We start from the raw sequence: 57671 nt of genomic DNA on the forward strand, positions 1-57671 counted from the left end.
AAAAAGATTGAGGGTTCGAAACGTTGATAGGTACTCACGACGAACCCCCTTTAAGAGGTTCTATAAAAAAGCTATTGAGCAACGCCCACCAAACTGGCCGTCTTGGAATCATAGACCACATTGGTAATCGAGCCATCCCGAATACGACTTACCGCTTCATCAATCACGTGCAGCGGCACAAGGAACCATTCCTTTGGCCGTACAGGGTGGCCAAAGCGGTCATGGATGGTGAGGTCGAGCTGAGCCGGTCTCAAACTAATATCCTGTTATAACGAAAAAACCTTGATATCACAAGGATACCAAGGCTCTGTTATAGTGACCTGTGAGGGATTCGAACCCACGACCCCTTCCCTGTCAAGGAAGTGAAAGGAATCGGATTATAACAGATTTAGTTAGAAAACGTTGATATAATAGGCCCTTGTTTTTTCTTTATATTATATAAACAGATGTAATTGGTGGCAATATGTTTGGTTTTGCCACCAGTCTGCCACCAATATACCACCAGATAAACCCCCTATGTTACGAGGGGTATCTTGGTTTTTAAATAAAAACCTGATTTTCCATTAAAGTAGAAATCTAAGTCAGCTACTGGTTCTACTTACTAACCATTCCCCACATAAGTAATTAGAAAAATATTAAATATATTTTATTATTTTATGTAGCAGTCGTTAAGTTGAAAAGATGGCAAACATATCAACCCTCCCCTATAATTAATTAACAGGATGCTATGCTATCGTGCGAAGTTACTGGGGGGACTGGTTTTGGCTTTTTGAATCATTACATCATGCCGCCCATTCATCAAGTAATAAAATAGAAGAAAATAGATTGATAGAATCATTGATTTAATGGGATTTTCAGATTGCATTTAAAATGTTATAAAATAGAATAGAAAATGACTATGAGCAAAATTATGAGCAATTTTATGAGCAGTGGGAAAGGGCCTTTTACTTACCCTGCTCCAAACAAACTATTTTTAAACCGTATTTTTTTCGTTCTTTTATGTGTCCATATAATATGAAGAAATACGAAATAAAACAATCCTTGTTATATCAAGGTTTAGCGTTTTTTACTACCTAAAATGAAAATGAAATAATATCCCGTTATATATGTTTCGTGGTCAAAATATGATCAAAATTAAAAGGTATTTGTCATATAATTGTAGTTCCAATATGGTGGAGAAAAGTTAAAATAACAGTAGAATTACTTTGTTAAGTCATAATAGATTTAACATATTAAATAACTGTATATTAGCACATAAAAACGCTTGGATAAAACAAGCGTTTTTTCGATCCTTATTCAAGAAACGCGCCCTATTCTTGAAGACTTGAATTCGAGATATGATCTTCCGTTTAAGCCCCAGTTTGTTGAAGCCTTAGTTTAAAGATAAATAAATACTAAAAAAATAACCTTCTTCCGATAGACTGATACTATTTCCATGGCAGAGTATCATATATCCCTTCCCACGAAGGAAAATTAAGCCGATTAGAGAATTCACCCTCATATCCAATTAAATTCAAAAGAAGCATTTCAGTATAATACACTCCCAACTGGTTTATTAAGAACTTATCATGTGTAGAGTAACTATCTATACTTGTGTTACGTTTTGGGTGAGCTATATGATTTCTGTATTTTACTAATAAATGGGGACCAGAATCAAACCCATCACTGTATTTCTTGAGCTCACCACTGAGAACAGTTTTTATAGAGAGTTCATCTAATATTGTTTCTAGATTTGTTTGAAAATTATTTTTATCGAACTTTGTTTTACTAATGATTTGAGGGTTTTGTTGAGTTAGTAAAACAAAAGATAGTTTTTCTAAAGCGATTTGGGAATTGATGGTCTTATTTTCTATAAATGTTGCATTTAATGTTTCAACATACCAATGTATAGTTTCTTTTATAATTCTCTTTATAAACTCATCATTAAACTTTGAAGCCAAATTATGGAATAGACTTTCAATAACAGTGCCTTTTTGTTTAGGAAACCAGTTAGGCACTTCACGAAAGGGGCTCATTAAAGGCACTGAAAATTCCCTATATTGCTCCCCCTCTTGGTCTTCCCCGATCTTTATTGGAATACCTATGTGTCTACCTGCACAAAGAGTAAAAACCCATACAAATATCTCTTCTATTTCAGAAACCTCTGATTTCTTAAACTTACTCCCATCTTTTTTTTCTATTTTTATAATGTGGGTAATATTGTGTCCGTTTCTATCCTTTAAGTTTGAAAAGATTCTCTTATCTTTGTAATCATGACGTAGTTGGAAATTTAATTTCCAGTCTTCATATTCTATAGTAATTCCACCTCGATAGTGAAAATCACCTCTAGTGATGTTGTCTCCCAGATACTTAACGAAATTATTTACATGCAAGTAATAACTGTCCATATAAAAATCTTTATCATCTTTTAATTGATATAACACCATACCTTTAGCTACATGATTATTTTGTACTAAATCTAAGCTTGCCTTAGTTGGTAACATCCCAGGAACTTCTAGAATAATATCTTTCTCATCCATAAGTGTATGGATATTTACTTTTTCAGTTTCACCTAGAAATCTAATGGTTGGTTTTGGATAAAAGTAAAATTCAATAATGCCGTATAATTGGACTACCTGACTTTCGCTTAATAACTTAAAATTACCTTCATAAATTTTAAATTTATCATGAACCTTAAAAAAACTGGAATCAATAGCTTTAGTTGAATGCAAATTATCACTCCCTCAAATAAAAAAGATGGCCCTTAACATAAAGAAAGGGCACAATTCTTGCTGCGGAATTGCGCCCATTTGTTGAAGAAGGTTAAAAGTTAAATTACTCTGTTATCTTCATTTACTTTAGCAAACCATCTTATAACCTGCTGAGCAAGAATATCTAAGCATTCAGTAAACCCCTCTAATTGATCTGTTGGACATTCCATACCCTTTTTTTCATAATTAGTTTTTGCATGAGCAAACATGTTTCTTGTATTACTAATTGCATTAGCAACTTCTTCAAAAGCTTTTACTTTATCGTCATTTTTACTATCCTTGTTCAATTTCCTTGTAAACTTTAAGAATTGGGGTGCTTCTGTAACAATCTCATTTAGGTCACAACAAGTTTCAATAGTTAGTTTTATAGCGAAATAGTCTTTTTGATTGTTCCTGTTACCTTCAAAGATTTTACCTAATTCTAGTATGTAATTAGCGTCTGGATTAAGTGCCCTAGGGCTAAATAATTTCTTGGTGGCAGAATTAATAAGATCCTGCTGTATAACTGTTTGAGATACGTATTCTATCACCTTGGTATATGTTAAAACCAATATCTCATAATTCGCGCTAGAAAGGGAAGAATTGTACAACTTTAACAATTCATGTACCCCTTTTCCTCGTAACAGTGGTCTAAGTCTTGGTGTATCTGTTCTGTATTCGAGTTCATCCTCTAAAGAATCGTAGGATATTCTTGGAGACAAATGTATACCAATATTTAATGTGGATTTTAGCTCAAATAAATAAGCATCAACTAGGCTTTCAATTATTTTTAAATCTATCGTGCCCTTGGCAGAAATTTCTATAAAGAAATCAGACTCATCCACTGGTGGTACATGCTTATTAAAGAGATCATCTATTATTAACTTGATTCCATAGCTTGTTAAGCCATTTACAATATTTATTGTGTACTCTTGATCATCTACTACCTCTGTAATAGTAGGTATATCAAGACCAACACCATATATCAATTCTTGTATTTGGCTGTCTATATAAAATAACGCTACTCTTTTACTGATTAATTTATATTCATCAAAATCAATTATTTTCATAGCTCCATAAACTACATCAAGTAATTCACCAATTGTATGTTCTTCTTCATAATAAGAATGGGGAAACCAAGTAGGTAACACATAATTCTCATCGATGATTAAATCTTCATCACCCTCCTCATCATCCTCTTCATCATCATCGTAAAGATACACGAAGTCATGTTGGATACCGTAATCGTCAAAAAATTTTATTAGTTCTCTTACCTCTTTTTTAAATTCCTCAGAAACAAAGCTAACAGTCATTCTCTTGCCTCCTATTATTACAATTCACGCTATTTAATTAGACTTGAATAAACAAATATAGCCTCTATCGGTATAATATCATTTTTTTTAACCCCGTTACTTTAAGTAGATCCTTCACACCTCTTTTCAATAAATATCCGGATTTACCACCGAGTGTTATTCAAGAATCTGGCCCTTTAGTTGAACAAAGATCCCCAAGTATCAAAATAATACTCTATACAAACCTAGTTTACATTAAAGCTAATTATAAGAAAAAAACCTGAAACGTTTTAGTATCAGGGGTTTTTATGATTCTGCTATTTTTAATATAAAAATTTATTTTTCATAAACAATAGGAGCTAGATTCATTCCCACGTTTTTAGCTGCAATATATCGTCTGTAGCCGTCCGTAAGAATTTTCGTATCTCGATTAATCGTAATGGGCTCATCTAAGTAGCCTGTCCGTTTAACATGATTTATGACTTGCTGTGTTTTTTCAACACTAGGATGTGAATTTAAAAACTCCTCCGTTACAATAATCTGATCTAGTAAAATAAACGCTTCTGTTCCATTCTGGCTTCATTTTTCCTTTCACCCCTTCTGAAGTTTAATTATATACTCTATTGACCTGTTAGGGGTACCGCCAGCGAAACACAGATTAACAACGCTAAGGGGCGTAGAACCCAATAATCCCTTGATATGACAACGTTTAGAGAACCTTCCTAATCTCCATATGTCATAAAGTCCCTTAATCAAATGAAATATTACATAACTTGAATGCAGGCTTTTTGACATGATGAATTCAAAGGATATTAGGCTTGTCATAAAGCGTACTTTTTGACATAAACGCTTAGCGTTGTAAGTCTGCAAAATGATGGTGCTACCCCTAAAAGAAGGTGATTAACTTGTTAAAATTCATTACATCAATCAAAGTTGGAGATAGAAAACATAAGAAAATGAAACGAGTGTAAAACAAATGAAACTTAATATTTGGTTGTGGAATGTTTAAATTATCAAGAGCATTAAATCCGTGAAGGATTTATGCTCTTTTTTGTTGAAGTTTACTGAGGTAATTGGAATTGATTTATCGTATAATTAAACGGTAATATTTTCCTAGTTATGTTGAGTTAAATAATAGTATGAAAGTGGGTGTATTATCAAGTGATAATAAATTTTGATAAATTAAATGCAGATTCTAATCTAGATCCAATTCTCGATCCTAAACAAATATTTGATGTATTGCCGAACAAATCAAAAAAATATGAAGAGTATCTTAGAGATGTTCAAAGTACAGTGTTAGGTAAGTGGTTTGCTGATTATCGAGATAAAAAAAATACTGTTCTAAAAATGAATACAGGTAGTGGGAAAACAGTTGTAGGCTTATTAATTTTAAAATCTTATATTAATGAAAGTAAAGGACCTGCAGTATACATTGTCCCCGATAATTATCTTGTAGAACAAGTTATTAATGAGGCTATTGATCTTGGTATTCCAGTCACTAAAGAACCTAGGTCTAACGATTTTTTAAATGGCAAAGAAATTTTAGTAACTAATATGCATCGAATTATAAATGGCAGAAGTGTTTTTGGAGTTGAGGAGGTAAAACAAAATATTGGCTGCATGATTATAGACGATGCACATGCTTGTATCAAAGTCGCAGAGTCACAATTTAGCATTTCCCTCCCTAGAGATTCTGAACCTTATAATAATTTACTTACTATTTTTGAGGAATCTATTAAACAACAATCTGAAACAAAATATTTAGAAATAAAAGATGGTGAAAAAGGCAGCCAACAGCTCATACCTTTTTGGGATTGGAAACAAAATTTAGATCGAGTAAGGCATATTCTTCATCAAAATAAAGATAATGCATTATTAAAGGATCTATTTTTCAACTGGCCTTTAGTAAAAAATAACTTAGAGTTAGCAAACTGTATTATTACTGGCAATGAAGTTTTAATTTCCTTAGAATATTTACCTATTGAGATTATTCCAAGTTTTGATGAGTGCCAACATAGGATATTCATGAGTGCAACAATTGACGATGATAGTATATTAATTTCTCACTTTAATATAGATAAATCTGAAATTGAGACAGCTGTTACCCCCCAAAATGCAAATGATATTGGGGAAAGAATGATTTTAATCCCTCAAGATATAAATCCGAATTTGACTGAAGATCAATTAAAAGCTTATTTTAAATATTTAGCTAAAAATTATAACGTTATCGTACTGGTTCCTTCAACATATAGAGCGAATTATTGGGAAGATTCAGCAGATTTAATAGTGAAGGAAGGAACGAATTTAATTGAAACGATAGAAAAACTTAAGAGCCAACATCTCGGAATGGTAGTATTAATAAACAAATATGACGGCATTGATCTACCTAAAACTGCATGTGAAGTACTAATAATTGATGGTTTACCTGATGTTCGAAGTGAATTTGATAAAATAGAACAAATTGCTTTAAGAGGAAGCAAACAAATACTTAAAAATACAGTACAACGCATTGAACAAGGAATGGGAAGAGGAATTCGTTCTAAAGATGACCACTGTGTCGTATTTTTAATGGGAAATTCTTTAGTTCAAAATTTTTACCAACAAGATGCGAGAACAATATTTACTGAAGCTACACAAAAACAACTAGAATTATCACAAAACCTATCAAATCAAATGCAAAATGCTAGTATTAAAGATATAGACAGTGTAGTAAACCTATGCTTAAAACGGGATAGCAATTGGATTGAAACTAGTAGATCCACTTTAGTAAAAGTGAAATATCATGATAAGAATCATTTTGAGGATTTGATTATACAAGAACGTGAAGCATTTAACCAAGCACAGATAAGGGACTATACAAAAGCAGCATCTATTATTCAAACCTTGGTAAATGAAGTTTCTGATACTAAACATAAAGGATACTTAAAATTCAAATTAGCAAAGTATGAGAATTTTTATAGTTCCGTTAATGCTCAACAAACTATGAAGTCAGCTAAAAAGCTCAACAATCAGTTAATACATCCAATTGAGGGGATCGAATATGAAAAAGTACAATTTAAAAATATTCCTCAAGCCAATAATATTAATGAGTTTTTATTACAAACATATTCAAATATAAATCAATTCATAATTACATTTAACGCAATTATTGACAAACTTATCTTTGCTCCACACACTTCCCATCTTTTTGAACAAGCTCTAAAAGAATTAGGAGAACACTTAGGATATGCATCTCAAAGACCAGAAAATGAGTTTAGAAAAGGTCCAGATAATCTTTGGGGAAGTGCTACAAATTATTATTTTGTAATTGAATGTAAAAATGAAGCATACACAGAAACTATAAGTAAAGAATACTGTAATCAATTAAATGGCTCAATAGTCTGGTTCGAAGGAAAATATCCTGGTAATGTGGACTTTACACCTATTCTAATTCATCCTAACAAAAAATTTGAAAGAGCAGCTTCTCCTGATCCTAATATTCGCATTATTAATACTGAAAAATTAGAGTCGCTCAGAAGAAATTTACGTGAATATGGAAAACAAGTTGCAGCAGCTAATTATGAAACAAACACTATTTCCAGACTTTTGAAAACTTTTAACTTAGAACCATTGTTGTTTAGAGAACACTATACAGTAGCGTTTGTAAACTAAAATAATAATTAAGGCCTCACTACATGAGTGAGGCTTTTTCCATTTCTCTAACCATTTCTGTTATATCTAGATCACACACATTTACATAGTGTTTTGCAGACACATCTAATTCCTTCATATATGATTGCTCTTAATTCGGTCTTTTATATTAATATAGTCATTCTAGTCACGCCGGTTCTTTTGCTAACCTGCCTTGTTAGTTGCTCCAAAATCTGATTGATTAGAAAAAGACGCCTTCTTACTCAAGAAAAGCTACGCGTTTGCCCAGAATTTTGCATGGATGTCTGTTATATAGGAATGTTGATATTTGAGACATAAAGAAGATCACCATTTCGATGGTCTTCTTCAACTAACGCGCCCGATTGTGGAACAAAAATAGCATATTTCTTTTTTTGCCTATTTAACATAAGATCAGTTGTTAGCAGTCACAATTTGAACCCACAAGATAGAATTTAGCCTATATAGAGGCAAGGCATACAAAAATAACGGCTAATTGAAGATTAGCCGTTATTAAATTTACTAACTTTCCACCTTTTTCTCTAACTTTGTGTAACGCTGTTCTAGATTATGTCTCGTATTACGCTGCAATTGCTGTTTGAGCCTAGGGTCTTTATCGCTAAGCATATTAAATTTGTCCTTATCCGCCACTTCATCATAAGTAGGGATAGGCGTACCGTTACGTAAAGCAGTTAGTACGGTTGACTCCCAGCTGTTTGGGCTTGAATTTGGAAATCGTAAGTAATGTCTTAGGACGAACTCCCAATCTATGCATGTTTTATCGTCAGAATTTTTCACTATTCGGGTATACAATTTGCAAGCTACCGCTGATGAAGCGAATTTGGCTAAGGCCAATGCTTCTTCCCGACAAGGCCCCTCGGTATTTGTATCTTTTGCTAACAACGTATGTGTTCCAATCATTTCGGAAAAAGCCCTATTTGATGTAGCTTCATTTTTCACTGAATCGCTGCGCGTATTCAACTGTGCAACTTTTTTGGCATTTAGCATGGCAATGACCTGCATTTCCTTTAGGACCATGATAAGAAAACCACCAACTCCAGGAGGAGTGGAATATTCAGTCTGAAGGTTCTGATCAATCGTAAACGCCTGTACAAGGGCACGTTCTCCTTCTGGAGTGATTAATTCTAACTCACGCCATTTTTTGGCTGTCAAATGATACTGGCCGTCTAAGAGTTGCTTCTTATGCTGAGTTTCCATTTCATCCATGTAATCGGTTTGTTTCACCATTTTGATACGTTCCGATTCATTGAACAGGAGACGAAACAACACCAATTCCGAATTGAGGAGTGCCATGCCGAAGGGTAACTTTCTTATCCCCTGTTCAATCTGTATCAGACTTTCATAAATGGTATGATACATATCATTTTCGGCAAATCCACCTGTATATATCATCATTTTAGAGTCCAACGATCGCGTTTCATCGCCGGTTCCATCATCCGTGAAGATGGGATACCGAAGGCGCCTTATAAACTTCCGGAACAAAAGGTTGAACGTTTGGAATGACAGAGGCGATTGCGCACACTGATTTCTTAGATACGCGGATTTCAACAGAAACCATTTATCGTCTTCACGTTCATATTTGTGAAACGGAAAAGAACTTGTCGTGCTTGTCCACTGCAATGTTTCTATAAAATTAGAATGGAAATAATAATCCTCAATGCTATGCAAAAGGTGCCCGAACCGGACAAGTACATCTCGCCGCTCTTGATGGCTAGGAGGGTATTTTCTGATTTCCAGCCACCGTAGTTCCAGCTTCGTTAATTCCTCTGAGAGATAGGCGATTTGTTCCTCGATATAACCGATTAGCCCTCTCTGTCCCCGCTGATACCAAGCATGCTTGCGCTGTGCTTCACCCTCAAGATACGGCGGAAAGTCTATATGTTCATGTGGATAGTATTGGGTATAGAACTTATGGAATACCCGATTTACTTCATCAACGCTTACTAGTTTAATTTGAGAATGAGGATTGGGAGAGGTCGCGTTCTTTAGTAGTAAGTCAATACCCGAATTGTTAGCAAACAACTCATGCGTAACGAAAAGTGTACAATAACGGAAATACTCTGCCAATGCGCCATATCGATTTTTCCCGGGCCTCGCGCTTCCAAGTAAATCATCCATCCAGCTTTGTACACGTCCTAGCCCCAAGGCTACACTAGGCGGCCCGAGAATGGGAATTCCGGTTGAAAACAATGCCCGTCTCCATACTTTTTTCTTCGCGCTCATATGAGCAAATGGATCACGGTACTGAGAAATATCTGTCAGAAAGTTACCAAGCTCTAGATAGATCCAATCTTCATCCGGACTTATATTCTGCAACTGTTGGATGGTTCGGAAGCTCACAAGGGCATGCGTCTTAATATCTCCCACACAGTTTCACTCTCTTTCGTCAACTGTTCTAAGTGTGTCGTTAGGTACCCATTCTCCACTTTTGTTTTTCTTCCATACTGGTAGCGACTCATCGGGTCTTAATCGCACCAAATCAGTCGGCAGCTTCACCTTCCAAGAGGAACCCCATGGCTTTTCATTCAAGGGAGCACCCAGTTGATTTTTAATTTCTTGCACGATTGGAACGTATAATGGATCGGTAATGTCGGGAAGTCCCTTTCCATTCCATATCTTCCCCGTCTTCATAAAATGATCGATCGCCGACTCGAATCCTGGGCGTGCAGGCACTACGACTCTTGCAGCTCCAGCCTTAATGAATTGAGTGAACAACGGATCAGCGTCAGCATAATCAAATCGCTCTAACCAAGTTTCTTTTCTGCTCCAGAAATAAGGATAGAACACATAGGTTAGGTTCTCCCATTCAAAGGCTTGCTCAAAGAAACGGATATATTCCCCTTGCTCTCCAGATATGTTCAGGCGGGGGTGAGGGAACCCATTACTATCAACCTCGATAGGATTTACAAAATCATATGTTTGTTGTGTTATTAAACTAACAGCCATTCGTTTTAATTCATCTTGAATAAGCTTCTTGTTATATTCCGGGTTATGTCCTTTTATTCCATTTCGACTCTCTAATAGCTTGGCCAATTTTTGTTCATATTCGCTCATTCTTAGTTTATAAGCTTGCTGAATGGCATTATGGGTATCTAATTTCCATTGGGTTAAGAAAGTATTTGTTCTTCTACACATAATTTCGATTGCAAGAACGTAGCCTTTAATATTATATGTTTTAACGGTAACAGGAATTGTTCTGCTCTCGTCATCTAATTGCCCTTCCCAATTCACGAAATTATTAAAACGATGAAATTGAGCACCAAGAATAACATCTATACTAGATGGTTTTTCTGGAATTACCCAATTAACATAGGAAACGACTGCACTACCAGAAAATGCAGTATATCCTTCAGGGATTGGAAGTTCTATCCCCTCGGTCATTGGCCCCTCATCCGGATCTTTCAGGGGGCCTCCTTTGAACACTTTGGAAACGGTCACGAAAGGCTCGGGTGGAGCTTTAACACCTTCCGCCCCATATTCCTCTACATAATTGGAATAGTTAAGTTCGTTGATTGATAATGGATCCAAATTGAACTCTATGGGTTTAACCAAATCATTTTGATTAGTTGCCTTTATTTTTAAAGCATCAATATATAAGGTTGCCGGTTCTTGAAGTACCAAGTCATACATAGTACGTAAGCCGTAGTTAAACACCTGAGCCTCATAAATCTTGTTCAGCCATTGGTAAATCCCGATAACATGACCGTTGGAACCTGTATTTTCGAACCCGTGCTTGTTTGTCTCTTCCACTTCTTCCACAATACGAAGGGTTTGTTGAGTTCTTATTTTTTCTGAGAGCTTGCGGACGGTTTTGTCCGTCACTTCTTTTGATAAGTGGGTGGAATCTTTCCTGGAAATATCATGTGCATTTTCAGTGGCATATTTCGCATTGGCTTCTACTTCGACAACGACTCCATATCTTGCCGTTACTTTAATTCCGGCTTCCAATTTCGTTTGTTCATGTAGCGTACCCTGGACTTCTTTGGTCATCTCATACCGCTGCGTACTTTGAAGATCGAATTCTTCTTCTTTTGTAACCTCTTTTTCCTCCAGCGTGAACTGTTCGGTCATTTTTCTGCGCCGATGTTCCCTTGACTTGGATTCTCCCTGCAAAATGTTCTCGACATGCGCAATATCTCCAGCTTCATAGGACACAAGCTGTTGCTTCACTATAAGTAAGTCGCCGACCCCGACCGGACGCAGATTGCCGTGTGTAATTGGTACAATTTCAGAGTTGAAATTAGGTAATATCCTACCTGAGTCATCCCATGAATTGATCGGAAATGCTCTACTGCCTATAAGGGCAACATTGCGAGGGTTCGATTTACTCCGTATGACTCTTAGTTGTTCATTGAAATTTCGCAACTTGTCCCTCAATTGTTGAAGTGCATTTTCGAAAGGAATCGCAGTAAGATCGATGTTCAACTCTGACAGCAAATCACTTGTCAAATCACTAAGTTTAGCAACCACTTCCCCTTTAAGCACTTTTGTTACAACCGATTTCATCGGCCTTACATCTGTTGTTGTTTCGAATTCACTCGTTTCGGAATCGGTTAATGAGGGGGTGGATTCGATATGCACCATTTGGGATGGCACCGCCAGTAGCTCTTCATATGCCTTCGCCAGAGTTTGCTCCTTACGTTCCAACTCGCTCTGGTCATCGCTTTTCTCGTTTGCATTTATTGTAATTTTTTTCCGATTTTGATATTTGGTCATCTGTACAGACCAAGAGGGGAGAATAATAACAGCTTGAAGTATGTCCAAACTCTTTTTCATTTCTTTGAACAAATTCGGATGCGATTTGAATTTCTCAACAAAATTCATGGTGCGAAGACATTTAACTAGATCCTCAAGAGGAGCCTCGAACATTTCTTCGTTTAATAATTTTAATGTCAATATGGAGTCCTTTAGTAGGGAAATATCTGTAATCCATTCGTTTTGTTCTGTTTTATTTTTCCAATTGTGACCCAGATTCAGCTCAAGTGTATTTTTGATACTTATATGATCTAGATTATTCGCATTGCAAAGTGTGAAAAAAGTATCCTTTAATACATCAGAATAGTGTAATTGGGACAAGTTTTTGATCATCAATTCCGATGACAGGTAACGTCTAAGTAAACTCTCCAAAATACCTGGTTCTGCACTAGATTCCCTCTCCGTCAATTCATTCTGAAGAGAAGAGGGCTGTTCTAACTGTATGGTATGTTGCCGTTCTGTTTGTTTAGGTGGTCTAACAAGCAGCATTCGAAATAACTCTTCCAATTTTTCTTAACCTCCTTTGGGTATTTTCTATTTTATCTTTTGAAGAATTTCATTAAATATACACAAACAATTTTATCATTATATTAATTTTAAACTTTTAACAATCTGCCCCGTTAGCCATCCATGCAGCACAAAATCAGTACTGCACCACAGAGAATGAAAATGGTTAAGACTGTCAATATTGACACTGACCTTAATCCAGTCAACTCTAATCCATAGACTTATTAATTATCTCTCTCCTCTTTTTTTAAACGATAGAGCAGGGTCTTCTTAAGTATTGTCATTTTATATTCTTGAAGAAACTTATTTTCATGGTAGTTTAAGTGAAAATCTTCAGAATCTCTGTTCTGGATTAGAACATAAATTTCCAATTACATAGAAAACGTTCCTCAACAATCTGGCCCGATTGTTGAACACGAGTTATAATCAACACTCTTCAACTAACCTGCCCATCGGTTTAAGTGTGCTCCTTCACACCCCCTTTGTTTATATCATAATAAAAGGATGAAACCATTACAGTTCCATCCTTTTCATTCTCCGTAATTTAGCCTTTATATGTCTGCCTCAAGACCAATCACTTTTTTAATTCATTTCAGATTTCACTCGGTATAAACTCCTTCAATCGATCGCTTGCGATACTTCCTGTAATACTTCTTGTCAATTGGCAGATCAGTATAAGCGGCAAAAACAATAATCCCATCTTCATAGATCAGTTTGTCCATAAGCTCCTTATTTATTTTTTTGATAGTCCTGTATTGTTCATCTTCTGGTGGGAGGTTAGCTTGTCTTACCTTCTCCTCTAGTACCTCAACTTTTTTTAGATAAGCTTCTATAATAACGTCTTTTTCCTCCATGTAATCTTTAATACAGGCGGCTACTGTCTTAACTCGAATTCGAGCCGAGTCTAGGGCATTCGCTACTTTTACACGGATTTCGTTTACCTCCGGCTTCATTCTCCCTTCAATAAATGTCCCGTCACTACTTGGAGAAAACTCCACGCAGCTTATTTTCATAAACGAAGGGGCAAACATATATAACTCAATTATGGATATTGAAAATAGTATTCGCTTAGCGGTGTATAACATGGAGAATGAATATCACTTTTTTGAGAGCCGTTTTTGGATGTATTACTTTTTTTACAACATAGCTTAATCACCGAGATTCCTGACAGTATAAATAGTTTTCTATATAAGCATCCAGAAGCACGTAATGAACTTTTAAACGTTGGCAATAAAAACCTGAAGAAGGAAACATACCATGCAGGAAATCCATTTATTTCATTTAGAAATTGATTATTATAGCTGCTTAATTCTGTTGCAAATTTCTTCTGTTAGCTCGCTTGTGGTGGCCTTACCGCCAATATCGCTTGTGACAATACCTGCTTCAGTAACTTGCTCTACTATTTCTAGTAATTTGTTTCCAAGCTCATTCTCTCCAAAATGGTCCAGCATCATTTTTGCTGTCCAAATCTGTCCGATCGGATTAGCAATTCCTTTGCCAACTATATCTGGTGCCGATCCATGGACAGGTTCAAACATAGATGGATATTTTCCATTTAAATTAATGTTGGAAGCTGGAGCGATTCCGATACTCCCCATAATAGCTGCGCCCAAGTCTGTTAGAATATCACCAAATAGATTACTTGCCACTATCACATCAAAAATGTGCGGACGGTCAACTAAAAATGCTGCTAACGCATCAATATGGAAAGATGCTGTATCAATATTTGGATAGTCTTGTTTCACATCGTTGAAAACATCATCCCAGAATGGCATAGAGTGGAAAATCCCATTTGATTTTGTTGCGCTAGTTACATGCGCCCTTCTGGTTTTCGCCAATTCAAATGCATATCGCATAGCACGTTCTGTACCCTTTCGCGTAAATATTGCATTTTGAACTGCCAATTGATCTTCCCCCCGATGGATACGTCCACCAATTTCACTATATTCCCCTTCACTATTTTCACGTACGACGATCAAATCAAAATCTTTAGGATTTGCTAAAGGGGACTTCACACCCTTCATCAGTTTAGCAGGTCGAATATTAATCACTTGTTCAAATTCACGTCTTATCTTGACCAGTAACCCCCATAATGATATGTGATCAGGTACAAGCTTCGGGTTACCAACTGCCCCTAAGAAAATCCCCTCAAAATTAGAAAGAGTTTTCATACCATCTTCCGGCATCATCACTCCATGTTCAAGATAATATTCGCAACTCCAATCAAATTGAGTCGTTTCGAATTGCAAACCTCCATGCACTTCCGAAAGAGTGTTCAGAACATTTAGAGCTGATGGCACTACCTCTCTACCAATACCGTCACCAGGGATAACTGCAATTTCAAACTTCTTCATTCTTGTTACTCCTCGTATATCATTTTAATTTAATCGAATTTTTTGACTTCTGTCTTCGCAAGATTGATTTATTATCTTTGTAAAACGATTAAATTGTTTTTGTAATAACAAAAGATAAACCACTGTTGCAGCTCTCTCCCATAATTACTGGCACCCTCATATACTTTATATCACTGTAAATTCTCAGTCGTGTACTCTGGTGTTAGATTAGTATCCAATCACCTTCAGAGTTATCCTTTATTTATTGTACATAATTACTTAGTTTACCGATCTGCTCAATCTCAACAACTACTAGATCACCATACTTTATTGGACAACTGCCAGAAGGTGACCCTGTTGCCAAAACATCACCAGGTTCTAGTGTCATGACTTGAGAGATCCAACTTATAAGGTACGGAATGGCAAGGGTCATTTGATTCGTATTACCGTCCTGAACGACTTCCCCGTTTAAGGTTGTAACGATTCTCAGATTTGAAGGATCTATACCGGTAACAATCCACGGACCTATTGGTCCAAAAGTATCAAATCCTTTGCCACGTGTAAACTGAGGATCGTGTTTTGTAAGGTCTCTTGCTGTCACATCATTAAATATAGTGAAACCCAAAACATAATCCATCGCATCTGCTTCTTTTATATTTTTACCACGTTTTCCAATTACGATTGCTAATTCACCTTCTAGTTCCACTTGATTGGTCAAATCATTTGAAGGAAGAATGATTTTTCCCTTGTCTGGTATGAGCGAAGATAACGGTTTCAAAAACAAAAACGGTTCTTTCAGATTAGCCTTGCCACCAGTTTCCTTCGCGTGTCCTGCATAAGTCCAGCCGAAATTAATCACTTTAGACGGTTTTACAGGCTCCAAAATTTTTACATCATAATATTTAACCTTTTCACCGTCATACTTTATTTCATTGTTGACCAATTCAGCAAAATTGCTCGACAGTTGTAATATGTCCTCACCCTCAATAATACCGTAATATACGCTGCCATTTTGGTTCTGATAACGAACTATTTTTTGTGTTATTGTTTTTTGTAATACCTGCATTAGAAATCAACTCCAAATCGATAATATTCAGATAACAGGGACCGCAAATTCATGCAGGAATCCTTCTAGCTTTCCTAAACAGCAGTATCACCCTCAATGACGTAAGCCCTATTCTTTTCAACATTAAATTGGCCTTCCCATTTCGTAATAACCACGGTTGCTAAAGCGTTTCCAAATACGTTAATAGTAGCTCGGCCCATATTCAAGAGAAAGTCAATTCCCGCGATGAAAGCTAAACCTTCAAGTGGTAGACCCGCAGCAGCTAAAGAGGAGAGGAGTACTACTAATGCCCCGCCGGCTACTCCGGAAATCCCTTTGGAAGTAATCGCAAGTATTAATACTAACGTGATTTGTGCACTTAATGACATGTCGATTCCGTAAAGCTGGGCAATAAAAAGGGAACTAAGAGCCAAATATATACAAGAGCCATCCGTATTGAAGGAATATCCAATTGGAACAACGAATGAAACGATGGGTTTGGGGCACCCATATTTCTCCAATTTACTCATTACTTGTGGTAGAGCAGATTCGGCACTTGATGTAGAAAAAACAAGGAGTAATTCATCCTTTAAAAGTTTGATAAATTCGATAAAATTGATTTTAAATAATTTGGCAACTAATCCAAAGCAGACAATAAAGAAGACCAAGTACGCTCCATAAGCTGTAACAATTAATTTCCCTAATGGAATCAGTGAAGCTGCACCAAACTTAGAAATAGTTACACCAATTAGCCCAAAAACTCCGAATGGTGCAACTTTAAGGACAAATGTAACCATATGGAACATAGCGCCAGAAAAAGTTTTGAAAAAATTTATTAAAGGCATCCCCGTTTCTCCCATAGCGGCGATACTCAGTCCTAATAAAGTGGCGAAGAAGATAACTGGTAAAAGATCCCCCTTTGCCATCGAGTCAACTATATTCGTTGGAACAATATTGGTAAGAAATTCTAAATGACTCTCTTTTTCCATCTCCTGTTCAGATGCCATGTAATTTGATATATCCCCTTTTGAAAGCGCATTCATATCAACCCCTGCACCAGGTTGGAAAATGTTTGCGAACAGGATCCCAATTACAATTGCTATAGTGGTAGCCACTTCAAAATACAGAATGGTTCTAAACCCTAATTTCCCGAGCTTCTTGGCACTGCCTAATCCAGCAATGCCAACCACAATACTTGAAAATATAATGGGAACTACAACCATTTTAATCAAATGCATAAAGATGTCACCTATTGGCTTTAGATAGGTCTCGACGCCAGGATGCTTGTAAAATACCAACCCAATGATGATACCAGATATCAATCCTAGTAGAATTTGGATAGGAAGTCCTATTTTTTTCATAATTACTTTCCCCCTATTTGTTTTGTTCTTTAACATACTTCTGAAAGAAGTCTCTCTTCTCAAGCGCATTAAGGGCATAACCCAATATTAAGGGGGAAGATGAATGCTGGTTAGGCGACATTCTAAAGAATTTTATATCCCCTTAAATTTAGTGCATTCAAATTTAGATTCTTGTGCTTGTACTTTAACAAACAGATAAGGTCACGACAGGTCGTGTTACGACGCAAACTGTTTGAACCGTCATTTGAGTCATAGACGAAAACCAAACTACTAGGACAAAACCAATGTATAACCCTATGGAAGAGATATCCCGAGAATCCCCCACTTCAAGCAAAGTTAAGTGGGGGGAGTCCATAGGTGTCCTATTATCGTTCTATTGTTCGATACTTAGCGATTTCCTGTTCATAAAGGTCTTTTCCATGTGTGTCATAGACAACTAAAACAGGGAAGTCCTTGACAACAAGTTCACGGACCGCCTCCGGCCCCAGATCTTCATAGGCGACTACCTCCGCGGCTTGTATCTTATCACTTAAAAGAGCAGATAACCCGCCAATGGCAGAAAAGCAAATGGCTTTATCATTTTTACATGCGTCTTTAACAGATTGACTGCGAGGTCCTTTTCCAATCACACCCTTAACTCCATATTCAAACATAGCTGGCGTATAGGGGTCCATACGAGAAGCTGTCGTAGGGGCGATAGACCCAATAACCTGTCCAGGCTTAGGAGGTGTTGGTCCAGCATAAAAGACGATGTGGTTTCGTAAATCAATCGGCAGTTGTTGATTATTTTCAAGCCGCTCTAGAAAACGCTTATGCGCAGCGTCCCTCGCTACATAAATAACTCCATTTAAAAAAACCTCATCCCCTGCATGTAAATTTAAAACATCTTCATTAGTAAGTGGCGTTTCTATATATACTTTAGCCATTATTTTGCACCCTCTTTTCTAAATTTAAATTATGCAGGATTTTTTTCGTGCAGCATGACACTGAATATTTACCGCCACTGGTAGAGCTGTGATATGACATCCGTATGTTTCAACAGACGCCCATAAGGATGTATTTGTTCCGCCTAGCCCCTGTGGACCAATACCCGTCTTGTTAATTTCTTCAAGTAGTTCTTTTTCTAATTGTGCAATATGTGGTTCAGGATGGTACTGGCCGATATCACGCAGAACCGCCTTCTTAGCTATTTCTGTTACTTTGTCAAAGCTCCCTCCGATTCCAACACCAACCACAATAGGCGGACATGCTCTTCCACCTGCTGCTATGATCGTGTCCAACACAAATTTCTTCACCCCTTCTACTCCCTCTCCCGGAAGCAGAAATTTCATAGCGCTCATATTTTCACTTCCGCCGCCTTTGGGCAAAACCGTTAATTTAATTTGGTTCCCGGCTACGAGTTTAGTGTGTATCACACCAGGCGTATTATCGTTTGTATTGTTTCGGAGCAACGGATCTCCGACAATGGAGTTGCGCAAATAGCCTTCTTTATAGCCTTTGCGAATTCCTTCGTGGATCGCCTCTTCAAAATTCCCTCCGTCAATATACACATCCTGCCCCACTTCAGCAAATACAACAGTCAGTCCTGTATCATGGCAGTACGGACGATCTTCTGTAGCGGCCAATTGAGCGTTTTCAATAAGTTGGCTAATAATAGATCTTCCTAACGGTGACTGCTCGGATTCTCTCGCTTTATGAAATCCTTCTATAATATCCTCTGGCAGGTTGTAACAAGCCTCCCAGCAAAGCGTTGCCACTGTATCGCGAATTTGGTCAACGGAAATCTTTCTCACTGTGTTGCGAATTTGGTCAACGGAAACTTCACTCATGCTTTCTCCACCTTTATACTTTTTTTTTCATTGTCTTAATATGCAATACCCGTGCCAACATGGAACAGGTAGGACAAAAAATAGTAGAATAAATATTTACAAAGGCTAAAAACTTCTTTCAAAGGTCTTGCGAAAGAATAGTCATATCCAACATTCAAGAGAGTTTTTCATGCACCAAGAAAATTTTTTTCGCTACACTGCTAAAAAGAACATAAACGTTCTTTGACAATATAAAAAGGGAGGATAATCCCCAACTCACCTTTAATTTCATTTCATTTTTGAAATTAATTTTTCATTTTCGAAAAACACCTTTCTCCATAGTGTAGTTTTACTAATGCCATAGATTTGACATAAACGTTCTTTGACGAAAAAAAAGAGGGCTACAATCGCCCCCCTTTACACTTGATATGAAATAATTTTTGAACTTCATTTTTTGTTTTCGAGATTCAATTTTCTCCATAATGTAGTTTTACTAATACCATAGGTTTGACATAAACGTTCTTTGTCTCCATTGCATACATTTAACAGCTTTCTCCAGATTTCCGCTTCCATTTCTCTAAAGTCATTTGAAATCTCTACTTCAAGCTTGTTAGTTTTTCGCTTCCTTTTTTTTATTAATTCCATCAATTGTAAAACATGGTTTTGTGTAATCCTTCCATCCGGTGGCGTGCAAATAACCAACCGATGCATGGCATTTTGAAGCTCTCTAGCATTGCCTAGCCATTGATGGTCCACTAGCGGAAGGAGAACATCTTTATTTCCCCAAAATAACGTTCGTTTTTCCCGTATCATTTCTGATTTCAAAAAAGAAATCGCCAGAGGTATAATATCTTCTTTTCTGTAACGTAAAGGAATTAAATCTAATTCCAATGTGCATAGCCTATAATATAAATCCTCACGAAATTCCCCATCCTGAGACAAATCGTATAACGATTTATTAGTTGCACATATGACACGAACATCAATAGGGATGACACGGTCTCCACCAATTCGCCTTACTTCTTTCTCCTGCAAAACACGCAACAATTTCGCCTGAAATTGTGGGGATATTTCTCCAATTTCATCCAAGAAAAGTGATCCACCGTGCGCTAATTCAAACAGACCGGGCTTTCCCCCCTTGAGAGCGCCAGTAAAGGACCCCTCCACATATCCAAACAATTCGCTTTCCAATAAATTCTCATTAAGTGCAGCACAATTGACAGAAACAAATGAACCTTTATTTCTTCCACTCGCATTATGAATACTTTGTGCAAATAATTCTTTCCCTGTTCCACTCTCACCATAAATCAATACCGTTCCTTCGGACTTGGCATATAATCTAGCTTCCGAGACGACCTTCTTCATTTCGCTATTGGTGGTCACAAAGTTTTCAAATGTACTTTTCGCAAATAAGCCACGATCATTTAACCGTTTTCGAATTATGAGCTCCTGATTTTGGATTCTGCTAATCTCCTGGTATATTCCAACAGATCCATGGAAGACTGAATCAACATAGATTGGCATCTGATTAACGACGATTTTTTTTCCGTTCGCTAAGGAGTGCAGAAAATTACGTTCTTCCTTTTTTTCCTCAAATATTTTAAGTAAATGTGAATCGGTAATACACTCCGAATAGCTTTTGCCTATAATGTCTTCTTGAGAGAAATCGAATATTCTTTTCGCAGAATCATTAGATACAGTAATAATGCCGTTCGGATCAATCGTGAGCACGGCATCATTAATTACATTAAGAATGGACTGCAACTCCTTGATTTTTGCTCTTTCCTTCGTTTGTGCCCGAAGAACATTTGTCGCCGTTTCCAATGCCATCAGCAAAGATTCTTCACCTGACTTGAGCAAGTGACCATGGACTTGATGCTGAAGAGCAGTTTGTGTAGAAACTCTATCTCCAATAATGGCTTCTACTTCTTCATCCTGAATTAGCCTTTTCACGGTCTCTGCAATTGGGCCATCCATATCTGTTGCAAATATCAATTGTAATTGATCAGACAATTCCAAAGTATGATTTATATTAGATAATATGTTAGCAGGAGTAATAATCGCAATTTTTTTATATCCGCATTTGGCTACAACACTAATAGACCGCAAAATATCGGCTGGTGTAACAGGAACATCAACGACCGGCAAATCTAGTGAGCCTCGAAGGGACTTGGCAGTACCCCCTCTTGAAATAATCACTCGAGTTGACGGATTGATTTGTTGGTAAGATCTTTTAGAGTCGCCTAATATAACTGAGAATTTAATGTCTGTTTTTCCACGAAGCTGTATTGCATCTTTCTCAAGCTCCGGATACGGGGCAATAATTAGTATATCTTCTATTCTCATCACCTTCTGTCGAATGTTATACCCACACTTAACCACCTAGTGTAGAAATTATATCAGATTAAACATATAGCTGATACCTTCATATAATAGTTAATAGTTCTGTTGGGAAACTTATAAACTTGCTCGTTACATCCAAACATCCTCCCAAGGTAAATCTCCTTTTGTAATCTTGGTCTTTACGCTCATCAAATTCTTTATTGTTCTTGAAGTAAACCCAGATACAATATAACTACTAAAATAGATGATGTTAGTAAAGTTTCCTGTGCACATTATAGTAAAAATGGTTGGACTTTTAACATAGCCTTCTTCAAGTAAACTGGCCCCGTTAGTATTCAAACTCAGCAATAGCCCCCAGCATAGTAAACATTAGCTTTCCTGATGGTGTACTAAAATCAATCTATTCTTTGATGAATACTAAAGCTATTCCACGTTCTTCTAAATCCTTAGCTATCTTTTGTAGGGTACTCCTAGCTAGTCTGTCTATTTTGTAAACAACCAGTTTGTCACCTTCCCTTAAATAGTCCAACGTCTTAATCAGTTCCTCACGATCACTTTTAGCACCACTTTGTTTCTCCATGAATATCTTCTCACACCCATATTCTTTTAACTTCTCTTCCTGTAAATCTAATGATTGATCAATGGTGCTTACACGTCCGTATCCTATAATAGCCATTATGTATAACCACTTTTCATTTGTCTAAAAGTTTATTAACTTCTGTAATTTTATTCTAGACTAACTTCTGGATATTTTGAGGGGGAATTGAAGTGTTTTTTCAAGTCTCTAGAACTTATAACTTTTAGACAGTACTCTATTAAGTCATTTCATTTTATCCAGTTAAGGAAATTAAAAAACCCTCCGAAAACGGAAGGGTTCTCACTAACAAAAATGTATTTATAGAGTATTAGCAAAAGTACAATCAACATTATTTAGACGCTTCTTCGTCCTTTATACCAAACACTTCTTCATGAATACCCTCGATTAAATCACCGATTTTCCCCTCTAACTCTTTATTATTTAAAAAGTTATTGACTTCGCATATAAACAAACAGCCAATAGCATAAATGACTTTTTCAATATATGTATAATCCTCTCTATCTTGAGGCTCATTAAAATTAAAAACGAATTTATTCTCCTGCACCTGTACATGGTTCAAAAACGTACTAGGATTGAAGTGTATATATGAATTAAGATCAGTATAATATGTCCGGTATATTTGTAGTTGATTGGTTTTAGCAGATAATTTTCTCATATCATCTAAAAATTCATACTCTCTTGGCATTTTAAAGCCTTGATATTCCTCAATGAATTCCATATCTTCTACAGTTAAACTTTCTGCATGTTTTAATTTAGCTGCACGCTTGGCGTGTGAATTCTTTTCTAAAGCTTCATAACCCTCTTTAATCGCTGTGGTGTTTGTTTCAGACATCACATAAGTTAAATGGAAATACGCTTCAATAAATGTTCTTAACAATGGCAATGCTTCATAATATGTGACATTTTTGTCTGGTGCTTCTTTTATATACAGCATGGTAATGAACAATCTTTTACATTTGTTATATAGCGTATAAAAGACCTTAGCAACATCTTGATTAGCACTGATATTGATGAACTCATCCGTTTCTTCCATTTCAAAAAAAGCCCTTTTATACGTATTATCAATCAACTCTACCTTATCGACCACGATTACATTCCCCCTTTTCAAATCACCTATGTTTTCAATATTTATTATTAAAAACCCTTTATTTAAGGACGTTTCTTTTCATAATAAAAAGAAGGAAAAGAATCTCTTTCGATAGAATGTTATAATCCTAATTGTAATTTAAAGATGTAAGGGGGGTTTTTAACGTTATGGACGATACGGGACAAATAGAAAGACTTTATTCTCCTGGGGAAGCCGCTGATTATCTAGGTATAGAAAGGCAAACCGTAACCAAGTATGCGCTGCTCCTGGAACAAAACGGCTATACCTTCCATAAAGACGAAAAAGGAAACCGTAATTATACCAATACAAACATTATAAGCGGCCATAAAATCAAATACTCATAATGAATCCCCTCATTCCCTTTTTAGTGTCGAAAAACTCTTTTTATATATAAACAGACTCATTTGTCTGGTTTTTTGTAATCTTCATAGGCTTTCTTTTGACGGTCATTGAAAGCTTTTACCTGGCAATAGTGCTACTCGGCATAAATATCTTTCCAGCTCCCCATTGGTCCAAATATAAAGAGGTTTTAGCCATTCAACCTTTGGGAATCTTCTCTGACAATACAAACAATAATTTTCTTTACTTGTCATTGCTGTTTTCCTCTTTATAATTTTTCAATACAGGCGGCTTTGCTTGCGGATCTGTTTCGATTGCTTCCAGGTAACGATATACGGACTTTATATTTTCATGTGCAAAATCCATTCCTGTTTTCGTCATATAATCTGGTGTTTTTCCTTCCTGTTCAGCTATTCTTATAAACATATCCCTGTACTCATAAAGCTTGTCCTCGGTTTCTTCATCCGTCATCTTGCAATATTTTAAACACGCTAAAAAATCACCTTCAGCAGCTAACATATTCAATTGCTCCAGCTCATCAATTTTGTCTGATACATTTTGAAAGCTTTCATAATGAAAATCTGGAATTTTGTTTATTGCTGACTCTAGTTTTTGAATCCTGGATTTAATGCTCACCGAAAACACGCTCCCACCTGTCATCTTCCAGCTCTACTCCATGCTCTTCCATCCAATCAACAATTTTCCCAGCCAACAATTCTTGATAGGCTTCATAATCGAATTGAGATCGTTTTGTGATTGGCTCCAGGGTTTTAATCAAATGTTCTGCTTTTGCGTTCAATTCATCTGCTTTTTCGTGCTGCTCCATATAACAAGCCATGGCCCATTCAACATATACTTTTCTAAATTCCTCATGATCCATAAAAAGCAAGCCCTCAATGTCTACCGTTACCTTTTCAGCAGCCTTGCTTTCATCCGGCAATCTCTTCTCAATCCGCTTCACCCTGGATTTAATACTCATTTATCCCCTTCCTCCTTTTTTAACTGTTCCTCGATTTTATCCAATCGTTCGGCAAGCTCTCCCAGCTCCATTGATTTCAGAGCGGTATTTGATAAGGTGGCAAGGGTTTTCGCCTTATCAATCGTCATTTCTCCATCCTGCAGCAATATATTAATCACTTTGGCTAACAATCTTCTAATGTCCTGAGGCTTATTAATTCGTATATTCTTGGTGAAATGTTCATTCATAGGCTCACTCCTTCCACTCCTTTTTTACAAATTGAAAATATCCTAATATATCAAGGCTTACCGCATTTTTAAGTTTACAAAACGTGCATAAAACCCCCGGTTAAAGTTACTAAATGAAATGGCTATTCTTCAGGAAAGGTGCGGGTAGTATTTTTTCAAGAAAACCACTTAAAAAAATCTCCACCCTTTACCCTTGCCTTACGATTTTTGTTGGGTTTGTGTATATCGCCATGCCGAACATACCCAAAACGAAGAATCGGCTTGGTCTGCCAACCGACAAATCGCCTTTGCTTCCGCTCGTGATGGTTATTTATAATTTTTATCGAAAGACCCCAACGCCTTTACACCCCAAATCATGGGGAAATGACGAACATAGTCCAACAATTGACAAGCAAATAGAAACCAGTGCCCATGTAAATTGCGTAGCTATCATTTAGACCAATCTCTATTTTGCTATCAATTTATTAATGGGAGATTTTCTTATTTTACCTATAAAGTCCAGCCTGCATTTATTTGATACGCAAATTTTTCCTATAATCTTCTGTAAATAAATCAATAAATTGTGTATTATCATGAAGACGGCTATAAACTCTTTTTCCCACGGCAACGGGTAAGTCTACATCCGTTAAATTACTTGTGTAGATCGTCGGTTTACCAGACCGACTTTCTACAATTTCAAAAAACATTCCTTTTCTCCAATCATCATTTCCTCCCTTTGCTTCTGATCCAACATCATCGAGAATGAGAAGATCTAGCCTTGTTATATCTCTTAAAATCTCGCTTTCTGTTTTAGCAGGTTCCTTTTGATAAGTTTCTCTAATCATCGAAAGCAGTTTCCCTGTCGTTAAAAAACCAACGGTAAAACCTTTTTGTTTTATGTTTCTGGCAATTGCCGCACACAAATGCGTTTTTCCAGTCCCAGGATTCCCCATAATCAAAAGATTGTGACAAGCGTCTGTTGATGCTAAAAATGTTTTGGTGAATGAAACAGCTCTTTCCTTAGCTCCAGCAGTGATGTTATTTGTTTCTTGATAATTATTGAAGCCAGGATTTTTTAAAGATTCCGGAAGAAAAAAGTATTCTTTCGTAAGCCTTTCGCCTACAGATGATATTAATTCCTTTAAACTTTTATCTTGATAATTCTTAAAAGCTTCTCTGTCTCTACAAACTGAACATTTCATCGTATCTCCATCTTGCAACCAAACCTTTTTATTGGATATACGATAAAACAAACCACTGCCCGTTTTATCTCCACAACCTGGACAAGGTAAATTGCATTGATATTTTAGTTCGAAGTCATCACAATCAACTAATATTGGAACCATCTTTTTAACAGCATCCTTAAAAGCATCATCAAAGAAACGCTTGATACCTTTCATTATCAACCCTCCTATTAAAGTAATTCAGCCTCAGATTCTTTCATACGATGGTACTCCTCTTTTGTTAGTGGTTTCGGTTCTTCCCAATGCAGAGGGCGTTCTGTAGAAAAGTCCTGAACACTTTTCTTTTTACCCTTTTCAGAATTAATTTTTATAACTAACTGATCATATTGTTTCCTTAATTTAGATGGAGAAAGTATATTTAACTTCCAAAAAGAATCTTGCTGACACCAATCAATTAAGTATGCTATCTGTTCCTTCGTTCGATTGTCTCTCTCCATCATAATACGAAAATCAGCAGACCACATTTGAAGATTTGGCTCTTTAAATTCAGCATTATTTTTTCTGATGTTTCTTAAAAGCCTTAAGGATAATTGAAAAGGAATGCTTTCTTCATCGTAAATTTCCGACTTGCGACTTGAAGACTTTTTATCTTCTTTTTCATTCTTTAATTCTTTATTATTCTTGTTTGTATGTCTTTGCGTCTGTTTTTCGTTGTTTCCGTGTCTGTTTTTTGTCGCTTTTTTATCTTCATTACTTTGGTAAAAGTCATAATTGCTTATGGTTATAACCGTTTTTTTACTGTCGCTTTTTAGATGTATCATCCCTTCATTTTGTAACAGAATTAGAAACTGTGTTACTTTAGTATTTGACCAACCCCAATTGTCACATAATTTCCTAATAGAAGTGATACGCTGGCCTCTTTTAACCACAATCACTTCACTACCAATAACCGCTTTTTTGTCTTCGTGGTTCACCATCATTAACAGATCAAGCCAGGCTTCATATTTAGAAAATTTTCTATTCTCCTGGTAAAGCCAATGGTCTTGAATTTGTCGATGTAATTTAATCCATCCTTGCATATCACCTCACCTACACATTTTTCTTTATTTCTATCGACCATCGGTCAATGTACTCCTGAAAATATTTTCTGTTAAATATCCATTTTTCCCCTAATAGAATTTCACCTTTTCCCTTAAGAATTGGAGCATTATAAGGAAAAATTTTAAGCCTCATTTTAATTACACACCTTTCATTGATGAACTGTTGTTGTTTATTGTTATTTGCCGACATTGAGTCACCTTCCTTTTAAAGAAAACACTATAACTTGCTTTCAGGTCCGCTTTCTTTTTTAGTTATTGTTTGAATGGTGACGACAGATTCGGAGAATTAACCCTCTGTACACTATCACTTACTGCCTAATCTACATTTCTTGTGCTTGCATCCATCTATCTAGCGACTCTTTTCTGAACAAAATACGCCTTCCAATCTTTACTGCAGGTAATTCTCCGGCTTTTGCCATCGCGTATACTAAATCTTTCGAAATTCCTAAATAAGCAGCAGTTTCCTGTACAGTTATTGTCTGCCGCTCGATCGCTTTCCGTTCACTCATCAAGAACACCTTCTTTCTGGTTAGCCAATTCCTTTTTTATGTCCGTAATAGCAGATATAACTTTTATCTTTTGTTTCCTGTTCATTTCTTTCTTCATCCAGTTACGAAGCGTATTTTCATGAACACCCAATCGCTCTGCGATAGCCCAAATTGGAATGGGCCCCTTAGCTTCTCTTATGTCTTGATTACGATTAAACATTTACACCCTCCTTTTTAGTACCACAACAAATATTGATTTTATGTTGTTGTTGTGTTAAATTAAAATTAACATATCAAGGAAATTATATCAACAACTCAAAAAAATAAATTTATGTGGTACAGGAGAGATGATGATGAATCTAATTGAAAAAAATCTTTTTACTAAAATCATTGTTTATGATAATTATCAAATTATTCAATCGGAGAATGTTGGCTATGTTTTACATGATTTAGCAAAACTAAATAGACGGGCTATTAAAAAACATTCTCCGGAAGTATGGCAAAATTATATTTTACGTGAAGTGGTTGAACACCACCTCCCATACCATAGCGAAATAAAGGAATATTCAATCAAGAGTGATCTTTCTATTTTGGAAAAGAAATTAGAAGAAATTAATTATAAAAAGCCGGAGGAAAAGGAACAAGAAATATTAAAACATGGTGGCATTAGTGTGGAATTATCGAAAGTTCAAGAAAAGGCAACGAGAACGATTAACAATAGCTTAGATATGGAAGCTCTTTATACAGAGTTGGCAAAACTAGAACCATTTAATGATAAAAAATTACTTGAATTTAGTAAGATTTTTGGGCTTCCAACGGGACAGTTTGTAGCAATGGGATGGGATGCTGTTTTTGAAAATAATTACATTTTTAAACAGTTTTCTTTTCTATTGCCCTTATACTTAAAATTAGCTTCTTACCGATATATATTTAATGGCTGGCTCGCTTTAAAAGAAAACAACGAAAGTATTATTTTGGAATTTGAAAACAGATATAAACATTATTTAGAAGCTGAACTTTCAAGACTTGAAATCCCTAAAGAACGAGGCGGTTTCGCTGAAAAATTACCAGAAATAATAACAGTGTTTCTGAATGAAAAAGGACCCAAGAGGATATTGGAACCGATTAATAGTAAAATCATTCAAAAATTTAATTTTTCTGATCTTTTTGATATTGCTTATTATCAACTCAGTCAAGCTATGCTTAATGATTCATCTTTTAAAAGATGTGAGCTTTGCGGTCATCCTTTTGAAGTGATTCATGAAGGGAGAAGATTTTGTCCCCCTCTTCCAGGACGGAAAAGGAGCACTTGTGAAAATACTTTCAACCAACGACTAAAAAGGGCAAAGAAAAAAGCTCTTACATTACATGAAGAAGGAAAAAGCATTAACGAAATATCAGAATTAACAAAAGACGCGGAAGTAACAATTCGAAAATGGATAGAACAGAAAGGAGAAAAGTAAAATGGGGTACCTTGAAAAGAAAGGATCTCAATATGGGGTGTTGTAAATATTGGCACTCATGCTAACGGAAAGCCAAAAAGGAAGGCGTAACTGTATCTGACTTTGATTTACTCCATGCTACCTATCTCTATTTAAGGGTTAACTATATGCAGTCAACCTGAAACAAGACTTTGGAATACTGCGGTCATTTCTTTGAATTAACCCACCAGCGGCAGCGGTATTGCTCGGTACTTCCAGGGCGTAAAATGTCAATTTGTGAAATGGCCTATAATAACCGTTTGAAAAAAGAAAAAAGATTAAAGCCGAGAGGAGTAAAATATTATGGCGGGACGTGGAAGTATAGAAGAGCGAGGAAAAGAATCATATCGGCAAACAGTTATTCTGGGTTTCGATCAAAACACGAAAGCCAATTAAGAACCAAAAACGTTAAGGGAAAAATAACAGTAGCCATTAAGCTTTTGGCTGTCTTTATAACTGAATTGAAACTTCAGAATAGGTCTTTATTCCAAATCAGATACAAGGCACTGTAGTAGAAACCTATATTGACTATTAAAGAAACTTCGACTTAGAAAAAAAAACCTGGGGAATTAGTGGGTATCTAAAAGCGAAAAAAAATCAGATTAAGGAGATTTAAATATGGCATACGTAGAAAAGCGTGGAAAGGATTCCTTTCGACTTGTTGTACCGTTTGGTTTAGATGCAGAAGGTAACCGTATTAGAAAAACGAAAACAATAAAATGTAAAAATAAAACTGAAGCAAATAAAGAATTAGCAAAATTCGTAGCCGAAATAGAAACAAGACAATACTTTGCTCCACAGAAAATGACATTTTCTCAGTTCGTTGAAGAGTGGAAAAGTAAATATGCAAAAAAACAATTAGGAGCTACCACTTATGAAACATACCTAACTTTCCTAAACAAACGAATATTACCCAAATTTGGTCATTTGAAAATTGATAAAATCAATACTCTGCAAATTTTAGATTTCTTAGATAAGCTACAAGAAGACGGAGCTAGAGGTGACGGAAAACCGGGTGCATTATCATCTGCAACAGTCGAAAAACACCACCGTATTTTCCGAAATATATTTAAACGTGCAGTTGAATGGAAGGTTATAAAGGAAAGCCCTGCTGAAAATGTGAAAAAACCGAAGGTTCAATCAAGAGAAGGTAGAGTTTTTACAGAAGAACAAGTTCGGAAGCTAATGAACCATTTAAGTAGAGAAGATATGAAGTGGAAAGTGATTGTTACCCTTGCAATAACCACGGGAATGCGACGAGGAGAAATAGCTGGTTTAGAATGGGATCATATTGACTTAGAAAAAGGGAAAATAAATATCCAACAAACATTAGCCTACACAAAAGAACAAGGTTACATTTTTAAGGAACCAAAAACAAGAAATTCCATTAGAACCGTTACCCTATCACAAAGTGTAATAGAACAACTTAAACGTTATAAAACTATGAAGATTAGACAGAAGTTACGTGCTGGAGATAGTTGGGAAGGAGGAAGTCGTTTCTTACTCTTTAGCTCCGATATGGGCAAACAAATGGACCCTAAAAGTATAACTCGATGGTGGAATAAACGTCTGAAAAAATATGAATTACCTGTGATAACATTTCACGAATTAAGACATACATCAGCAACCCTACTAATAAACCAAGGGGTCCATATGAAAACAATTAGCGCTAGGCTAGGGCATTCAAAAATAGGAACAACCATGGATCTTTACGGTCATGCACTAGAAAGTGCTGATGAAAAAGCAGCAGAACACTTTGATAACTTGTTTAAAAATAAAGAAATAAAATAAAAAAAATGTGAGTGAAGTAATATTGGGAATCAATTAAAACAATACCTCTTTTTTTCGCTTTAAGATTTTTGCCACCAATTCGCCACCAATTCATCTGTATTATCTCAAACTAATATCCTGTTACAACGAAAAAACCTTGATATCACAAGGATACCAAGGCTCTGTTATAGTGACCTGTGAGGGATTCGAACCCACGACCCCTTCCCTGTCAAGGAAGTGCTCTCCCACTGAGCTAACAAGTCGTATGTAAATCAAGCTCTATAGAGCTTGGTTTAAAACTTACTTAGTTGCTGACTTCTTTTCTGAACAAGATTTATTATATAGTGGTATTCAAAATAAAACAAGTAGTTTTGCTAAAAAAGTTTTTTTCCGTAAAGTGTGGTCTTAGGAGTTAATCCCTGAAAGTTCGATCTGCCCCCAAAAATTTCTCGGAATAGAATCCACCTCACCTTTTTCAAGGAGAATCCAAGGCTCCTAATCATACGTTTACTCAACTTTAATTAACAAATATGATGTCCATTTACTCAATCTAAGACTAAGGCAGAAAGATCTTTACATTGGAGAAGGGAATCTAGCAGCCTGAAAGTTTGTTAAAGATGCTTCTGCTAAAATTTCTCCGTTTGCACCTGCGCTAAATAATACTTGTACCCGATCTCCTGCTTGTAACTGAAGGATTGTAGTAACCGATAGTCCAATAGGTCTTGATTTCTCCAAGAAGTCATTAACAATATCTAAATTATCTCCGTTTACGTTAATGGAAATGGATGCGACATATCCTTCTTTTGAAGAATTCTTTTTTTTGTCTTTTGAAGAATGATGTTTTCTGCAATAATCACAGTTGCAACTATTTTTACTGCAATAATCACATTTGCAATTATCTTTTTTGTTTTTTGAGGAATCATTGCTTTTACTTTTTGAAGGACAAAACGAGACTTTTGCTGTTATCTCATAAATTCCATCCTTAGTTGGAATAAATGTTGATATGTGCGGATTATATTCATCTGCTAAATCAAACTGTTCAGTTTGGAATAAAACTTTTACGGAGGGAGTAACCGCTGCTTTGTAAAGTTGTGGTGTGTTCTTATTAGCCCTAAACGCAGATGCTCTCACTAGATTATGTTTCATATAGTCACAGTGACAGGCATTATGTTTCTTCTGGCACAAATGACATTCATCGGTTTTCTTTTGATCGCATATACAGTCATTGTGCTTCTTATGACAACAATGACAATCATCCGGTTTCTTTTGATGACAAATACAGTCATTATGTTTCTTATGGCACAAATGACAGTCATCATCTTTCTTTTGCTCACAAATACAGTCATTGTGTTTCTTATGACAGCAGTGACAATCATCCGGTTTCTTTTGATGACAAATACAGTCATTGTGTTTCTTATGACAGCTATGACAATCATCCGGTTTCTTTTGGTGGCAAATACAGACATTGTGTTTCTTATGGCAGCTATGACAATCATCCGGTTTCTTTTGGTGACAAATACAGTCATTGTGTTTCTTATGGCAGCTATGACAATCATCCGGTTTCTTTTGATCACATTTCTTATTAAGATATGTGGAGTCTACAAAGGAATTACAATGTGAAATAGAATAATGATTTTTAATTATAATCACCTTTTTCTTTTTTTATTTTCTGGTTATTTTATTCATTAAAAGAAAAGGTGTTTGTACAATATGGTACAAAAGTAAAAATATATCTAATTAAAACAACAAAAATCTACTGGTTAATATACCGTTTTTAAGAAGGTTGGTTGTTAACAAAAAGGGGTGAAGTAATATTAGAAAGTTAACTTCTTAACTTTTTTCAAACACAAACTATCAGGTAAGCTAGATCATGAAGAAACACTAAAGAAGAACACAATAAGTGGCCTCTTTTATTTGTTCAAAAATTAACAATGAAAGTTAACAAATCCAATAAAAAAAAGGATTGCAGACCCTAATTGCTCCATCCGCCTTTGATTCCCCTTAGATGGTAAAACTCACCTAGCTCCCCCTTATCAGCACCTACCTAGCATGTAATGACTCTTGAGACCCTTTTCAGGTTTCACTTACCTAACGTAAACAAGGTTACCTTGAGTGCTGTACTCGACGCTCAATGTATTTATAAAAATGGATATCCAAATGTCGCCAAACTTCCATTCTTTTATAGATGAACAAAAATTTATTCTAAGAAACTAATAATAAGGAAGGGATTTTTGTGGATGTTAATCGTGGAAACAGATTCTCTCTTCTCCATCTGACAATGAGATGAGGTATAATGCACTTCAGTTTTGATTGATGAAGAAACAGCTATTGTACTTCAGCGAGGACCGTTAGAAAAAAGGTCAGAAGGTGAAGTTGAAGAGCTTATAGAAGAAGTTATAAAACATTTACTACCCTTCACAATCCCGAACAAAGCGGGATGAATAGACGTTGACGGAGTACCCTTATAGAAAACCATTGAGCATCCTCGGGGTAAGATATCTTTACTTGAGTCATTCCTTCTTCCTCAGTCCATTAAAAGGCTCTTTGCAACCACTGAGAGTTGTCTCCCTTAATCCTTCTATTTCCTGATCATATAAACTATTTTTTAAAGCAAATCAAATCAACAAAAAATCACCTCCCCCTTCTTGGAATAGAAAGAAAAGTGATTCAGAAGTTTATATTGGTAAAGTCGTTAAGGCTTGAACTAATAGTGTCGATACATGGCAACTTCACATCTCGTAAGCTTCATTAACTTGAAATTGTTAGTGCTATGTAGAGTGAAACCTGACTAGCCTTCCCCGTCAAGGAAGTGATCTCCCAATGAGCTAACTTGTCGTATGTAATGACTAATTAGTAAGGTACTTAAAGTACATAATTTGTTATTTTGTTAAAAATTCAACGCATTATATTAAAAAAGTTTTTCTCATCACAAAAAACGAACTAACGTTCCCTTTTCACTTGCATATAAAACATATGTTCGAATATAATGATAGCAAGCAAGTCAGCAAAGGAGTGACTGGGAATGAAATATATACTTCGTAAACATATGGAAGAAAATGCTCCATTAGAAATAATTTATCTCTCCGAACAAGGTAAGATTACGCAACGGAAAATCCAGGTGCTTGAAATTTATCCAGGCCATATTCACGCATTCTGTTTTCTAAGGCAGACAAAACGGACATTTAAAGTAGCCAACATCCTTTCTGCCCGCCTCATTAAGGCCAGGTTTTACAGGTCTGGCTGAAGATTGCTCTTCAAGGTTCAACCTATTAACTCTTCTTCTTCCTGGATGTCCTTTTCCTGTTCAGTTAACGATTCCTCTTCATCTCTCAGACGATGAGCTAACCTTGAGGCGGCACTCGCGGCAATGCTTGCAACGATATCATCCAGGAAGGTATGCACGATTCCTTCTTGCTTCTTATCAAGTTCGTGTATGACGCCTATTTTATTTTTATCCAAATGGCCAAAGGTTGTTACAGCAATGCTTCCGTAACCGAGAACTGCACCAAAGGCAATCGTTTCATCCACTCCGAATAGCCCTTCATCTGATTCAACAATCGATTGCAGGGGTTCTGATAGTTTTTTTTGCTCTGCCAGTTTATCCAGCTCCACACCGACTAAAATGGCATGTTGAATTTCCCTTTTCAACAGGACACGCTCAACACTGTGGATGCATTCCTCCAGCTTAAGATCAGCTTTGTACGGGAACTGCAATTCATAAACGATTTTTGCAATTGCCTCCACACTGACACCGCGCTCTAATAATGTTCGTTTAGCCGCCTTTGTTACTTCCCTGCTGTGTACGTGTACATCTGCCATTTTATTCGCCACCTTTTTTGTATTATTTTTCTATATCCTTTTATTATAGCACCTTATAATTTAAATTTTTAGAAAATATAACGAAAATTTTATATTCTAAATTCTTGTCACGGGAAAAAGTCGCAAGGCTATGCTAAAATAATCATGTAAGTTGTTTTTCATTATTATTTATCATTGAGGTGCGGGAAAATGAGTTTACGCAAAGGCACAATTAAAGAGTACATGTTTAAAAGCGAAGCTTTAGCAGAAGAATTGGAACTGCATGTTTACTTGCCTGCTAATTTTTCGCCATTGTATAAATATTCGCTTGTGATTGCTCAGGATGGCCGTGATTATTTTCAAATGGGCCGAATTGGCCGGGTAGCAGATGAGCTGTTAGGGAACGATGAGATCGAGAATATCATCATTGTCGGCATTCCCTATAAAGACCGCTTTGACCGCAGGCGCAAATATCATCCGGACGGGGAACAGCACATTGCATACATACGTTTTCTTGCCCATGAACTTGTCCCGTTTTTAGATGATGAATTCCCAACCTATCAAATGGGACATGGTCGAACTTTGATAGGTGACTCTCTTGGGGGTACAGTTTCTTTATTGGCCGCTTTGCAGTACCCGCATACTTTCGGGAAATGCATCATGCAGTCGCCACTTGCCAATGAAGCAGTAATGGACGCTGTACGTAATTTTGAGGATCCGCATCTCCTCGAACTTTATCATGTGATCGGGACTGGTGAAACAGATGTTCCGACGACGGATGGCAACAAGGCAAACTTCATAGAACCAAATAGGGAATTGCATAAATTAATAAACCAAAAAGGATTTCCTTGCTTCTATGAAGAATTTGAAGGTAATCATACCTGGAAATATTGGCAGGCAGATTTAAAACGAGCACTATTGGAAATGTTCTAATATACTCGAAATCATCTCTTTAGATGGTTTCAAGTAAAAACATATCCAACTATAATGCAACAATAAAAAAAAATATCAGGAGGTTTTATTTATGAAATATGGTGTTGCAATTTTCCCTTCAAAAAAACTTCAAGATTTAGCTAACTCCTATCGCAAACGGTATGATACGAAATATGCTTTCATACCACCGCATCTGACGCTTAAACCAACGTTCGAAGCGACGGATATGGAAATTTCAACAATCGCGGAACAATTAAAAGGCATTGCTCAAAAGTGCAGGCCTTTTACGATGAGCGTAACGAAAACGAAGTCTTTCCAACCCGTAAGCAATACTATTTATTTCAAAGTGGAATTATCCGAAGGGCTTCAAGAGCTTCATGATGCACTTAACAATGAAGACTTCATCAAAAGTGAAAGTGAACATGCATTTGTCCCGCATATTACCATCGCTCAAGATTTATCCGATAATGAGCATTCTGATGTTTTAGGCCAATTAAGCATGCTTGACATCAGCCATGAAGAAGAAGTTAAGCGAGTTCACTTGCTGTATCAACTTGAAGACGGGGCATGGACCGTATATGAAACATTCAGATTAGGAGCTGAATGATTTCGTGTTTGTAAAAATCGCAGAGAACAGCCAAGAGCTTGAAAATGCATATATGATTCGAAAAAAAGTGTTCGTCCAAGAACAAAACGTCCCTCTTGAAGAAGAGATCGATGAATATGAAAAAGATTCCACACATTTCGTTTTATATGATGAGCAGCATCAGCCAATCGGTGCTGGCCGCTTCAGGATCATTGACAACATCGGTAAAGTACAGCGCATTTGTGTACTGTCATCGGGCCGTAAGAATGGTGCCGGCGCCATGATCATGAATGCTATTGAGGAATACGCAACCCAGCAGGAAGTGCCTCAATTAAAGCTTGATTCCCAAGTGCATGCCATCCCTTTTTATTCAAAATTAGGTTATGAGATCGTTTCCGACGAATTCATGGATGCTGGCATTCCTCATAATACGATGAAGAAAACCATTTTTTGATATAAAAAAGCTGTCCTTTCAGTCTTCTGATTGGACAGCTTTTTTTGTTCGTTCATGGACTTAAATTATCGTTTTATGAAAAAAACCATTTCCGTTCAATGGCAATCTCATCAAAAATACATAGTCTATATATAGAAAGCAAGAAGGAGGGAAAATTTTATGGGTAACAATGATTTTAACCTGGATGAGTCTCAAAAAAGACTGATGGAGCTTCTGGTTTCGAGGACTTTGAGAAAACATGGTTTCAAAAAGGAAAAGGTCGATCTAACTGAAAAAGAGAGAAACAACCTTAAAGAAACCGTTCGTTATTTACAAGAGCAATCACAAAAAATCATAAACCAAGAAAAGAACATCACGGAACATGATGTTAATCCAGTTACAAATTCCATTCACAACAAATTCACGGATTCCAAAAATAAATGACGCACCATATCACCTAATCACCTTACTTGCTGGCGAGAAATAAGTAAACCGAGACATAGCAGCACTTGCATTTCATTCCTAAAGCTCCAGCTTCTTTATTATTCATCCCCCACACACTAATACTTTCTCTAAGTATTTAAAAAATAGACGAATGAACTGATTTATTCGTCCAACCCGATTAACCATCAAAGCATATTTTAATAGGGAATAAAACCTAAGGAGGAAAAAACAACATGAACCAAAATGTATATCGTAGCAATTGTAACACACATGATGACTCTGAAAGGTCATGGTCGGCTCTAGATTCCGCTTCCAGACATCCCCTTTCAGGATTCTGTAACGACGATGACACAAAGATTGACCAAGATGCAAGACAGGATAATAATCAAGTTCAGCTTTCTGAAGAACTTATTTACATTAAAGATTCTTGTAATGTAAATATCACTTCAACGGATGTTAAAGCGGCCCTCTCACTACAAGCTGCCCTACAAGCTGCAATTGCGGTCATCGTAAGCATTTCCGTTGCAGATGCTGATAATGCTGATAAGATCACTCAACAATTAATCCAATCTTCTAATGTTAAACAAATCACGCGCCAAAAAACAATTGTTGAAAACAGCCGTGATATCGACATTACAACAACTGATGCACAAATCGCTCTAAACATCCAACTTTTATTGCAACTATTGTTAGCCCTAATCGTGGAAATAGACATTCTTTAAGAAGTCAGCACAAAAAGGACACTTCACGTGTCCTCTTTTGTCTTTCTGGAGGAACTACACAATTTCGTTGATGAACCTGCCTTTTCCTGTCATTCCAGCCGATGAATCTTCACTGACCCTCATGCCCATTTGATATTTATATGTGACTGCTCCATATGTACTTACCCGATCATTATCTTGAATTCGAAGTAATCCTCCAATGCTTTCCCTTTCCAACACCTGATCAAAACGGATAGGTTGAATGGGGTCAGTACCTTTAACAATTCTTACTTTCTCTGCAGCTTCGACCGTCCGGTTGGCATATTGAATATAATCAAATTGTGTGACAGGTGCTATATATCCCATAGTAACCCCTCCTTATATTTAAATAGTTATGTTGTCATTTATTTACCCATCCGGAACAATAATTTAAACATGATTTCCGCATTCTTTTTTCCTAATCTTCTGGTATGATGAGTATTGCCGATATTTTTAATAGATTAGAGGTATCCATTTATATGAATCAAGCAAAATCTGGCAATGAAATCGTACATTTACATACCGTTTCAGCTGGTGAGCTGCAGACACTTTTTGAAAAAGGAAAACGTGATCAGCTTTCTTGTATCATTTGTCATAAACCAGTGAAATTATTTATTGGAATCCATGAGACACCTTATTTTTATCATAGCGACCCATCGCAGGGACCCTGTGAAATGCCAATTTCAGAATCAATAAATGAAGATAAGCCCTTAGAATATATGGAACAAAATGGATTTAGGATTCCAACATCACGAACCATTACGGAAACAAAAACCATTACAGAACCTTTCCTTAAAAGCCGGCCCATAACCGGCAATCCGAAATATTCAGATAAACCATATGGTCTGGCACAATCAGAGGAACCATACTTTCAAGAATTATCCTCATCAGGGGTTGTACTCGATGCAGAGCAACTCAAGGCGGTAATGACGATCGATGGTCCAATTCTCGTCCTATCAGGAGCAGGCAGCGGGAAAACCCGCGTATTGACGGTACGCACTGCCTATATGCTTACAGTGAAAAAAATTGATCCAAAAAGTATCATGCTTGTAACATTTACGGCGAAATCCGCAAAGGAAATGCAGCAGCGTCTGCTCGGCTATCCCCATATGACGCCTTCCCTTGTTTCTCAAATCGTTAGCGGGACCTTTCATAGCATCTTTTATAAAATCCTGATTTTCCATGAACCAGCCAAATGGCAGCGCGATTTCCTATTGAAGTGGGAGTGGGAAAAAGAAAAGGTATTAAAACAGGCTGGAAGGGAATTGGAACTTGATGATAAGGAATTTGCATATGATCAAGCTCTTCAACAAATCGGGCTTTGGAAAAACTCTTTGGCCTTTCCAGAAGATATTCACCCTAAGGACGATTGGGAGAAATCGTGTTTATTTTTATATAAGAAATATGAAGAATATAAACAGCAAACAGGGAAGTATGATTTTGATGATATGCTTGTAGGCTGTTATGTATTTTTAAAAAATCACCCGGATTTTTTAAAGAAATATCAGCAAAGGTTTAACTATTTTTTGGTAGATGAGTTTCAGGATATCAATAAAGTTCAATATGAATTGATAAAACTCCTTTCTGCTGAATCAAAAAATGTATGTGCAGTTGGAGATGATGATCAATCCATCTATTCATTCCGGGGAAGCGATCCAAAGTATATTTTGAACTTCAATCATGATTTCCCTCAATCCCAAGTTGTGAAGCTGACGGAGAATTACCGCTCTTCCCATGAAATTGTCGCTACAGCGAACCGATTGATCAAGCGCAACCAGAACCGGATGGAGAAAAAGATGAGGGCACAGCATGATTCAGGAAATCCCCCTGTTTTATTTTATCCTTATGATGAGGAATTGGAAGCAACGATGATTGTATCCGATATCCAAGAGAAAATATCCAAGGGAGCAAACCCTGGGGACTTTGCAGTATTGTACAGGACACACACGATGTCCAGGGCCATTTTTGAACGGCTAGCCGCTTCCAACCTGCCATTCGTCATTGAAAAGGATGCGGATTCGTTTTATCAGCGCAGGGTCATCCGCGGCATGCTTGCCTTTATGCGCTTGAGTTTGTTTCCTCATGACAGCAAGGCAGCATCTGATGTCCTTTCCTCCTTATTCTTAAAGCAAAGTATATTACAGGAGTTAAAAGCAATGACAATATTGCAGGATTGTGATTTTATCGATGCATTTGCTTTTGTAAAGACAGGACATGCTTTTCAAGAACGAAAATTAAAAACGATTCCAGGACAGATCCGCTCTTTAAAAATTATGTCCCCACTCGTAGCTTTAGAAATCATCGAGAAAGATTTAGGCTACCAGGAATATGTAAAAAAACGCGGAAATGATGCGAACCTGGAAAAAGGGTCCGATGACATCCGTGACTTAAAGGTGGCAGCAAATCGTTTTCCCACCGTCGCCGCTTTCATTGAACATGTCGATCATATGACTGCGATGGTCCAAGAGATTAAACAGCTATCGAAACATTTTAAGGATGCCATACAGCTTACCACCATACACCGTTCCAAAGGGCTTGAATATAACACCGTATATGTTCTTGCTGCTGTCGATGGCAGCATTCCTCATGATTTCGCACTTGAATCTTACCGGAAAGGGGAACTTTCCCCTCTTGAAGAGGAAAGACGATTGCTCTATGTAGCGGCAACCAGGGCTAAAAAGGACCTTTACCTTTCCATCCTGCAAACTAGACGCGGACGGACCGCCCATCCATCACGTTTTCTGAAGCTTTGACCAAAAGCTGATGCTATCCATCTTAGGAAATGGAAGGATAAAACAAGATGGGGTTAGGAATGGTCTCTTCCCGAACCATGTTTAAGACTAGTTTATACTTTACGGATTTTTACTGTTTTATGAAACCCTTACTAAAATGAAGAAATTTGCGACACTCCTGCTGTAAAACGGGCTTGCCGGGACACCGCTAGATGCTTACGCGAGGAGGCTTGGCAGACAGTCGGCAAATTTCTGGAATCAACTACAACTTTTTTTAAAAAAACTGCAGACAAACTCGCTTTTCTTCAAGTTTGTCTGCAGTCTAAAGGCCTGCATGATAGCAGGCCTTTTTTCACTTTTTATTTATCATATTAGAAATAGTACCGAAATCCAGCTTATTCCCTTCAGCTACGATGGAATGGACGATTTTATCTTCCGTTTCCTTATTGACCGGTTTGTTCGCTATTTTTGAAACACGCTTAATGACATTTCTAACAGTTGTTTCATCTTTGAAATTGGCTCCTTGCAGCGAGTTTGCCAATTCTAATACATCTTTCATATTTACGCCCGTTTTACCTTCTATGTTTTTAAAAAAGTTATTATCCATACCTAAGCCCCTCCCTTTTCTGTACCTATCCTATGGCATTATCAGAAAAATAGTGCTAGGCCCAAACAAAAAAAAATGGAATAGGCTTCTTCTGCCTATTCCATTTTCCTTAGCAGAAAGAAGCCCCTACAATGATCAATAGGATAAACAATACAACGATTATCGCAAAAGTGGAACCGCCGCCACCGTATCCTCCGCCATAACCGCCGCCGTATCCATAACCGCTGCCGCCACAACAACCGTAGCCACCAAAACCAAACATACATATCACCTCGCTCTCGCTAAAGCTTACTGATAACATATGTAGGTCTGGACAAATATGTATAGGCCATGTCCTAGTCCAGGCTGCCTATTTCCGCTTATTTCATCCTTTTGGTCTGAAAACCAAAGCTCCGATGAATCCAAAGACGATTGCAGCAGAGATACCGGAACTAGTAATTTCAAACATACCTGTCAGTACGCCAACGAGCCCATGTTTTTCCGATTCCATCATCGCCCCGTTCACCAGCGAGTTCCCAAACGAAACGATCGGTACCGTTGCTCCAGCACCAGCAAAGTCAACAAGCGGCTCATATAAATCAAATCCGCCAAGAACAGCTCCTATTACAACGAACAAGCTTAACGTATGTGCTGGTGTCAGCTTAGCAACATCGAAAAGAAGCTGGCCGACGACACAGATCAAGCCACCGATGACAAAGGCCCAAAAAAACATTGCTAACATCGAAATCTCTCCTTTTTCATGAATTCATCCCATATTCAATGGCCACCGCATGGGCAATGCACGGAATCGTATCTTTTTGCTGCACGGAAAGTGGTGACAATAATGCTCCTGTTGCGACAAGCAGGATTTTTTTATATTTACCAGAAATCATCTCATTTAATATATGACCGTATAAAACCACTGCCGAACATCCCGCACCGCTCCCGCCAGCCAAAACAGGCTGATCCTTTTTAAAAATCATCAATCCGCAATCTTTGAACTTTTCCTGATTGATGTCACAGCCCTTTTGCTTTAATAAGTCAATGGCTGTCTCCCTCCCTATTTGACCTAAATCACCAGTAATGATGAAATCATAATCATCCGGGGTCAAACCAGTATCTTTGAAATGGGCAAGTATCGTATCGACGGCAGCCGGGGCCATCGCTCCCCCCATATTGAAAGGATCTTTCAATCCCATGTCAATGACCTTTCCGATAGTGGCCGAGACAATATGGGGAAATTCCCCTTGCTTGCTTCCATCAGGAGCAACCAGCGCCACCCCCGCTCCTGTTATCGTCCATTGGGCTGTAGGTGGTTTTTGCCCTCCATATTCAGTTGGATAGCGAAATTGTTTTTCAACAGCTGCATTGTGGCTCGAGGCGCCTGTCAACACATAGTTAGCCCCGCCATAATTAGTGATGAAGGCAGCCAGAGCAAGCCCTTCCATTGAAGTGGAACAGGCTCCAAACAAGCCGAAATATGGAATTCCATTAGTTCTGGCTGCAAAGCTTGTAGGTGTAACCTGATTGATTAAATCGCCCGCCAAAAAAAATTGTACCTGTTCCTTGTTGAGCTTACCTTTTTCCAATGCAAGCTCAACCGCTTTTTCCATCAAATGTCGATGTGCCTTCTCATATGATTCCTGCTCCATCCACAAATCGTCGTATAGGATATCGAAATCACCCGCGATTTCTCCATTTGCTTCAAATGGCCCGCCTGTTACCCCTGTTTCCAAGATGACCGGTTTATTGGTAAACATCCATGTTTGTTCTCCCTTTAACACTGCTTAGCCCCCAATCATTTGATAAATTGTTTTTATCAACGCCACGACAAAGGCTGAAAATACTCCAAATAAAATGACAGATCCGGCCAATTTAAACATATTGGATCCAACACCAAGTACAAAACCTTCCGTCCGATGTTCGATTGCTGCCGAAATGACTGCGTTACCGAATCCTGTAACAGGGACGGCACTCCCTGCCCCAGCAAACTGGCCAATGCGGTCGTAAAATCCGAAACCGGTCATCAAAAGAGCCAGGAACACCATGGTGGCAGTTGTAGGACCTCCGGCTGTCTGTTCCGTAAAGTTGAAAAAGTAAATATAGAAGTAGGAAATGGCTTGTCCCACTATGCAGAAAATACCACCTACTAAAAAGGCTTTCAAACAATTCTTCACTATTGGTCTTTTAATTTCATGCTTCCCTTGGAGCTCTTGATACGCATTCTGCTGTGGGGTCGTTTTCTCCTTGCCGCTCATAGCTGAACCTCTCTTCTAAATTAATTCTTTTTGAAGTTCTTCAATTTCTTTGAACTTCTTCCTTGCCTTTTTCTCGGGTACATCTTTTTCTTTGAGTAACTCGTTCAATCTTACAGATTCCAAAAATATTTTATAATCGCTTGATACGATAAAATCATTTTCGGGAAACTTCTCTTCCAGATTTTCAGTCACAGTCTTTTCAATTTTCTTCATATGAAAACGTTGCAGGTGCTTCACTTTATAAGCGACGATAATCTTTTTTTCGTTTTTCACGACGATCACGTCATAGATGGTGTCTTCATTAGCAACTGTTTCCTTGACCTTTGAGATCAGTCCCTTTTCATCCTTCTCATCCATCCCATTAATGATATCCATCGGTTCAGGATTCGTACGTTTAATCATTGCTAAATTCTCCGTTTTTCCATCATTCTTATTGCTGCATCCAGTAAGTACACACAAAACAACCATAAAAACCAGCAAGCTGCCCTTAAAATATCTTCCTTGTCTGAACATAGATTCACATCCTAATTTATCGTTCTATTGTTATTTTCTTGTTTAACGGTTTTTTTATGAATGGTAGGATTAGGAAATAAAAAAACCTTTCCGAAATGGAAAGGTTTTTCCCCTCAATAGCCTTTATTTTTATTGTTATTATTACAGCCACAGTCTTTCTTGATTTTGACCGGTTGATCTTTTTTAATCGGTTTTGCATAAGCCCATGGATTCTGTTTCTGATTCAATTTATGACTCCTCCTTTTAGATCTATACCATACTATATGAACGAAGAGACAAGTTGTTTCCAATCAAATGTCCATAATTTTGCTGATTATGACCTCAATGATTGCGCCAACTGCTGCTACGGCAAGGATTAATATCAATACTTCGCCAATAAACCAATGTTGGATATAAAGGAAAACCAGAAAAAGGCTTACCCAGACTCCCACACACCAAAAACAACTTAGCAATTGTCCAATCCAGCCAAGCAGGCCCTTCTCCTTGGGCATTAAAAATATTTCCACATCCCCTTCTTCATTTTTTTCCTCTATCTCTTTAAAAAAGGGGCGGCGCAGCGGCTCCAAGATTTTATCGAAAACGATCAAGCGTGTCAGTCTGAAGGAAGCCAAGCCTAATATTATAAATAAGGTAAATTCATTTTGTGGGGGAAACATTTAATATTGCTCCTTCACTTGGGTTCTTCAATTATTTTGGCATCGATGATATCCGGCAGGCCCACAAAACGAATATGGTTTCCTCTTTTAATCTTCACTGATTCCCCCTTTATTCCCAACACATGAAATTGAATCGTTTTTCCATTAACAATAGCCTCACATAACGGCTTTGGAAAACCTTGATGATTGGATAGGCGAGAAATGATGTCGCGGGAAGATTCTTTCTTCTCCACCTTTTTCCTTTTTCTCTTAACTGGTTTTTCTTGTTCTTGATCTATTTGTTCAGGATGTTCCATTTGTTCAACCGGAGTTTGCTCAGGGACATATTGTTCGGTGATTTTCCTTAATCCCGTAATCTCTTTTTCAATTTCCTTCATGGCATCATAAACACCGAATTCCCGTTTGACTTTTTCGATTTTTTCTTCTTTTTGCTCGGCTTCCTGTAGTTCGGGTTCAGGCTCAACGCTGTCTTTAGGTGTAGCTTTTTTCGTTCGAAAATCACTTTGCATATTCCCACGCTGATCTGATATTTTAGCTTGATCGACATATAAAAGTGGTTTGGATTCCTTATCGCCGTTTTTCTCTGACATGAAAACCCTCCTTAATATTTCAGGATATCCACAGACTGCAGCTGCTCCATATGGTATTGGACAACTTTTTTCCCGAATTTATGCCTTATGAACAAACTGGATTCTTTTTTTTGTTCCAATTTCCCAAACAGTGTACGGTCATTGATGATGAACTTACAAACAGGTTTAGGTGCAAAGGCCGGAAGCCGGGACAATAGCTCCACCAATTCCTCGGCAGTATATGAAGTGCTGATATTTTTTTCATTCAAATTAATATGTCTCTTCAGCGAATTGTGTACGGTTTGTTTTCCAGCAGCACAAGGCATACCAACTTTCTTCACGTCCATGATTCCCCTCCTTCTTTTTCACGAATAGGGTTGAAAGCAGGGTTTTTCCGATTCTCGCAAACAATGAATATCAGCTCTATGTATCATTTATATGAGATTCACCCTTCTTTATGCTGGAGATGTGCCGCTCCTCAAAAAAGGACACTAACCAAACTTAAGTATGTTGGGGATTAGCGGAGAAAATAAAACATTTGAAGATGAAAAAATCGGAAAGATAATAATCGAAGATGTAGCAGTTCATACCTGCATAGTGGACAATCAACAAAAAAAGGGGACCGATATCGGCCCCCTCATTTACTGTCATCCAATTATATGATAACCAGAATCCACATGGATATTTTCCCCGGTAATTCCGCGGGACATGTCACTTAATAAAAATACTGCCGTATCCCCTACTTCTTCCGGAGTCGTTGTACGACGGAGCGGTGCTTCTTCCTCAATCTTCTTTAAAATCGTATTGAAGTCACGGACACCTTTAGCGGATAAGGTACGGATTGGACCGGCTGAAATTGCATTCACTCGGATGTTATCTTTGCCAAGATCACTTGACAGGTAACGGACATTGGCTTCTAGTGAGGCCTTGGCCACTCCCATTACATTATAATTTGGCATGACCCGTTCACCGCCAAGATACGTCATTGTGACAATGCTGCCACCATCCGGCATGATTTCCTTCGCCGCTTTAGCTACAGCCGTCAAAGAGAATGAACTGATATTATGGGCAAGCAAGAACCCTTCACGGCTCGTGTTGACGAACTCACCATCCAGCTCTTCCTTGTTAGCAAATGCGATACTGTGTGCCACGCCATGAATGATACCTGTTTCTTCCTTAATCGTCGCAAAACATTTTTCAATGCTTTCATCCTTCGTTACATCACATTGTAAAATGGCGGAAGGCTCCCCTTCCAATGTAGAAGATAGTTCTCTAACGCTTTTTTCCGTACGGTCTTTTCCGTAAGTGAATATCAGCTTTGCACCTGCTTTATGTAAGGAACGGGCAACTCCCCATGCAATACTTCTTTTATTCGCTACACCCATTATGACAAACGTTTTTCCCTCTAATGAAAAAGTCATCGTATTGTGACCTCCTATTTTTAATACAAGTTATTAGTACCTGCTACTAATGATAGTATATCAAAATTCCTTTGATAAAAACACCGTTTTCTTAAGTCCTGTGGGAATAGCCCTCCAAGAGGGCCACCTTTGGCTTATAGTAAATAGCCCATTAATAATGTTGCTAATCCAAAATAAATAAGAATACTGATAAGGTCGTTGATTGTTGTAATGAAAGGACCTGAAGCTACCGCTGGGTCGATTTTCATTTTATGCATGAGAAGCGGGACGATTGAACCGGCAAGTGTGGCAACGATTAGAGTTATGAAAATGGAAATACCGACTAATAATCCTAGCATTAAATCACCTTGCCAAAAATAGACAATGAAAATGATGGCAATTCCGCATGTCAGGCCAATTATAAGGCCAGTTCCAGCCTCTCGAAGGACCAGTTTCCACTTGCTTTCCTGTTCTAATTCACCTGTTGCGATTCCTCTGACCGCTACTGCCAATGCTTGTGTTCCTGTATTTCCAGCCATTCCGCCAATCAATGGAATAAATACAGCAAGAATCGCTTTTTGGCTTAGTGTCTCTTCGAATCGGCCGATCAAACTCGCAGTCAGCAAGCCTAAAAACAAGAGGATGACCAACCATGGCAGCCTTTTTTTTGCAGCGGAAAATGGACTCTTATCAACATGATCAAGGTCAGAGATACCTGCCAATTTAGAATAATCATCGGATGCCTCTTCATCCATGACATCAATGATATCATCAACCGTTATAATCCCTAACAAATGGTTTTGGAAATCGACGACCGGCACGGCAAGGAAGTTATAGTCCCTTATTTTTCGTGCCACCTCTTCCTGGTCTTCAGATACAGGTACAGAAACTACCCTGTCATCCATTAACTCACCGATTAAAGCTTCTTCATCAGCAATGATCAATGTCCTCAGCGATAAAACACCAAGCAGCTTCTTATCCTGATCGGTAACGAACACATAATAAATCGTTTCAGCTTCCGGAGCTTCCCTTTTTAAGATCCGCATGGCTGATCGAGCGGTTTCATTTGCTTCAATGGCAATGAATTCTGTCGTCATGATACTTCCTGCCGTAGATTCCTCATAGTTCAGAAGCTCCTGGATTTCACTTGCCGCTTCATCATCCATGATGGTCAAATAGCTGACGGCCTGCTCATCATTGATTTCATTCAGGACGTCAGCCGCATCATCCGCATACATATGGGAAAGCATATCGGCTGCGTAAGAAGGATTCATTTCAGCCAACAGGCTTTCGTAATCCTCTTCATCTATTTCTATATTTTCAAAAAGGTCCGCCATTTCTTCCGGTGACAAAAATGTGTAAACGACGGATCTGAATTCATCTGACAAGCTTGTATAAAATTGAGCTTGATCATATGGATGCATTTCAAGGAACTCCGTACGAAACTGATCTAGACTTTCCGTTTTAAGCGCTTCAAGCAAAAGCTCGTTATTCATTTGACTACTCTCCCGCTCCTTCATCTCCTCCATAACCATACACCTCCTAAAACATATTTTTTCATTTCCTCGTTTATATTTTATTTTTTTAAATAATACTATACTAATACCATAAACATATACAAAACAAACAAAGGGTGTGTCAAATGAACATCGATATCATAGGGGACATTCATGGATGTTTCGCTGAATTCAGGCAGCTGACCGAAAAAATGGGCTATACATGGGAGACTGGGTTTCCTGTACATCCCTCTGGAAGGATTCTCGGCTTTGTAGGGGATTTAACCGATCGCGGCCCCAACTCCCTTCAAGTAATAGAGGTTGTCCATGAATTAGTCATTAACCAAAATATAGCAAGGTATGCCCCAGGTAACCACTGCAATAAATTGTATCGTTATTTTTCAGGCAATAAAGTTCAAATATCACACGGTTTAGAGACTACTGTAGCTGAATATGAATCACTGAACATTCGGGAGCAGAAGAAGATCCGAAAAAAATTCATGGATCTGTATGAACGTTCCCCACTTTATCAACTCATTGATGAAGGGCGATTGATCATTGCCCATGCAGGAATTCGCAGTGACTATATTGGCCAATATAGCAATAAGGTAAAAACCTTTGTCCTCTATGGTGATATCAATGGCTCTAAACATCCCGATGGGTCTCCGGTAAGGAAAGACTGGGCACAATCATACAAAGGGGAAACATGGATCGTATATGGACATACACCAGTCCCTGAAGCAAGACGAGTCAATCATACATATAATATTGATACAGGCTGCGTCTTCGGTGGAAAATTGACGGCTGTCCGTTATCCCGAAATGGATCTTCAAGAGGTGCCTTCTTCCATGCCATATATAGCGGAAAAATTCAGGACATCTTTTGATTAACCAAAAAAACTCGCCATCTTGGTGAGTTTTTTTTCGTCTATGGATTTTTTCATAATCTTGAATTCGTTTTAATGCGGTCCGGATATAAAGTCAGGAATCCCATCCTTTACTTCCCTCGAGCAAACGGGTCATATCTTCTGGTAACTCTTCTTGAAACAACATCATCTTCTTGGTGAAAGGATGTAAAAATTTCAATTCAAAACAATGAAGGGCTTGGCGAGGGATACCTCTCCTGTTCCCTCCATATAAATCATCACCAGCCAGCGGGTGACCAATATGCGCCATATGGACCCTGATTTGATGTGTACGCCCTGTTTGGAGTTCCAAATTAAGGAATGTATAGGACTCTGTGTGTGCCAATACCTTAAATAGGGTACAGGCATACCGGCCATCCTCCCTGACTTCCCGTTCAATGATGCTGGTCGATTTTCGTCCGATTGGCGCCACTATCTCTCCTACAGGTCCTTCAACGATTCCTTCAGCTACGGCTTGGTATCTCCGTTTAACCTGTCCTGATTTTTGCTGTTCACTTAAAAGGTGATGGATATGCCGGTGCTTGGCAATTAAAACCAAACCGGATGTGTCCCGGTCAAGACGTGTAACTATATGGATCGTCGCCTGTATTCCCGTCTTCCTATAATAACCCGCCAGGCCATTCGCCAGACTGCCGTTGGGATGCTCGCGGGAAGGAATGGTATTCATGGAAGGGGGCTTGGCCACCACCAATACAAACTCATCTTCATATCTGACATTCAGGGGGATGGGTTCCGGCAAAAGACCTTCGCTTGCCTGCTCCGGCGGAAATATGACGGTGACGATGTCGCCCGTTTCAATCCGTTCCCTTACGGTTACTTCTTCGCCGTTCAACTGGATATATCCACCTTTAAACTTAATATCCGTTAATGCTCGTTTTGAAATATCGCATTTGCTGAGAAACTCTCGCAATAAAGAGCCAGAATCCTCTTCAAAAACCGACCAGGTCAAAGAAAAGTTTTGATTTGACATGAGGTGAATCTATCTCCTTAATTAGCAATAAATGAATCATGCACTCTTTTCCAGAAAGGAAAAGGGCGGAATCTGGCAAATCGGATCTTTTCATCTGCCACTCGGCACTGTATCGACTTTACATTTTCCTGAAGTAAGGACAAATGGTCGACCGTAATTTGAAAATTGACCGCATTGACCGGCCTGAACATACACGTATGATGTGCCGGCAGCAGAAGTGGAGATCCTACCGTCCTAAACACCCGGTTATTAATGGATGCCAATTCGGTAATCTGGATGGCATCGATTGATGGATGGACGATGGCCCCGCCAAGCGCCTTATTATACGCCGTGCTTCCAGATGGCGTCGCAATGCATAAACCATCTCCACGGAACGTCTCGAAATGCTGGCCGCGTATTTCAACGTCCATGACGAGCGTGCCTTCTACACTTTTGACTGTCGATTCATTCAAAGCCAAAAATCTGGCCTCCCGTCCTCCATGCTGATAACGGACAATCGTTTCGAGCAGTGGATATTCCACTATTTGAAATGGGGTTTTCGCTAAAGCTATCACCAATTTTTCAATTTCATCAGGGGTCCAATCCGCATAAAAACCAAGATGTCCTGTATGTACACCGACAAAGGCAGTTTTATCCAATCGATTCTTATAACGGTGAAAAGCATATAATAAAGTGCCATCACCACCGACAGAAATGACAATATCCGGCTGATCTTCATCATATTCCAAATGAAAGTCCTGAAGATACGTTCGCATCCTTTGCATTAAAGTATTCGATTTCGCATCTCCTTTTGACGTAATCGCAAATTTCATGTAATACCACCTCACAAATTAGATTTCTTTTCGTTTACCAATTTATGCGTTCAAGAATCTTTCTTCCTGGAAAAAAGACGCTGTGCTTCCTGGATTTCCGTACGGATTTGCGACATCTCTGCATCCAGCAGGAAGGCCGCTTCCGCTGCACGTTTAAGTCGCAGTTGTATATCTTCCGGGAAAATGCCTTTATATTTATAATTTAAAGAATGTTCAATCGTCGCCCAAAAATTCATCGCAAGAGTCCTGATTTGTATTTCGGCAAGGATATTTTTTTCGCCATGGATCGTCTGAACCGGATAGCGGATTACAACATGATAAGAACGATAGCCGCTTGCTTTTTTGTGGGAAATATAATTCCTCTCCTCGACTATCTCGAAGTCATTGCGACCTCGTAATAGTTCAACTACCTGTTCGATATCATCCACGAACTGACACATCATGCGAAGCCCTGCAATATCCTGAATTTCAGTTCCCAATTTATCAATGGGAATATCCTTCAGGCTCGCCTTATCCAAAATGCTGACAATCGGCTTTACCCTGCCTGTTACAAATTCGATCGGCGAGTGAATATTCTCTCTCTCAAACTGTTTCCTCAATCCCTTTAGCTTAACCTTTAATTCTTCGACAGCCTGAGTATAAGGCGCCAAGAAATCGTCCCAACTCTCCATTGCCACACCACCTATATCTATCTAAAAAGCGCCTGTTCAACTCTGGTATGGGCAGAACGCTCTCCTAAATCCAGCAGTCACATGGCTTTATGCCAATTCACCTCTGGATCCTATTTCTTTTTCTAGCAAAAAGTATGTATTAAATTTCTATATATACGATAATCCATTTTTTGTGCTCAACGTTTATATTTTATCATATCCTGCAATTGATTCCTAAATATTCAAGTACAATAGCAAAAAATTATTGAATTCAATTTGACAGCTGGAATGGTTCTTATATGATTAACCTAAGAATCAGCCAGAAAGGATGGAACACATGAACCAGCATATTGAAATTGAATTTAAAAACCTTTTAAGCGCAAAAGAATTTCGTCAACTGATCGAATACTTTCATCTCGGGGCATCGAACTTTAAAACACAGAAAAATCATTACTTCGATACACTCGGATTCACTTTGAAAAATCAAGATTCTGCGCTTAGGATCCGGGAGAAAAACGGGCGTTACGAGCTGACTTTAAAACAGCCCGCGACAGAAGGATTATTGGAAACGAATCAAGATATTCCTGAAGAAACCGCATATGCATTTCTGAATCAAAACACATTCCCTGATGGCGAGATCCAACATCTTATCCTCGAATGCGGAATTGATCCAAAAGATTTTACCTGCTTTGGGACACTAAAGACAGACCGTCTTGAATTTCCTTACAAAGAGGGTTTACTTGTTTTAGATCATAGTTCGTATTTGAATCAGGAAGACTTTGAGCTTGAATATGAAGTGACGGATGCAAAAGCCGGGAAAAAAACCTTCCTGACCCTCCTTGAAACCCTTCAAATTCCGATAAGGGAAACCGAAAATAAGGTTAAGAGGTTTTATCGCGCCAAATTCCAAAAATAATCCTGTTTGAACCCATTCGGAGGTGGAGAGTTTGAAAATCCAAGATTTCAAAACGTTTATGGAATTGCAGGCAATCCAGCAATTTACAGATGGCAGCGTCACAAATACAAATACAAATTCATCTCGATCCGTTTTCCAGGACATGCTCTCGGAACTGGTTTCGGGTGATGCTCTTGAAAGCACTTCGCAGAAATTGGGTTCCTTATTATCCAATGTGGTAACGGAAACGAAATCCTTTCTTCAACCCGGCGGCCTAACATCCATGAACATCAACCCGATATCCACTGCCCATGCTAACAATCAGAGCAGCAGCGAAACCGCAACAAACTATGATCATATCATCAGCCGGGCGGCCAGTTTATATAATCTCCCGGAAAAACTGATTAAGTCTGTCATTAAACAAGAATCGAACTTCAACCCTGAAGCCACCAGTTATGCGGGTGCTACTGGCCTTATGCAGTTAATGCCAGCAACTGCAAAAAGCCTTGGGGTGGATGATGCAACCGATCCAGAACAAAACATCATGGGCGGGAGTAAATATTTAAGTCAAATGATGGCACGATATGACGGGGACATCCAGGTTGCCCTTGCTGCTTATAATGCAGGGCCAGGAAACGTCGATAAATATAACGGTATCCCCCCTTTTAAAGAAACTCAGAACTATGTTCAAAAAGTTTATGGCACATTTTCAAGCTAAAGCAAGCTGACCCTTTTTATTTGTGACGGGTCAGTTTTTTTCATGTCTATATATGCTTCTTCCTCGAACCCAGAACAAATGGGAAATCCCCCCAAAGGTGTAATTTCCGATTCCCCTGTGTCATACTACAGATGTAAAATTTTCTTTAAGCTATATATTTGTTATATCAGTACGTCATTGATAAAATATGAATAAATATCAACCATCTTTCTTTAAAAGGAGTAATCAACATGATGCAAGGGAACCCTACACCATATGAATTAATTGGAGAAGGGCAATTACACAAATTAATTGATGTGTTTTACTCCAACGTTAGTCAGCACCCGGATCTGCAGCCAATATTCCCTGACGATTTAACTGAAACGGTCCGTAAGCAAAAACAATTTATGACTCAATATTTAGGCGGTCCCTCTTTATATACTGAAGAGCATGGCCATCCTATGTTGCGGGCTCGACATATACCTTTTGAAATTACACCAGAACGTGCGAAAGCATGGCTTTCATGCATGTATCATGCTATGGACGAAGTTGGCCTTGAGGGTGAGATTAGAGAGTTTTTCTATCACCGCCTCTATTTGACGGCACAGCATATGATCAATACATCCGGAACTGACGGGAAAGGAGAAGGCAGTTGAGCGCACAAAAACCAGTTTTCAATATTTCCGATTGGATCAAGACGCAGCATTGCTATGATATAGGAAAAAAGCCAATTGAAATTTATGTTTTTGTTGATCCGCTTTGTCCCGAATGCTGGGGCTTAGAACCAATTATTAGGAAATTACAGATAGAATATGGCCAATTGTTCAGTTTACGCCATGTTTTAAGCGGTAAAATCGATTCTCTTAATATGGGGAAAAATAAAAATTATGAAAACATTGCTCAAGTTTGGGAAAAGACAGCCAGCCGCTCGGGAATGTCCTGCGACGGGAGCCTTTGGTCCGAAAACCCAATCTCTTCTCCATATACAGCTTCCATCGCAATAAAAGCAGCGGAATTGCAGGGGCGTAAATTGGCCATTCGCTTTTTAAGGCAGCTCCAAGAATATGTATTCATAGGAAAAAAGGATATATCCAATATCGAAGTCTTGACCGAATGTGCCAAAATGGTTGGACTGGATGTGGAGGAATTCCTTTATGACATCAATTCTTCCAGTGCAGCCAAAGGCTTTCAATGTGACATGAAAATCACAAGCGAAATGGAAGTGACAGAAATACCTTCCCTTGTCTTTTTTAATCAAAATATTGAAGAAGAGGGAATAAAAGTTTCAGGTGTCTATTCTTACGAGGTATATGTTCAAATTTTAGAAGATATGCTCAATGGTCTTCCAGCCCCTGCACCCCCACCCTCTCTCGAAGAATTTTTAAGCTGTTTCAAATTAGTGGCCACAAAGGAAATTGAAACTGTTTATAATATGAATAAGAATAACGTCGAGTTGGAAATGAAAAAGCTTGTTTTAAAACAGTTGGCAGAGAAAATTCCTGCCAAATACGGAACGTTTTGGAGATATACAAAGAAGCAGTCATGAATTTGACTGCTTTTTTATAATATTTAAAAAGGAAAAAACCATGCAAATCAAAAGATTGCATGGTTTTTTTATATAAGTAAATAAGGGGATGGGAGAAATTTTTCACGATCAAACAAAGGGGTATAAGTTTGTTTGTGATTCACTTCACAATAAATAATATAACAGATAACCCAGTTATGTTTCAACTGTATGTGTAACATTTCACAAATTGTTCACAATATATATTTTCCATTTTTTAATTTCGTTTCTGGTATATATAGCTAAATAAGAGCCCATTTTAATTAAAAGCCATAAGTGTTTTTGATATCTGATAAGCTTGGGAATGAATCTAATTGTGAAATGAATCACAAAAAAATATCAAATCATTTCTTTTTATTTTCTAATCTTTCGTACAACTTTTGTTACAACCGGCGTCATTTTAATCTTTTTACTTTTCATGCAAATGAAAAACCCCGGCAAATCGAAAATTTGCTGGGGTTTTCATCTATTTATACGAATAAGGGGATAGGAGAAATTTCACGACGAACAAACAAAGGGGTATATGTTTGGGATGTGATAACTTCTATATCTGTACTATAGCAGATTATACACCTTAATTGCAAGAACTTTGTGCGTAACTTCACATTATTGTCATATTCTTAGAATACTGCTTATTTTAAAACATACTATCTAATAAAGTGCAGATGAGCTTTTACTGCTGCCAGGTTGGAGGTGACCAAATTGAAAGGCTTTATTCTACTCATACTCTTGATAGGGTCGCTATTTGTCCAGCTGCTCGGTATCATGAACCTCATTCCTCTGTATTTCACCTCCCCTATTTTATTTTTTGTTTTCTTCATAATTCTTCATAGCTTAAATCAGAGAAATCGTTTTAAAGGATTATGACGGACATTCATATAAGTTGAAAAGGACCCGAAGTGCTCGGGTCCTTTCCACATCCTATTTATTCAAAAGCTCTTCCAACTCATTTAATTTTTCTTCGAATACATTCATGGCTTCTTGTACAGGTTCAGCTTTTGTCATATCGACGCCAGCCTTTTTGAGCACTTCTATCGGATAATCGGAACTTCCTGACTTCAAGAACTCCAGATACCTTTTGACAGCAGGCTCTCCTTCTTCAAGGATTTGCTTGCTCAATGCTGTTGCTGCACTGATTCCTGTTGCATATTGATAAACATAGTAATTATAGTAGAAGTGTGGAATACGCGCCCATTCCAAACCGATTTCTTCATCAATGGTCACGTTCTCTCCAAAGTATTTCTTGTTCAGCTCATAATATTCCTTAGTAAGCATATCCGCTGTCAACGCTTCCCCATTTTGAGCTTTTAAATGAATCGTATGTTCAAACTCTGCAAACATCGTTTGCCGGAACAATGTGCCGCGGAAACCTTCCAGGTAATGATTCAATAAATAGATGCGTTTCTTTTCATCTTCCATTGAATTCAGTAAATAATCGTTCAACAGGTTTTCATTACAAGTCGATGCAACTTCCGCTACAAAAATGGAATAATTCCCGTATGGATATGGCTGATATTTACGTGTATAGTAGCTATGGACCGAATGCCCAAACTCATGAACGAGCGTGAATAAGTTATTGACGTTATTTTGCCAGTTCATTAAAATATAAGGATTCGTCCCATATGTACCAGAAGAATAGGCACCGCTTCGTTTCCCTTTGTTTTCATGCACATCGACCCAACGGTTTTCAAATCCCTCTTTCAAAACGTTCAAATAGTCCTCCCCAAGCGGAGCAAGACCTTTAAGGACATAATCTTTGGCCTCGTCATATGTCACTTCCATCTTTACTTCTTTAACAAGAGGAGTGAATAGATCATACATATGAAGTTCGTCTAATTGCAGTACTTTTTTACGTAAATCAAGATAACGGTGCAGTAATGGCAAGTTGTCATTGACCGTTTTAACGAGATTATCGTATACAGTCTCCGGAATGTTATTATTACTTAACGCCGCTTGGCGTGCTGAATCATATTTTCGAACCGTGGCATTGAAGTTGTGGTTTTTCACCTCACCTGACAGGGTTGAAGCAAATGTATTACGGAACTCTCCATACTTGCTGTATACCCCTTTAAATGCCTCCTCACGTACACGGCGATCTTCACTCTCAAGAAAACTGATATATCTTCCGTGAGTAATTTCCACTTCATTTCCCTCTTCATCCTTGATGGTCGGGAATTTCAAATCGGCATTGTTAAGCATACCGAAAGTATTGCCCGATGCATCAAGTACTTCTGATGCTTGCGCCAATAATTCTTCCTGCTCTGCTGATAAGATATGGGGTCTCTGAAGATTAATTTCCTCTAAAGAATGTTTGTATAATTTCAGATCTTCTTTTTCTTCCAAAAACCCTTCCACTTTGTTTTCATCAATGCTCAATAGTTCAGGAACCATATATGAAAACGCAGCCGCTGCCTGGGCGTATAAAGCTTTTGCCCGATCCTCCATCCCTTGATAAAAAGGATTGGTTGTATCTTGATCATTGCGCATATGTGAATAAGAATAAACTTTCCCTAGCTTCTCGAATACCTCATCTTGGAGTTGAAGGCCCGCAAATAATTTTTCTGCACTTTCTCCCAACGACCCTTTATGTGCCTCCGCTTTCTTGAGGTCTTCTTTTACCGCTTTGAAGGCAGCTTCCCAATCTTCCTCGGTTGCGAAGATATCTTCCAGTCTCCAAGTATCTTCAGGAGCTATTTCTTTTCTTGAAGGTAATGTATTCGCTTTTGTTTCCTGTGCCATAAAAAAATTCCTCCCCATTCTATAGAAACTTGCCATTGGGCTAACTCGTTAAACTGGATCGAACGCTGCAATACTTCATTCGGCGTTCATTCTTTCTTAAAGTTTTCTTAATTCCCAGTTCTTATTACTATTTCTCCATTATCAAAAATAATCCTGCCCTTTCATCTGATTTCAAGATAA

General features: G+C 37.8%; 55 protein-coding genes, 2 tRNA genes and 1 pseudogene. 17 read left to right on the plus strand and 41 right to left on the minus strand.

Translation table 11 applies throughout. From position 1 onward, the window contains the following. The first annotated feature begins 23 nt into the window (after positions 1-23). On the plus strand, positions 24-272 hold the full coding sequence (locus ACFX4I_RS01125) for a hypothetical protein (RefSeq protein ID WP_377418526.1): 249 nt from the start codon (positions 24-26) through the stop codon (positions 270-272). A gap of 44 nt (positions 273-316) precedes the next feature. Here the strand turns inward: ACFX4I_RS01125 and ACFX4I_RS01130 are convergent. The 3 genes from ACFX4I_RS01130 to ACFX4I_RS01140 all read right to left on the minus strand — a co-directional run bounded on the left by ACFX4I_RS01130 (position 317) and on the right by ACFX4I_RS01140 (position 4042). Next, positions 317-417, minus strand: a tRNA-Ser gene (locus ACFX4I_RS01130). A gap of 1010 nt (positions 418-1427) precedes the next feature. Next, complete coding sequence (locus ACFX4I_RS01135) at positions 1428-2711, minus strand: YopA family protein (protein ID WP_377418529.1); 1284 nt, start codon at positions 2709-2711, stop codon at positions 1428-1430. Between the two features lie 98 nt (positions 2712-2809). Next, entirely contained in the window at positions 2810-4042 is a 1233-nt protein-coding gene (locus ACFX4I_RS01140) for a hypothetical protein (RefSeq protein WP_377418532.1), read from the minus strand. A gap of 1140 nt (positions 4043-5182) precedes the next feature. Between ACFX4I_RS01140 and ACFX4I_RS01145 the strand changes: the two genes are divergently transcribed. Next, the gene (locus tag ACFX4I_RS01145; protein ID WP_377418535.1) at positions 5183-7672 is read left to right on the plus strand and encodes a DEAD/DEAH box helicase family protein; all 2490 of its coding nucleotides are present in this window, start codon (positions 5183-5185) and stop codon (positions 7670-7672) included. Positions 7673-8191: 519 nt separating this feature from the next. On the opposite strand, the gene ACFX4I_RS01150 is transcribed toward ACFX4I_RS01145, so the two are convergent. The 11 genes and pseudogenes from ACFX4I_RS01150 to ACFX4I_RS01200 form a co-directional block, all read right to left on the minus strand. Further along, positions 8192-10057: a hypothetical protein gene (locus ACFX4I_RS01150; RefSeq protein WP_377418538.1), complete on the minus strand. Its 1866-nt coding sequence runs from the start codon at positions 10055-10057 to the stop codon at positions 8192-8194. A 6-nt stretch (positions 10058-10063) separates the two neighbouring features. Further along, complete coding sequence (locus ACFX4I_RS01155; protein WP_377418541.1) at positions 10064-12952, minus strand: hypothetical protein; 2889 nt, start codon at positions 12950-12952, stop codon at positions 10064-10066. A gap of 599 nt (positions 12953-13551) precedes the next feature. After that, positions 13552-13905: a hypothetical protein gene (locus tag ACFX4I_RS01160; RefSeq protein WP_377418544.1), complete on the minus strand. Its 354-nt coding sequence runs from the start codon at positions 13903-13905 to the stop codon at positions 13552-13554. A 342-nt stretch (positions 13906-14247) separates the two neighbouring features. Next, complete coding sequence (locus tag ACFX4I_RS01165) at positions 14248-15306, minus strand: tartrate dehydrogenase (RefSeq protein ID WP_377418547.1); 1059 nt, start codon at positions 15304-15306, stop codon at positions 14248-14250. A 241-nt stretch (positions 15307-15547) separates the two neighbouring features. Then, entirely contained in the window at positions 15548-16351 is an 804-nt protein-coding gene (locus ACFX4I_RS01170; RefSeq protein WP_377418550.1) for a fumarylacetoacetate hydrolase family protein, read from the minus strand. A gap of 74 nt (positions 16352-16425) precedes the next feature. Next, positions 16426-17691: a cation:dicarboxylate symporter family transporter gene (locus tag ACFX4I_RS01175; RefSeq protein ID WP_377418553.1), complete on the minus strand. Its 1266-nt coding sequence runs from the start codon at positions 17689-17691 to the stop codon at positions 16426-16428. 365 nt (positions 17692-18056) lie between these two features. After that, complete coding sequence (locus ACFX4I_RS01180; RefSeq protein ID WP_377418556.1) at positions 18057-18617, minus strand: FumA C-terminus/TtdB family hydratase beta subunit; 561 nt, start codon at positions 18615-18617, stop codon at positions 18057-18059. A 24-nt stretch (positions 18618-18641) separates the two neighbouring features. Then, positions 18642-19520, minus strand: coding sequence for a fumarate hydratase (locus ACFX4I_RS01185; protein WP_377418559.1), 879 nt, complete (start codon positions 19518-19520; stop codon positions 18642-18644). A gap of 426 nt (positions 19521-19946) precedes the next feature. Beyond that, on the minus strand, positions 19947-21845 hold the full coding sequence (locus ACFX4I_RS01190) for a sigma 54-interacting transcriptional regulator (RefSeq protein ID WP_377418562.1): 1899 nt from the start codon (positions 21843-21845) through the stop codon (positions 19947-19949). A 331-nt stretch (positions 21846-22176) separates the two neighbouring features. Continuing rightward, positions 22177-22518 (minus strand): annotated as a pseudogene (locus ACFX4I_RS01195) (recombinase family protein); the annotation flags it as partial. Positions 22519-22768: 250 nt separating this feature from the next. Next, entirely contained in the window at positions 22769-23527 is a 759-nt protein-coding gene (locus tag ACFX4I_RS01200) for a DUF5677 domain-containing protein (protein ID WP_377418565.1), read from the minus strand. 167 nt (positions 23528-23694) lie between these two features. Between ACFX4I_RS01200 and ACFX4I_RS01205 the strand changes: the two genes are divergently transcribed. Then, positions 23695-23892 carry a hypothetical protein gene (locus ACFX4I_RS01205; protein ID WP_377418567.1) on the plus strand — a complete coding sequence of 66 codons (198 nt, stop codon included), beginning with the start codon at positions 23695-23697 and terminating at the stop codon, positions 23890-23892. A 238-nt stretch (positions 23893-24130) separates the two neighbouring features. Here ACFX4I_RS01205 and ACFX4I_RS01210 read toward each other — a convergent pair whose 3' ends face one another. From ACFX4I_RS01210 to ACFX4I_RS01240, 7 genes are all read right to left on the minus strand, one after another. Further along, positions 24131-24523 (minus strand): hypothetical protein, encoded by a 393-nt coding sequence (locus ACFX4I_RS01210; protein ID WP_377418570.1) that lies wholly within the window; start codon positions 24521-24523, stop codon positions 24131-24133. Next, positions 24513-24866 (minus strand): hypothetical protein, encoded by a 354-nt coding sequence (locus ACFX4I_RS01215; RefSeq protein WP_377418573.1) that lies wholly within the window; start codon positions 24864-24866, stop codon positions 24513-24515. The genes ACFX4I_RS01210 and ACFX4I_RS01215 overlap by 11 nt, the downstream gene beginning before the upstream one ends. Continuing rightward, the gene (locus ACFX4I_RS01220) at positions 24863-25093 is read right to left on the minus strand and encodes a hypothetical protein (RefSeq protein ID WP_377418576.1); all 231 of its coding nucleotides are present in this window, start codon (positions 25091-25093) and stop codon (positions 24863-24865) included. The genes ACFX4I_RS01215 and ACFX4I_RS01220 overlap by 4 nt, the downstream gene beginning before the upstream one ends. Positions 25094-25602: 509 nt before the next feature. Beyond that, positions 25603-26472, minus strand: coding sequence for an ATP-binding protein (locus ACFX4I_RS01225; protein WP_377418579.1), 870 nt, complete (start codon positions 26470-26472; stop codon positions 25603-25605). Between the two features lie 14 nt (positions 26473-26486). Next, positions 26487-27335, minus strand: coding sequence for a Replication protein O (locus tag ACFX4I_RS01230; protein WP_377418582.1), 849 nt, complete (start codon positions 27333-27335; stop codon positions 26487-26489). Positions 27336-27676: 341 nt separating this feature from the next. Then, on the minus strand, positions 27677-27865 hold the full coding sequence (locus ACFX4I_RS01235) for a helix-turn-helix domain-containing protein (protein ID WP_377358259.1): 189 nt from the start codon (positions 27863-27865) through the stop codon (positions 27677-27679). Beyond that, complete coding sequence (locus ACFX4I_RS01240; RefSeq protein ID WP_377358257.1) at positions 27858-28064, minus strand: transposase; 207 nt, start codon at positions 28062-28064, stop codon at positions 27858-27860. The genes ACFX4I_RS01235 and ACFX4I_RS01240 overlap by 8 nt, the downstream gene beginning before the upstream one ends. A gap of 133 nt (positions 28065-28197) precedes the next feature. On the opposite strand from ACFX4I_RS01240, the gene ACFX4I_RS01245 reads away from it, so the two are divergent. Next, on the plus strand, positions 28198-29307 hold the full coding sequence (locus ACFX4I_RS01245; RefSeq protein ID WP_377418585.1) for a hypothetical protein: 1110 nt from the start codon (positions 28198-28200) through the stop codon (positions 29305-29307). 636 nt (positions 29308-29943) lie between these two features. Then, positions 29944-31116, plus strand: coding sequence for a tyrosine-type recombinase/integrase (locus ACFX4I_RS01250; protein WP_377418588.1), 1173 nt, complete (start codon positions 29944-29946; stop codon positions 31114-31116). Positions 31117-31286: 170 nt separating this feature from the next. On the opposite strand, the gene ACFX4I_RS01255 is transcribed toward ACFX4I_RS01250, so the two are convergent. The 3 genes from ACFX4I_RS01255 to ACFX4I_RS01265 form a co-directional block, all read right to left on the minus strand. After that, positions 31287-31358, minus strand: a tRNA-Val gene (locus tag ACFX4I_RS01255). Positions 31359-31668: 310 nt separating this feature from the next. Continuing rightward, complete coding sequence (locus ACFX4I_RS01260; RefSeq protein ID WP_377418591.1) at positions 31669-32226, minus strand: hypothetical protein; 558 nt, start codon at positions 32224-32226, stop codon at positions 31669-31671. 11 nt (positions 32227-32237) lie between these two features. Continuing rightward, on the minus strand, positions 32238-32651 hold the full coding sequence (locus ACFX4I_RS01265; RefSeq protein WP_377418593.1) for a hypothetical protein: 414 nt from the start codon (positions 32649-32651) through the stop codon (positions 32238-32240). Between the two features lie 1466 nt (positions 32652-34117). Here ACFX4I_RS01265 and ACFX4I_RS01270 point away from each other — a divergent pair. Further along, positions 34118-34339 (plus strand): hypothetical protein, encoded by a 222-nt coding sequence (locus tag ACFX4I_RS01270; RefSeq protein ID WP_034314444.1) that lies wholly within the window; start codon positions 34118-34120, stop codon positions 34337-34339. A gap of 17 nt (positions 34340-34356) precedes the next feature. On the opposite strand, the gene ACFX4I_RS01275 is transcribed toward ACFX4I_RS01270, so the two are convergent. Then, positions 34357-34914, minus strand: a complete 558-nt coding sequence (locus ACFX4I_RS01275; RefSeq protein ID WP_034314446.1) for a phosphatidylglycerophosphatase A family protein — start codon at positions 34912-34914, stop codon at positions 34357-34359. Positions 34915-35103: 189 nt separating this feature from the next. On the opposite strand from ACFX4I_RS01275, the gene ACFX4I_RS01280 reads away from it, so the two are divergent. The 5 genes from ACFX4I_RS01280 to ACFX4I_RS01300 all read left to right on the plus strand — a co-directional run bounded on the left by ACFX4I_RS01280 (position 35104) and on the right by ACFX4I_RS01300 (position 38011). Beyond that, entirely contained in the window at positions 35104-35826 is a 723-nt protein-coding gene (locus ACFX4I_RS01280; protein ID WP_377418596.1) for an alpha/beta hydrolase, read from the plus strand. A gap of 91 nt (positions 35827-35917) precedes the next feature. After that, a complete protein-coding gene (locus tag ACFX4I_RS01285) occupies positions 35918-36433 on the plus strand; it encodes a YjcG family protein (RefSeq protein ID WP_034314450.1) in 516 nt (171 codons plus the stop codon). A 4-nt stretch (positions 36434-36437) separates the two neighbouring features. Beyond that, the gene (locus tag ACFX4I_RS01290) at positions 36438-36866 is read left to right on the plus strand and encodes a GNAT family N-acetyltransferase (RefSeq protein ID WP_377418599.1); all 429 of its coding nucleotides are present in this window, start codon (positions 36438-36440) and stop codon (positions 36864-36866) included. 159 nt (positions 36867-37025) lie between these two features. After that, on the plus strand, positions 37026-37289 hold the full coding sequence (locus ACFX4I_RS01295; RefSeq protein ID WP_377418602.1) for a hypothetical protein: 264 nt from the start codon (positions 37026-37028) through the stop codon (positions 37287-37289). A gap of 233 nt (positions 37290-37522) precedes the next feature. Beyond that, the gene (locus ACFX4I_RS01300) at positions 37523-38011 is read left to right on the plus strand and encodes a spore coat protein (protein ID WP_063577043.1); all 489 of its coding nucleotides are present in this window, start codon (positions 37523-37525) and stop codon (positions 38009-38011) included. A 54-nt stretch (positions 38012-38065) separates the two neighbouring features. On the opposite strand, the gene ACFX4I_RS01305 is transcribed toward ACFX4I_RS01300, so the two are convergent. Then, positions 38066-38356, minus strand: coding sequence for a hypothetical protein (locus tag ACFX4I_RS01305; protein WP_377418605.1), 291 nt, complete (start codon positions 38354-38356; stop codon positions 38066-38068). Between the two features lie 152 nt (positions 38357-38508). Between ACFX4I_RS01305 and ACFX4I_RS01310 the strand changes: the two genes are divergently transcribed. Next, a complete protein-coding gene (locus tag ACFX4I_RS01310) occupies positions 38509-40782 on the plus strand; it encodes an ATP-dependent helicase (protein WP_377418608.1) in 2274 nt (757 codons plus the stop codon). Positions 40783-41113: 331 nt separating this feature from the next. Here the strand turns inward: ACFX4I_RS01310 and spoVIF are convergent, their stop codons facing one another. From spoVIF to mgtE, 11 genes are all read right to left on the minus strand, one after another. Continuing rightward, on the minus strand, positions 41114-41368 hold the full coding sequence (gene spoVIF, locus ACFX4I_RS01315) for a sporulation-specific transcription regulator SpoVIF (protein ID WP_034314458.1): 255 nt from the start codon (positions 41366-41368) through the stop codon (positions 41114-41116). A gap of 109 nt (positions 41369-41477) precedes the next feature. Further along, positions 41478-41630, minus strand: coding sequence for a YjcZ family sporulation protein (locus tag ACFX4I_RS01320; protein ID WP_072272578.1), 153 nt, complete (start codon positions 41628-41630; stop codon positions 41478-41480). Positions 41631-41732: 102 nt separating this feature from the next. Further along, positions 41733-42089, minus strand: coding sequence for a stage V sporulation protein AE (spoVAE, locus tag ACFX4I_RS01325; RefSeq protein WP_076367087.1), 357 nt, complete (start codon positions 42087-42089; stop codon positions 41733-41735). A gap of 16 nt (positions 42090-42105) precedes the next feature. Continuing rightward, positions 42106-43131: a stage V sporulation protein AD gene (gene spoVAD / locus ACFX4I_RS01330; protein WP_230301498.1), complete on the minus strand. Its 1026-nt coding sequence runs from the start codon at positions 43129-43131 to the stop codon at positions 42106-42108. A 3-nt stretch (positions 43132-43134) separates the two neighbouring features. Beyond that, a complete protein-coding gene (gene spoVAC, locus ACFX4I_RS01335) occupies positions 43135-43605 on the minus strand; it encodes a stage V sporulation protein AC (RefSeq protein WP_230301497.1) in 471 nt (156 codons plus the stop codon). Positions 43606-43620: 15 nt separating this feature from the next. Then, a complete protein-coding gene (locus ACFX4I_RS01340) occupies positions 43621-44118 on the minus strand; it encodes a YhcN/YlaJ family sporulation lipoprotein (protein ID WP_230301496.1) in 498 nt (165 codons plus the stop codon). 290 nt (positions 44119-44408) lie between these two features. Further along, a complete protein-coding gene (locus ACFX4I_RS01345) occupies positions 44409-44774 on the minus strand; it encodes a DUF1360 domain-containing protein (protein ID WP_230301495.1) in 366 nt (121 codons plus the stop codon). Positions 44775-44788: 14 nt separating this feature from the next. Further along, positions 44789-45364, minus strand: a complete 576-nt coding sequence (locus ACFX4I_RS01350) for a hypothetical protein (RefSeq protein ID WP_230301494.1) — start codon at positions 45362-45364, stop codon at positions 44789-44791. 11 nt (positions 45365-45375) lie between these two features. Further along, a complete protein-coding gene (locus ACFX4I_RS01355) occupies positions 45376-45690 on the minus strand; it encodes a hypothetical protein (RefSeq protein WP_230301493.1) in 315 nt (104 codons plus the stop codon). Positions 45691-45990: 300 nt separating this feature from the next. Beyond that, positions 45991-46764 (minus strand): enoyl-ACP reductase FabI, encoded by a 774-nt coding sequence (fabI, locus tag ACFX4I_RS01360; RefSeq protein WP_230301492.1) that lies wholly within the window; start codon positions 46762-46764, stop codon positions 45991-45993. 134 nt (positions 46765-46898) lie between these two features. Then, the gene (gene mgtE, locus ACFX4I_RS01365) at positions 46899-48272 is read right to left on the minus strand and encodes a magnesium transporter (protein WP_377418612.1); all 1374 of its coding nucleotides are present in this window, start codon (positions 48270-48272) and stop codon (positions 46899-46901) included. Positions 48273-48385: 113 nt separating this feature from the next. Between mgtE and prpE the strand changes: the two genes are divergently transcribed. Beyond that, a complete protein-coding gene (prpE, locus tag ACFX4I_RS01370; protein WP_377409015.1) occupies positions 48386-49129 on the plus strand; it encodes a bis(5'-nucleosyl)-tetraphosphatase PrpE in 744 nt (247 codons plus the stop codon). A 90-nt stretch (positions 49130-49219) separates the two neighbouring features. Here the strand turns inward: prpE and ACFX4I_RS01375 are convergent, their stop codons facing one another. The 3 genes from ACFX4I_RS01375 to yjbM are packed head-to-tail and all read right to left on the minus strand — an operon-like array spanning position 49220 to position 51617. Continuing rightward, positions 49220-50134: an RluA family pseudouridine synthase gene (locus ACFX4I_RS01375; RefSeq protein ID WP_377418615.1), complete on the minus strand. Its 915-nt coding sequence runs from the start codon at positions 50132-50134 to the stop codon at positions 49220-49222. A 17-nt stretch (positions 50135-50151) separates the two neighbouring features. Beyond that, complete coding sequence (locus tag ACFX4I_RS01380; protein WP_053534153.1) at positions 50152-50946, minus strand: NAD kinase; 795 nt, start codon at positions 50944-50946, stop codon at positions 50152-50154. A gap of 50 nt (positions 50947-50996) precedes the next feature. Then, a complete protein-coding gene (yjbM, locus tag ACFX4I_RS01385) occupies positions 50997-51617 on the minus strand; it encodes a GTP diphosphokinase (protein WP_034314484.1) in 621 nt (206 codons plus the stop codon). A 316-nt stretch (positions 51618-51933) separates the two neighbouring features. On the opposite strand from yjbM, the gene ACFX4I_RS01390 reads away from it, so the two are divergent. The 4 genes from ACFX4I_RS01390 to ACFX4I_RS01405 all read left to right on the plus strand — a co-directional run bounded on the left by ACFX4I_RS01390 (position 51934) and on the right by ACFX4I_RS01405 (position 54734). Beyond that, positions 51934-52512 carry a CYTH domain-containing protein gene (locus tag ACFX4I_RS01390; protein ID WP_377418618.1) on the plus strand — a complete coding sequence of 193 codons (579 nt, stop codon included), beginning with the start codon at positions 51934-51936 and terminating at the stop codon, positions 52510-52512. 22 nt (positions 52513-52534) lie between these two features. Beyond that, on the plus strand, positions 52535-53209 hold the full coding sequence (locus ACFX4I_RS01395) for a lytic transglycosylase domain-containing protein (RefSeq protein WP_483878220.1): 675 nt from the start codon (positions 52535-52537) through the stop codon (positions 53207-53209). Positions 53210-53439: 230 nt separating this feature from the next. Further along, a complete protein-coding gene (locus tag ACFX4I_RS01400) occupies positions 53440-53844 on the plus strand; it encodes a globin domain-containing protein (protein ID WP_230301487.1) in 405 nt (134 codons plus the stop codon). Further along, positions 53841-54734, plus strand: coding sequence for a ClpXP adapter SpxH family protein (locus tag ACFX4I_RS01405; protein ID WP_377418624.1), 894 nt, complete (start codon positions 53841-53843; stop codon positions 54732-54734). Before ACFX4I_RS01400 ends, ACFX4I_RS01405 begins: the two co-directional genes overlap by 4 nt. 939 nt (positions 54735-55673) lie before the next feature. On the opposite strand, the gene pepF is transcribed toward ACFX4I_RS01405, so the two are convergent. After that, entirely contained in the window at positions 55674-57491 is a 1818-nt protein-coding gene (gene pepF, locus ACFX4I_RS01410) for an oligoendopeptidase F (RefSeq protein WP_377418627.1), read from the minus strand. Positions 57492-57671 lie beyond the last annotated feature (180 nt).

The sequence above is a fragment of the Peribacillus sp. YIM B13472 genome (assembly GCF_042788005.1).
Classification (GTDB): Bacteria; Bacillota; Bacilli; order Bacillales; family DSM-1321; genus Peribacillus; species Peribacillus simplex_E.

Excerpts from the sequence above, each read along its gene's own strand:
- mgtE (WP_377418612.1), bottom strand. The coding sequence starts at position 48,272 with ATGGAGGAGATGAAGGAGCGGGAGAGTAGTCAAATGAATAACGAGCTT.
- ACFX4I_RS01390 (WP_377418618.1), top strand. The coding sequence starts at position 51,934 with ATGAACCAGCATATTGAAATTGAATTTAAAAACCTTTTAAGCGCAAAA.
- spoVIF (WP_034314458.1), bottom strand. The coding sequence starts at position 41,368 with ATGGATAATAACTTTTTTAAAAACATAGAAGGTAAAACGGGCGTAAAT.
- ACFX4I_RS01170 (WP_377418550.1), bottom strand. The coding sequence starts at position 16,351 with ATGCAGGTATTACAAAAAACAATAACACAAAAAATAGTTCGTTATCAG.
- ACFX4I_RS01140 (WP_377418532.1), bottom strand. The coding sequence starts at position 4,042 with ATGACTGTTAGCTTTGTTTCTGAGGAATTTAAAAAAGAGGTAAGAGAA.
- ACFX4I_RS01215 (WP_377418573.1), bottom strand. The coding sequence starts at position 24,866 with ATGAGTATTAAATCCAGGGTGAAGCGGATTGAGAAGAGATTGCCGGAT.
- ACFX4I_RS01225 (WP_377418579.1), bottom strand. The coding sequence starts at position 26,472 with ATGAAAGGTATCAAGCGTTTCTTTGATGATGCTTTTAAGGATGCTGTT.
- ACFX4I_RS01375 (WP_377418615.1), bottom strand. The coding sequence starts at position 50,134 with ATGTCAAATCAAAACTTTTCTTTGACCTGGTCGGTTTTTGAAGAGGAT.
- ACFX4I_RS01320 (WP_072272578.1), bottom strand. The coding sequence starts at position 41,630 with ATGTTTGGTTTTGGTGGCTACGGTTGTTGTGGCGGCAGCGGTTATGGA.
- ACFX4I_RS01295 (WP_377418602.1), top strand. The coding sequence starts at position 37,026 with ATGGGTAACAATGATTTTAACCTGGATGAGTCTCAAAAAAGACTGATG.
- ACFX4I_RS01270 (WP_034314444.1), top strand. The coding sequence starts at position 34,118 with ATGAAATATATACTTCGTAAACATATGGAAGAAAATGCTCCATTAGAA.
- ACFX4I_RS01305 (WP_377418605.1), bottom strand. The coding sequence starts at position 38,356 with ATGGGATATATAGCACCTGTCACACAATTTGATTATATTCAATATGCC.
- ACFX4I_RS01285 (WP_034314450.1), top strand. The coding sequence starts at position 35,918 with ATGAAATATGGTGTTGCAATTTTCCCTTCAAAAAAACTTCAAGATTTA.
- ACFX4I_RS01230 (WP_377418582.1), bottom strand. The coding sequence starts at position 27,335 with ATGCAAGGATGGATTAAATTACATCGACAAATTCAAGACCATTGGCTT.
- ACFX4I_RS01220 (WP_377418576.1), bottom strand. The coding sequence starts at position 25,093 with ATGAATGAACATTTCACCAAGAATATACGAATTAATAAGCCTCAGGAC.
- spoVAC (WP_230301497.1), bottom strand. The coding sequence starts at position 43,605 with ATGAGCGGCAAGGAGAAAACGACCCCACAGCAGAATGCGTATCAAGAG.
- ACFX4I_RS01175 (WP_377418553.1), bottom strand. The coding sequence starts at position 17,691 with ATGAAAAAAATAGGACTTCCTATCCAAATTCTACTAGGATTGATATCT.
- ACFX4I_RS01300 (WP_063577043.1), top strand. The coding sequence starts at position 37,523 with ATGAACCAAAATGTATATCGTAGCAATTGTAACACACATGATGACTCT.
- ACFX4I_RS01160 (WP_377418544.1), bottom strand. The coding sequence starts at position 13,905 with ATGAAGCCGGAGGTAAACGAAATCCGTGTAAAAGTAGCGAATGCCCTA.
- ACFX4I_RS01275 (WP_034314446.1), bottom strand. The coding sequence starts at position 34,914 with ATGGCAGATGTACACGTACACAGCAGGGAAGTAACAAAGGCGGCTAAA.
- ACFX4I_RS01355 (WP_230301493.1), bottom strand. The coding sequence starts at position 45,690 with ATGGACGTGAAGAAAGTTGGTATGCCTTGTGCTGCTGGAAAACAAACC.
- ACFX4I_RS01380 (WP_053534153.1), bottom strand. The coding sequence starts at position 50,946 with ATGAAATTTGCGATTACGTCAAAAGGAGATGCGAAATCGAATACTTTA.
- ACFX4I_RS01190 (WP_377418562.1), bottom strand. The coding sequence starts at position 21,845 with ATGAGAATAGAAGATATACTAATTATTGCCCCGTATCCGGAGCTTGAG.
- ACFX4I_RS01340 (WP_230301496.1), bottom strand. The coding sequence starts at position 44,118 with ATGTTCAGACAAGGAAGATATTTTAAGGGCAGCTTGCTGGTTTTTATG.
- prpE (WP_377409015.1), top strand. The coding sequence starts at position 48,386 with ATGAACATCGATATCATAGGGGACATTCATGGATGTTTCGCTGAATTC.
- ACFX4I_RS01180 (WP_377418556.1), bottom strand. The coding sequence starts at position 18,617 with ATGGCTAAAGTATATATAGAAACGCCACTTACTAATGAAGATGTTTTA.
- ACFX4I_RS01280 (WP_377418596.1), top strand. The coding sequence starts at position 35,104 with ATGAGTTTACGCAAAGGCACAATTAAAGAGTACATGTTTAAAAGCGAA.
- ACFX4I_RS01250 (WP_377418588.1), top strand. The coding sequence starts at position 29,944 with ATGGCATACGTAGAAAAGCGTGGAAAGGATTCCTTTCGACTTGTTGTA.
- ACFX4I_RS01400 (WP_230301487.1), top strand. The coding sequence starts at position 53,440 with ATGATGCAAGGGAACCCTACACCATATGAATTAATTGGAGAAGGGCAA.
- yjbM (WP_034314484.1), bottom strand. The coding sequence starts at position 51,617 with ATGGAGAGTTGGGACGATTTCTTGGCGCCTTATACTCAGGCTGTCGAA.
- ACFX4I_RS01245 (WP_377418585.1), top strand. The coding sequence starts at position 28,198 with ATGAATCTAATTGAAAAAAATCTTTTTACTAAAATCATTGTTTATGAT.
- fabI (WP_230301492.1), bottom strand. The coding sequence starts at position 46,764 with ATGACTTTTTCATTAGAGGGAAAAACGTTTGTCATAATGGGTGTAGCG.
- ACFX4I_RS01235 (WP_377358259.1), bottom strand. The coding sequence starts at position 27,865 with ATGAGTGAACGGAAAGCGATCGAGCGGCAGACAATAACTGTACAGGAA.
- spoVAE (WP_076367087.1), bottom strand. The coding sequence starts at position 42,089 with ATGTTAGCAATGTTTTTTTGGGCCTTTGTCATCGGTGGCTTGATCTGT.
- ACFX4I_RS01205 (WP_377418567.1), top strand. The coding sequence starts at position 23,695 with ATGGACGATACGGGACAAATAGAAAGACTTTATTCTCCTGGGGAAGCC.
- ACFX4I_RS01185 (WP_377418559.1), bottom strand. The coding sequence starts at position 19,520 with ATGAGTGAAGTTTCCGTTGACCAAATTCGCAACACAGTGAGAAAGATT.
- ACFX4I_RS01240 (WP_377358257.1), bottom strand. The coding sequence starts at position 28,064 with ATGTTTAATCGTAATCAAGACATAAGAGAAGCTAAGGGGCCCATTCCA.
- ACFX4I_RS01165 (WP_377418547.1), bottom strand. The coding sequence starts at position 15,306 with ATGAAGAAGTTTGAAATTGCAGTTATCCCTGGTGACGGTATTGGTAGA.
- ACFX4I_RS01310 (WP_377418608.1), top strand. The coding sequence starts at position 38,509 with ATGAATCAAGCAAAATCTGGCAATGAAATCGTACATTTACATACCGTT.
- ACFX4I_RS01265 (WP_377418593.1), bottom strand. The coding sequence starts at position 32,651 with ATGATTGTCATAGCTGCCATAAGAAACACAATGACTGTATTTGTCACC.
- ACFX4I_RS01345 (WP_230301495.1), bottom strand. The coding sequence starts at position 44,774 with ATGTTTCCCCCACAAAATGAATTTACCTTATTTATAATATTAGGCTTG.
- pepF (WP_377418627.1), bottom strand. The coding sequence starts at position 57,491 with ATGGCACAGGAAACAAAAGCGAATACATTACCTTCAAGAAAAGAAATA.
- ACFX4I_RS01350 (WP_230301494.1), bottom strand. The coding sequence starts at position 45,364 with ATGTCAGAGAAAAACGGCGATAAGGAATCCAAACCACTTTTATATGTC.